Below are 57,671 nucleotides of genomic sequence, written 5' to 3' on the forward strand. Positions count from 1 at the left end.
CACTTTTCTTTTAAAGATATTTTCAAGTGGGGAGAATGTATTAAAGAGCTGAAGAAAAATGATTATGACTTAGTGCTGATGCCTTATCAGTCGGTTGGTGATGCTGTTACTTCAGCACTGATGAATGGACGTAATAAAGCCGCATTTGTCTCTGATATTAATGGTATTGCATTCCCACATGCTGTTGTTGAAGACGATTGTGAAAGGCACTTTGCTTTCAAGCCTCTTAAAATATTAGAAGGGATAGGTAATCATTTAGAAAAACCTTACGGTTATGAAATTATTTTGTCTGAGGGTGAAGTCGAATCGGCAACAACAGCTTTACGTGATTTGTCCAAAGATAGTCGTTCTCGAGTACTCGCATACTTTCGTGGCGCGAGAGGTACGAAAGTTTTGAGCGAGAATGTATGGAAAGGGATAGTCGCTAAGTTTAAAGACTATGATCCTGAAAATACTATTTGTGTTGAGATTCTTAGCCCTGATATTCAAACGCCTTTAGAGGGCGATACGCAAGTCTATCAAAATGCGGACATGCGTGCTCTAGCTGCATTTTTAGCGCAATGTGACATGTTTATTTGCTCTGATACTGGTCCTTTACATTTGGCTGATGCGGCTGGTGCAAACTGTATTGGCTTATTTACAGAAACCGATCCAACAGTATACGGTTGTATTGGTGCTAATACGGTCAATGTAACCGATATAGAGAATATTGAGGTCAACGTAATATACTCTCAGTTGGGTTTAAAATAAGTGATACCTATAAACGCTCTTTCAAGGGCGTTTTTATTTAGCTAGATTCAATAATGAAGTATTGGCTCAGTAGGTGGATTAAGTCGGTTTGATAGCTCTCATATTTACTAACTGGTAGTAAATGAGCGAGTTCATTACCTGTTGGGGTAAATCGATAATAAGTAAATGTACTCATTTTATTACTTGCTAAGACCTTAAAATGTTGATTCTGGTAATTTAGTGGCAGTGCTTGGTATTGAGATATTGCCCCTGATTCCAGTTCTGAATTGTGAATTATTCCTAGCTCGATGAGTGATAAAAGTTCATGGTAGGGTAATTGGTATTGCCCGAGTGTTAATTTTGATTGCTCACGTCTAGGTATGACTAAAAGGCTCATTTTCTGATTAATTGCACCTGTGAGTAGTTTTTTGCCTTGATCAGTGCCAAAGCTACAACTGAGTGAGCATGCGTGCTGAAAGGCATATGCATCTTTCTTTGTCATATTCTTTAGTGTATTAAGTGCTTTGATAGAAAAGCTTCCCGGTGCTATTACTTCTTTTTTTAATACTCTTCCCCATAGTGCTTGCATATTGACACTATAAATATTTTTGGCGATAAACATGAAGTGTGCCAGCCAATCAGGGTCTGGCATATTTGCACTATCGTCAGTGCTAACGTCGTAAGCAATTTTGAGTATTTTCTCAAGATTAACCTGCTGAACTTCACGCTCTTTTTGTTCTCGTTGTTGAGTTCGTAACTCAAGGGAGCACTCTTCACTTTCCGTTATTAAATGATTTATGCTGAATAGTTTAGCTATCGCTTCTGTATATTGTTTTGAGCTTCGTCGGGGTGAAGATGCACTATCTTTAGTGTGCTGAGAGCTTTTAACTGTTAGCGCTTGGGAAGATTTATTTGAAGGTGTGCTCATGTCGAGTAACTCAATCTAGTCGTAGCTTTGTTGTACCAGTAGTTAGTCTTAATCGCGAAATGAAATTTTGTATTTTGAGAGAGGGAAAGTATTTCGGTATAAAAAAGGCTAATACTGAATATTAGCCTTTGTGGGTGTATTGAGGATCTACATGTCGTCGTATTCTTCGAGTTGAGTGCCTTCGATGAGGTAGCCGACTTCAGCTAAATCATGGCTCACGTGCTGGGTCTTAAGTTCACCTATGATATAAACAACATCCCAAAGCTGTTGAATAGGGGCGCCAGATGGAAATTTAACATAAATTATCTGGTTTGGTGGTGGTGGTGGTACATGAATACAAGCGCCGAAATAGGGAACAAGTAAAAACTCGGTAACGGCTTTATCATCCCCTTCCAGTGGAATAACAAAGCCAGGGATTTTCACTTGGCTGCCATTTAACTCTTCTCGTACCTTTCCCATCTGGTTCTGTTTTGCTTTACCACCGTTATGATCTATAAATGCAGCGATGCCTTGTTCATTGATCATTGAGCGTTCACTCTCTGGCACTAGGTCTAGCCAATCGAGTGTCAGTGGCTCGGAAGCATGTACTAGTAATGAAAATGTGCAGCATAAGGCAATAAGCCATTTTCTCATGATGTTCCCTTAAATCTTGATTGTCATGCCATCAGACAGTGAGTGTTGATAAGCGCGAATAGCTGGAATGATACCGACTAGGATACCTGCAGTTTGAACGACCGCCAGTAGGGTTAGCTCATAAATATTTAGTGGTGTGATCTCGATATACATTCCAAAGTGCGTCAAGATAAATGGCTGAGCAAGGAAAAGCAGACCGTAGAGCATGATAGATCCCAGTAATACTCCTAATGCAGTTAAGAAGGTTGCTTCACTGATTAGCAAAAAGAAAATATGACTAGGCCTTGCTCCTGTTGCTCGTAGTATAGCCATTTCACGCCGACGCTCATTTAGGCTCGTTAATAGACTAGAAAGCATGCCTAATAAACCAGCAATCACGACAAACCCTGAAACGATGAGTAGTGCTTGTTCGGCAATTGACATCATTTGCCAGAGTTCATGTAAAGCAATACCTGGCATGATAGCGCTCAATGGTTCTTTACTATATGTATTGATATAGCGCTGAAGGGCAAAGGTTTGGATTTTTGAATTAAGTCCGACCATGAAGGCGGTAATTTGCTTTGGTTTAAACTGTTGTTGTAGCAGTAACTCAGCTTCAGGCGTAGGGCCTAAGCGCGCTCCTGATTCCCACCCTACGTGAATGGCCTCGATAGCTTCTAAAGAAACATGCACGCTACGGTCAACAGGCGTTCCTGTTGGGGACAGTATTCCGACTACTTTGAACGGTAAGTTATCATGGCGATTGAATGATTTATCACTAATGCCATGGGCGATAATAATTTCATCTCCCAACTTATAGTTTAATTTCCTCGCAACTTCAGCGCCGACGACAGTTTCGAATAAGCCCGTAAAAGGTAAGCCTTTATCAAAGTTAAGTGGCTGTTTTTTACCGTATTTATAATGTTCGAAATAATCGCTATTAGTACCAATTACTCTAAACCCACGGTGTGAATCCCCTAGAGAAATTGGAATTGCCCACTTAACTGAACGATGTGAAGTGATTTCCTGATAGCTTTTCCAATCGATATTATTGGTCGCATTACCGATGCGAAATACCGAGTAGAGTAATAAATTGACTGAACCTGCGCGTGAACCAACAATAAGATCTGTACCAGAAATAGTATTGGCAAAGCTGGCCTTGGCTTGTGTTCTTACGCGCTCAACACCGAGTAACAGAGTAACTGAGATTGCCACTGTTAGTATGGTGAGTAGCGCAGTGGCTTTTCGGTTATTTAGGCTTTTCCATGCTAAATGTAAGATAGCCTTCATGATGTTATCTCTTGGTGGATAGTATTGATGTCATTGAGTGCAACGGTTCGATCAAAAAGCCCTTCAAGTGTCTGATCATGGCTCACAAATAAAAGAGTGGTATTAGAACGTTCACACTCTGCCATTAGTAGTTCAATGAAGGCTTCACGATTATTTTGATCTAGTGCTGATGTTGGCTCATCTGCAATGAGTAGCTCGGGTTGGCCCATAAGTGCTCGCGCGGCAGCAACGCGTTGTTGCTGACCAATACTCAATTCACTGATAGGTTTATGGAGGCAATCCTGTGGTAAATGAAGTTGTGCTAATAAGCGCTTGGCTTCTTGTTCTAAGTTACTTGAGATTCGTTGTTGGCGTAAGGATGAGAAACGACAAGGCAGCATCACATTTTCAAGTACAGATAGGTACGGCAACAAATTGAACATCTGGAAGATATAACCAATGTGATTTGCTCTGAATGTATCGCGTTGAGAGGCCTTTAATTCGCTCAGCTTTTGCCCAAGGATAGATACATCACCAGAGGTAGGTTGGCTTATTCCCGATAGTAATCCCAGTAACGTCGACTTTCCACTCCCACTTGGCCCTTTGAGAAAAACTTTCTCACCTTGCTGCACCGTGAATTGAGGGATTGCTAATATATCAGCGTGTTGTCGTGCCCAGCGAAAAGTGAGATTTGAAATGTCTATAACAGTCATGGTTGGTTTCCTAAAAAGGGGCGTGAGCCCCTCTTACTTCATTAGAACGTAAACTGGGTTTGTGCTGGAGTCAGTTGACCCGCTTTTTGTCCTTTGTTTGTAATTGCCTGAATTGTGATTTTCTCGGTAGTGGCGAAATGCTTGAACCAATCCGATTGCATGTCTGTTAACGTTTCAATGTTGTCGCAATTAAAAGTATATTGCGCAGAAAACTCGCCATGTTGGCCATTATAGCTACCATCTTCGTGGTCGTGGTCGTGGTCGTGGTCGTGGTCGTGGTCGTGATGTGTATGTTCATCATGATCGTGGCTATCATGGTCGTGATGTGCATGTTCATCATGATCGTGGCTATCATGGTCGTGATGTTCATGTTCATTATGATCATGGCTGTCATGATCGCCATGCTTATCATCGTGGGCTGTAAGAGTCTCTGTTACGACAGTGTCAACTAACGTACATTGTGCGCCAGCTGAAAAAGTGAGTAATTGAAGAGGTTGAGCGAGTGTTTTTAATGCGTTATCTAGCTCTTTCTTTTGTTGGTCGTTTTTTGGAGCATGTTCAAACCCCACAACGTCGGCGCCAGGAGCGGTAATTTCAACGAGTAGAGCGTTGGCATCTTGTGCAATATTGAGTTCAACGACACCATGAACATGCGCGCCATGCTGACGATATTCACTTTCATCGTGATGATTGTGTGCTAAAGCTTGCCCTGTGATGAGTGAGCTTACGAGTGTTGCGAATACAGTACGGCGGATCGTCATGTTTGCTTTCCCTATGGTTGAAAACGATATAAATACAGCGCGGCAACAAGGGGGATGTTACAAAGTAAGGAGCAAATGCTTAGTGCAAATTGCTCCCCATTAGCTTTGCTCCAAAACCAATGCTGTTACAATGTGTGACATTATAACATTACATTTGGTTCTCTGGTATGGCTTGATAAGAATAGGAAGTGTTACAGGTTATTGTTAATCAGCTTCATGACTTGTTGTATTTCTTGTTCAGAAAGCTGACCTTCTTGGGCGAAAAGCACGGTTCCTTTTGCATCAAGCAGCGCAATCATTGAATTTTCTGGTTGTAGATCCCAGGCTTGTTGGACGTTACTATTTGCATCCAGCACCATGGATGACCATGCGAACTCTCGCTTACTGTCTTCGGCAGAGGATTTCACAAAGCCTCCGGTGCCCCAGATCGCGTCATCTTGGTTTATGATGGTTGTGGTCTGGTATTTATCCGTTGGTAGATCCGCCGCTTTAATCGCATCAATCATAGGTGCATTCATTTCTTTGGCTGCACTACGACCTGCAATTGCTTGGATGACTCTCACTTTACCCACCAGTTGTTCAGTAGCCCAAGCTTGATAAGCAATCTTGTCTTGGGTTAATAAAATCTCACCTTTATCGGCGACATCAACACTTGGTAATACTTGGCCAATCTCAAGGTTATGAGCAGATGCTAATGTTGGTAGTAAGCCTGCGAGTAAGGTAATGATAAGCTTCTTATTCATTGTTTTTTCCGATTATAGTTAGACGCCTTATTATCTTAGTAAAAGCACATCAATCTGGTTATACCAGTTAACAAGATTAGACATGTGTCACTTATTTTTTAGGCCATAATCAGAAATAAGGCGAATCGCATTATGATTTTGTTCTAGAGTCTGTTTGCGGGAAGAAAAAAGCGTCAGAGCAAGGATATTTTGGCGAATAAATTGCATGGTTTTTTATGCTAGAAGAATGAAACATTTTTAGTTTCTATTGGTCTATAGCTATGTATTGAAGAGAGGAACTCATGCTGAAAATATTTAAGCAATACCGACCAAATCAAATTGCCCGTTATGTGAAAAGTTATTTCAGAGGGCGTCTATTTATCATGGGGATTGGAGCCTTTGAGTTTGATTGTGGACGCTTATTACCGGCTAAATCACATAACTTGAAAGCATTGAATACGTTGACTGAGGTGAATAAGGAGATTCAGTTACTTGCAGTTGAAGCATATTGATACCCACTAAAAATTGTGGGTATCTAATTATCGATGAGGTTGTTTAACTAGGGGGAAGGCAGATCCCTGTACCTCCTAGACCACAGTAACCATTAGGGTGTTTTGCTAAATACTGTTGATGGTATTCTTCGGCAAAGTAAAACGTACTCGCGGTTTGAATATCCGTTGTGATCAGAGCTCCTTCCTTATTATCATTTAACGCTTGCTGATAGCGTGTACGGCTGGCACTTGCATCTGTTTTTTGTTGCTCAGAGTTAGTATAAATCGCAGAACGGTATTGGGTGCCTACGTCGTTACCTTGCTTCATACCCTGTGTTGGATTGTGGTTCTCCCAAAAGAGTGTTAAAAGTTGGCTGAACGAAATTGAGCTAGGATCAAAAATAATTTTAACCGCTTCGGTATGTCCCGTTCTGCCTGAGCACACTTCTTCATAGGTTGGGTTTGGAGTAAACCCACCACAGTATCCAACGGCGGTACTGTAAATTCCCACCTGCTTCCAAAATAAACGTTCAGCTCCCCAAAAACAGCCCATACCTATAATTAATGAGTCAAAACCTGTTGGAATTACGTCATTGAGTGGTGTTTCGAGTACAGTATGAAGGTGACTTGGTTGAATTGTTGTTGCTCTGCCAATGAGAGCTGCATCCTGCGCGATCATGGTTTGTTTTGTCAGCGTCATCATTATTTCCTTTTTATGCTGCTTGATATAAAGAAAATAGTGAAATTGCGAGCCACAATCAATGATCAATTTTTCTGCAATAAATGCTGGCGACTAAGCGTGTGGTTTGTCAGAATATTTTGAGCGTACTTTGGTCCGACTTTAGAAAAAGAAGCAATATAAGAATGAATGCATTGTATAAGCGGTTAAGCCTTCCCGCTGTAGCTCTCCTGTTTTCTCTCCCAGTAAGTGCGAGCACGGATCTGACGATTAAAGGGCTTAGTGATAGCCTTGAAGATAATGTCGATGCTTATATTCAAGGGATCCCAGAAGAAGACTACAGCACATCACTTCGTTTTCGTGAACAGCTTGAAAATGAAATAAAGTCAGCACTTAAGGCCCTTGGTCATTATCAGCCATCTTTTTCTTATGACATCAAAGAAGGGAAGGATAGTGAACTAACGGTAACTGTTGATGCGGGCCCTCAAACGCGAATTGCCCGCAGTAATATTGATATCCGTGGGATGGCAAAAGAGGATATTGATTTTATTGCCTTGGTGCGAAAGAGCGGGATGGGGTTAGGTGAACCGCTTAACCATGGTAAATATGAAGCTTTAAAGTCTGGATTAAGTAGCCTAGCACTTCGCAAGGGATACTTTGACGCTAAGTTTGAGAAGAGCGTGATGGAAGTCGCCCCATCGCGGAGTGAAGCTTTTATTTTGATCACGTTTGATAGCGGTATCCGTTATAACTTTGGTGATACTGTATTCACCGGAAGTCAGATTGATGAAGACCGTTTACAGTCATTGATCCCTTATGAAGATAATGAACCTTATTTAGCTTCTAAATTGGGGGAGTTTAACCAGCGTCTATCAAATGTTGGTTGGTTTTCTTCAATTTTTGTCGGGGGTGATGTTTCTCAGCTAGAAGATAATACGATCCCCATCCAAGTCAGTTTAGCCCCTCAGGTACGTAACCAAATTGAAACTGGTATTGGTTTTTCAACTGATACAGGCCCTCGCTTAAAGTTTAACTGGAAAAAACCCTGGATTAATAGTGCAGGGCATAGTTTGAGTGTTAAAACTGAAATCTCGGCTGTACAACCTAAAATAGAAGCCACCTACAAAATCCCACTTGATGACGTATTAAACGATTATTATCAGGTGGTAGGGGGGGTAAGTTATACCGATAACCACGACACAATAAGTACGCAACTGACACTCGGCCTTGAACGTCATTGGCTGTTAGAGCATGGCTGGAAGCGTATAGCTTCATTACGTTGGCTAACGGAAGACTATAAACAGGGTAATAGTGAAAAAGGCGTGTTGAACATGCTGATCCCAGGTATCACATACAGTAAAACACGGGCACGTGGTGGTGCGATGCCTACATGGGCGGATAAGCATTTAATCTCGATTGAATATGCAGACCCTAATTTAGGTTCGGACACGCGTGTTGCGCGTTTCCGTGGCCGTAGTGCCTGGATCCGCAGTGCAGGCGAGAACCATCGTGGGCTATTGCGTCTTGATGGTGGTGCGATTGTTGCTGATAGTATTGAAGATGTTCCGCCATCGATGCGCTTCTTTATTGGTGGCGATAACAGTCTTCGTGGCTATGGTTACGAGACTATCGCACCGAGAGACAATGGTAATAAGCTTCGCGGAGGTCAGTACATGCTAACCAGCTCCGTTGAGTACCAATATCGTGTCTACGGGAATTGGTGGGGAGCGCTTTTCTATGATTACGGTTCAGCTTGGATTGATTCGCCAGATTGGAAAAGCGGAACAGGTGTCGGGGTTCGTTGGGCGTCACCGGTAGGGCCTATTCGTTTTGATGTCGCATGGGGGCTAGAGCGTCCAGCTGATGATCGAATCCAACTTCACTTTACCTTAGGGCCTGAATTATGATTTGGCTTAAGCGTATTTCTATTGCAGTTATCGCGATTCTTATTTTTCTCGTACTTTTACTCGCAACATTGCTCTATACGCCTGCAGGGGTAAAAGTGGCGGTGTGGGGGGCACAAAAAGCCCTGCCTGCGTTAACGATTTCAGATTCACAAGGGGCATTATTTAGAGGTTTTCAGCTTGATAATGTGCTTTATCAAGATCAAGGGATCAACTTGCATGCTGATCGCCTCCAGCTTGATCTGGATGATCGTTGTTTGCTTGCCCCTGAAGTCTGCGTGCGAGAGCTTGCAGTGTCGGGTGTGCAATTTTCGATGCCAACCTTGCCTGAAAGTACGTCAGATGAAGCGCCTGTTGAGGAAGAATCAGAGTCTGCGGCGATTACGTTACCCTTACCGATCAGTATTGATCGGGTGCAGTTAGACGATATTGATTTAGATATTCTGGGTAATAAAGTCCGTTGGCAGCACTTTTCAACAGCGGCTGAGTTAGTCGGCTCATTAGTGACATTAAAGCCGACGGATTGGCAAGATATAGAGCTAACGCTAGCAACACCTGAAGCAAGCCAAAACCAAGCGCCTAAAGCCGTTGAAACTGTAGATAAAACAGACGAAGTCATCGCTTTACCTGAAGTGATATTGCCGTTGGACTTCGATGTGCAGCGTTTCACGATAAAAAACTTCACATTGAAAGGTGAAGCACCACTGGTTGTCAATCAACTGGAGCTGGTGGCTTCAGCGCAAGGGCATGATGTTAGCGTTTCAAAACTATTACTCGATGTGCCCCAAGCGGTATTGAATGCATCCACGAACGTATCCCTGCGTGAGGATTATCCACTGACACTCGATGCCGTCGTTGATATTGCTATGGCACCGTTAAGTGGGCATCAACTGGTACTAAAAGCAGATGGCAGCATCGGTAAGTTAGCGTTAGATGCGAAGCTAAAAGGTACGATAGACGCAGTACTCGCAGGTAAGTTATCACCGTTAGATCCAAAGCTACCGTTCGATCTATCGTTAAAGAGTCATCACATCCAATGGCCGATTGATAGTAAAGCTGAATTTGAGGTGGCAGATACCTCACTCAAGGCGAAAGGTAGCTTGAATGGCTTTAATTTTGATCTAAAGAGCGCAATAGATGGCGAGCCTATGCCTGCTGTGGCTGTGGATTTGAAAGGGCGAGGAGATTTAGAGAAGGTTTCACTCTCGTCACTGAAGATCAATACCTTAGGTGGTGTGATTTCAGGTAAAGCCAAAGCAAACTGGAAGAAGAACGTCACTTGGCAGGGGCAGCTTGCGTTTTCAGACATCCAACCCGACAAACAATGGTCAGAAGTCCCAGGCAATTTAAGTGGGCAGTTACAAACATCGGGTGGACTGACAACGAAAGGCGGCTGGTTTGTCAAACTCCCCGTCTTGAGTGTTGATGGCAATGTGATGTCGCAAGACTTCTCGCTAAAAGGCCAACTTGATGCCAAAGATATTGCGGGTAACGGTAATGTTGAATTGGTCACCAATGGCTTGTCTTTAAATCATGGTCCTAATGGTTTAGTGGCGAAAGGTTCGCTAGCGAAAAACTGGGACATGACTGCGACGATCAATGCACCCAATTTAGCTCAATCTATACCTGATGTTCGTGGTTCTATTATTGGTAATGTGGCTTTGTCAGGCAAGATGCTCGAACCTGATATCCAGTTAGACTTGCAAGGCCAATCACTAGGTTGGCAAGAATTAGCAAGCCTAGAAGCATTTAACCTAACAGGACGTGTGTCGCCGCTACCACAACTGAATGCTGATATTGCTTTGACCGCTCAGAATGGGCAGTACGAAGAAAACAAATTAACAGATCTGTCGCTTAATTTTACGGGAACTGAAAAGCAGCATGAATTGGTCGTGGATATCGACGCAGAACCTGCGAGTGCACAGCTGCGTTTAACTGGCGCTTTAGATCGTAAGCTGGGTTGGCAAGGTGTTTTGCAACAAGCCGAATTTGGCACTCCTGTTGGACCATGGCGTTTGAATCAACCCACTGCACTTGGCTATAACCTAAAAACGGAATTGGCGACGGTTGCGGCTCATTGTTGGCAACAAAATACAGCAGGATTGTATTTAGTTGAGCCGCTGGAAGCAGGCAAGTCAGGCCATGCCAAACTTGCACTTAAGCGATTTGATTTCGACATCATCAAACCTTTCTTACCGCCTGAGTTAATCGTTAAGGGCGAAGTGGGTGCTAACGTTGAAGCTGTCTGGGCGCCAGAGTCGGCACCATATGTGAAAGCGGCAGTGGTTATGCCTGCAGGCTCGGTATTGCAGCAAGTTGATGAGACTCAACCGCCATTAAATGTGGGCTGGGATAAAGTCATTATTAACGCTGAAATGAAAAATGATGTGTTAAATGCTGATTGGCTGATTGGTGTGAAAGATAATGGCGACATCAGCGGTCAAGCTCGAGTGACTCAATTAACAGCGGAACAGCAGATAGATGCCAAAGTGAAGATTGATCGTTTTATGCTGGATTTCTTACATCCATTGTTGAGTGATTTTCGTGATTTTGGTGGGCAGGTTGATGCAAATATGCACCTGACAGGCTCTGCACTTCATCCTGCGGTAAATGGCGGATTAAGTGTAAGCAAGGTGAAGCTCAGTGGTAAAACGGCCCCGATCGATGTTGAGCAAGCAGATCTAACAGCGACCTTCACCGGCTTTGGCGCGGTTATTAACGGCAATGTGATAACGCCAGATGGTAAGTTATTACTCCGTGGTAAAGCGGATTGGACCGAGTTAGAAAACTGGCGTACAGAACTTAATGTGAATGGTGACGAGTTAGCGTTAAGCGTACCGCCTATGTTAGCGATGAAAGTATCACCACACTTAAAGATAGCGGCATCGCCGAAACAAGCTGAAATTAGCGGTAATATTGGTATTCCGTGGGGACGCATTAAGGTCGATCAGTTACCGCAATCGGCTGTTGCTGTATCGGATGATGAAGTCTTGTTGAATGATCAGTTGGAGCCGATAGAAAAAGAGAAACCGATTCCATTTACTATCAAAACCAATGTGCTAGTCAAGATTGGTAATGATGTGAAAATATCTGCATTTGGTCTAAAAGCTAACTTGCAAGGCGATCTGAATGTGCGCCAAAAAGACAATGAGCCGCTAGTGTATGGCGAAGTAAATATTAATAATGGTACTTATCGTTCGTTTGGTCAGGAACTTGTGATCAGTAAAGGGCAGATCCTCTTTAATGGCCCTGCGGATCAACCATACCTTTCCATGGAAGCCATTCGTGATCCCGATAATATTGAAGACAGCGTAACTGCTGGGATTCGGGTAACGGGCCCTGCTGATGCTCCTAAAATTGATATTTTCTCTGATCCCTCGATGCCTCAGCAAAATGCGTTGTCGTATATTTTGCGAGGGAAGGATATCGACAGTGAGTCTGGGGATAACAGCAGCGCGATGACAACGGCCTTGATTAGCATGGGACTTGCGCAAAGTAGTCAGCTGGTGGGCGATGTAGGTAAAGCGTTTGGGGTTCAAGATCTTGCGGTGGATACAGCAGGATCTGGGGATGACTCTCAGGTGACGATCAGTGGGTATATTGCGCCGGGGCTCCAGGTGAAGTACGGCGTTGGCATTTTCAACAGCCTTGGTGAGTTTACGGTTCGCTATCGCTTAATGACTGACTTATACGTTGAAGCCATCTCGGGTTTACATAATGCGGTCGATTTACTGTATCAATTTGAATTTGATTAATAGGAAGGGTGATGAGCTTAGTTTTTGTATATGGCACTTTACGCCAAGGTGAGTCTAATCATCACTTATTAGCCGATGCCAAATTTCTAGGTGAGGCTGAGCTTACGGTAGGCTATGCACTGTATGATTTGGGTGCCTATCCTGGCGCGGTGATAGATGAACTTTCAGTGAAAGCTTTATACGGCGAAGTTTACCAAGTGAATGCTGCCACGTTTGAGGCGCTAGATAGGCTAGAGCAATACCCAACAGGATATACGCGGGAATTGGTTGTCACGCCTTATGGTCAAGCTTGGGTATATTTGTACTTGCACTCGCTGGAAGGGATGCCGTTAATAACCTCGGGTAATTGGTGCCAGCACTAGCACGACTTAGCTTGCTATAATCAGTGAATTGATACGTTAAAGCCCCAAGCACAGCTGTGTTTGGGGGCTTTTGTTTATGTACTTACCTATTAGTAGCTGCAGGTAGTAGCCGTTAGAGTTATTTTTGTGCGCGTTGGTATGACGCTAGAATCTCTTCTTTGGCTGCTGCGACATCTCCCCAGCCTTCTACTTTTACCCATTTGCCCGCTTCTAATTCTTTATAGCGCTCAAAAAAGTGGGTGATTTGGGCTCTCAGTAGTTCAGGAAGATCACCCACATCTTGGATGTGATCATATTCTTTACTTAGCTTGCTGTGTGGCACGGCCACAACTTTGGCATCTTCACCAGATTCATCAGACATTTTTAGTACACCAACTGGACGGCAGCGGATCACTGCGCCGGGCACGAGCGGATGGGGAGTTGGGACTAAAACATCGACGGGGTCGCCATCAAGTGAAAGGGTATTATTTACGTATCCGTAGTTACACGGGTAAAACATAGTTGTCGACATAAAGCGATCTACAAAAATAGCACCAGTGTCTTTATCCACTTCATATTTAATGGGATCTGCGTTCGCAGGGATCTCAATCACGACATAGATATCTTCTGGAATGTCCTTACCGGCAGGGACATTATTTAGGCTCATAACGCATTCCTTTTGATGAGTTAAAACAATGTTACATGCCTAGAAGTATAACCAGCAATGGTGAAAAAGAAGCGAAATAGGGAGGGGTTGTAAGTGTTTCAGTGAAGATGTACAAGCTGCATCACACAGCTTGTACATAATTATTTAACTTTTTATATGTTGGAGCTTAGTGCGTTGATGGGAATTCTTTAATGAACTCTTCAACTTTATTAACCATATTGGTAGAGCCGACAAAGAAAGGCACGCGTTCGTGCAGCTCTGTTGGCTTAATATCCAGAATACGATTTTTTCCATCAGAGGCGATACCACCCGCCTGCTCAATCAAGAGTGCCATCGGGTTACATTCGTACAGCAGGCGTAATTTACCGCTAGGGTGAGTCGCCGTACTTGGGTACATGTAAATACCACCTTTCAGTAGGTTGCGATGGAAGTCGGCAACCAATGAACCAATGTAGCGAGAGGTATACGGACGATCATCTTCTGGCACATTTTCTTGGCAGTACTTAATGTACTTTTTCACACCTTCAGGAAAACGAATGTAGTTCCCTTCATTGATCGAATAAATACGGCCATCTTTAGGAATACACATGTTTTCATGAGATAGACAAAATACACCTAGTGATGGGTCATAAGTAAAGCCGTGTACTCCATTACCCGTGGTGTATACCAACATGGTTGATGAACCGTAGATGATGTAACCAGCAGCTACTTGGCGGTTACCCGGCTGGAGGAAATCTTCTTGAACGGCAGGAGTGCCAACAGGCGAAACTCGGCGGTAAATGGAGAAGATAGTACCGACGGAAACGTTTACGTCAATGTTCGAAGAACCATCGAGTGGATCCATTAAAACAACGTACTTAGAATTACGGTTAAGTTCTTTATTGAACGCAACGGCTTCATCTTCTTCTTCACTTGCAACACCACACACTTGATCGCGTGCTTCTAATGCTGCTTTGAATTTATCGTTCGCGTATAGGTCGAGCTTTTGTTGTTCTTCACCTTGCACATTTTCACAGCCTACCGATCCTGTAATATCAACAAGGCCAGCTTTATTGATTTCACGGTTGACGATTTTCGCTGCAAGCTTAATTGAACCAAGCAGTGAAGAGAGTTCGCCACTGGCGTGGGAGAAGTCATTTTGTTTCTCGACAATGAACTCACCTAAGGTTCTAATATCGGACATACACAATCCTTGCATCAAGTTGTCATGGGGGGCTGAAAACTCAGGTACAATGTCTCTATTGGACAATTTTGTACGTGTTTCGGCATTAATGCCTCGTATCCAATTGTATATAAAGATCTTTTTTATGGTAACGAAGTAACGCAAAAGCGTGACTTCACATTTTTTAAGTTTGTGAGTCGACAATTATGCATATCCATATACTAGGAATCTGCGGCACTTTCATGGGCGGTGCGGCCTTACTTGCGCGCCAACTTGGCCACAAAGTCACTGGGTGTGACGCCAATGTTTATCCACCAATGAGTACATTGTTAGAATCTCAAGGTATTGAAATAATTCAGGGTTATGATCCTGAACAGCTCAAGCCTGAACCAGATCTAGTCGTGATTGGTAACGCGATGAGCCGTGGTAATCCTTGTGTGGAATATGTACTTGATCACAATTTGCGTTACACCTCTGGCCCGCAATGGCTACAAGAGTTTCTGTTGCATGATCGCTGGGTTATGGCGGTAGCGGGTACTCACGGTAAGACGACAACAGCCAGTATGCTGGCGTGGATCCTTGAGGACTGTGGGTATCAACCTGGATTCTTAGTGGGTGGTGTGCTTGGAAACTTCGGTATTTCCGCGAGGTTAGGCGAAAGCATGTTCTTTGTGGTTGAAGCGGACGAATACGATAGTGCTTTTTTCGATAAACGTTCTAAGTTCGTTCATTATCGACCACGAACACTGATTATGAACAATCTCGAGTTCGATCACGCAGATATTTTTGATGATTTGAAAGCGATTCAGCGTCAGTTTCATCATTTAGTGCGAACTGTACCGGGAAATGGTCGTATTTTAGCGCCGAGTGGGGTCGAGAATATTCAACAAACTTTAGATATGGGCTGCTGGAGTGAGTTGGAATACCTTGGTGATGATGGGCATTGGCAGGCCAAAAAACAGATTGCTGACGGTAGTGTGTTTGACGTTTACCTCGACGACCAGCGAGTGGGCACCGTTAAGTGGGACTTGGTGGGTGATCACAACGTTAATAATGCGTTGATGGCGATTGCAGCTGCGCGTCATGTTGGTGTGACAGCGGATTTAGGCTGTGAAGCATTAGCAACATTTGTGAATACGAAGCGACGCTTAGAGCTTAAAGGAACAGTGAACGATATTACTGTTTATGATGATTTTGCTCATCACCCAACAGCTGTTGAACTTACGATGGGTGGCTTACGTGCTAAAGTCGGTTCTGAGCGTATTCTTGCTGTATTGGAGCCGCGCTCTAACACCATGAAACTTGGTGTGCACAAAGATGATTTAGCTCCGTCATTGCACGCTGCTGATGAAGTGTTTTTATTGCAGCCTGATAATATTCCTTGGTCAGTCCAAGAGATTGCGGATCAATGTCATCAGCCTGCGTATACCGAAAGTGATCTTGATGCGCTGGTGGCGCGTATCGCTGCGCAAGCAAAACCGAAAGATCATATCTTGGTGATGAGTAATGGTGGGTTCGGTGGGATCCATGACAAGTTGTTACATGCATTAGCTGAACAGGAATAAGAAGAAGTAAAATGACCGACAAACGGATCACACTTGCGTGGACAGGCGCCTCCGGTGCACCTTATGGTTTACGCTTGCTCGAATGCTTGCTGGCTGCTGACTATCAGGTGTACTTATTGATTTCGTCTGCTGCGCGGGTGGTATTAGCGACAGAGCATGGTTTGAAGTTACCATCGGGCCCTGAAGCCGCGAAAAAAGCCTTGGTTGATCACCTCGCCTGTGATGCCAGTAAACTAGAGGTGTGTGGTAAGGAAGATTGGTTTTCACCGGTTGCGTCGGGTTCTGCAGCACCGAAAAAAATGGTCGTATGTCCTTGTTCGGCTGGTACCTTGGCATCAGTGGCACATGGTATGTCGGATAACCTATTAGAGCGTGCCGCAGATGTGGTGATGAAAGAGCGCGGGCAGCTATTGATGGTGGTACGTGAAACGCCATTTTCGACCTTGCATCTCGAGAATATGCTCAAGCTATCCCAAATGGGTGTCACTATTATGCCCGCCGCCCCTGGTTTTTATCACCAACCACAATCGATTGATGATTTAGTCGACTTTATGGTGGCGAGAATATTGGATCATTTAGGCATAGAGCAAGGGCTAGTGCCACGTTGGGGTTATGACCATCGCTAAGTGGCTGATAATTTGTTCAATCTATATTGAATAAAGCACAAAGATAAAGCTCGCTAATGCGAGCTTTTTTATTGGATGCAAGTGGTATTAAGGCAGGGAACTACTCAGCAACGAGACTTTGTGGCTTGAGTACCAAAACATTAATCGGAGAGTTTTCGACTACTTTTGCCGCCACAGAACCGAGCATAACTTTATCGAGTTTTGAGCGTTGATGGCTTGGCATTATGATCAGATCGGCACCTACACGGGTGGCATTATCGATGATAGTGCTCCATGTCTTTCCTTCTGAAACATATTGATGATGGAGCACTTCATCAGGAATGTATTTTTCCGCAAAAGCTTTTAGTTGTGCCTGAGCATCTTGTCGCATTTTCCGCGCGGCATCTTTGGGAAAGTAGCTTGATACTATCGACATGTGAATGCCGGGCAGTACGTTCAATAAATGGATGGTTGCGTTGCTTTGTCTGGCGTGCCACACCGCAAGCTCAACGGCTTTATCCGCAAAGCCTTGCTCATTGAGATCTACTGGAACCAAAATTTGTTTATACATAGTCGTCTCTTTGCAAATAGCATTGTCAGGGAAGGTTCGCTTCCCTGACAATGAGGTTATGCTGTTGTGGACATTTGCGTTAATCGCGCACGTCGACGTTGATTCCATCCTAAAGCAATCAGCAATAATAAAGTGGGTACAAAGACCCATTCTTTCATTGGCCTAACAGCCGGAAGGCTCACTTTGGTGATTTCCCAGTCGAAGTCGATTCCAGCCGCTTCTGCAGGGCTTCCAAACTCGATCATATCAACGAGCATTTTGTCCCCCTCTTGACGAAGCATCAGGCCTGTAGAGGCAATACGATCGTCTGGGTTCACAGCGGATTCATCGAAAGGTAACCGCACATGTTTAGTAATGATTCTTCCTTCAAGGTTTTCTCCTGAAACTTGCAGCTCGATAGGTTCACCAATAGCGAGCTTATCAGTGGCATCAACAATGAGTGTGCCAGGCATTTCATGTTTCGGCGGGTAAACCATATCCCACCAAAAACCAGGGCGGAATAATGAGAAAGTAATAATTAATAGTGCCGCGACTTCCCACCATTTTGTTTTAGTAAACCACCACCCTTGAGTGGCTGCAGAGAAGGTCAACATGGCTATTACTGCGGATAGAACTGTGAGTAATAGGTGCCACCAAGAATCAATATTCATCATCAATAGCTGCGTATTAAAGACGAACATAAAGGGTAAGATTGCAGTACGAATGTCGTAGGTAAACCCTTGAATACCTGTCCTTATGGGGTCTGATTTTGCGATTGCAGCAGCGGCAAAAGCCGCCAAGCCGACTGGTGGGGTATCATCGGCGAGGATCCCGAAATAGAACACGAACAGGTGCACCGCAATTAATGGAATGATAAGCCCATTTTGCGCACCTAAAGTAACGATAACGGGAGCCATTAAGGTCGAAACAACGATGTAATTTGCTGTGGTAGGTAAGCCCATGCCCAGTATCAGGCTAATGATAGCCGTAAAGATAAGCATCATAATGATATTACCGCCAGAGATGAACTCGACAAAATCTGTCATCACGAGCCCGATCCCCGTCAGAGTTACAACACCAACGACAGTACCTGCAGCGGCCGTGGCGACCCCGATACCAATCATATTTCGCGCACCTGATACTAAGCTCTCGAGTAAATCGTGAACGCCTTCCATCGCAGCATCTGGTAGTGTCTTTTCTTTGTTAAATAGCGCTAATAATGGGCGCTGTGTTAGCAAGATGAAGATCATAAAGATGGTCGCCCAAAACGCAGATAGCCCCGGTGAAAAGCGTTCAACGGTTAGACACCACACCAGAACAACGATAGGTAAAAGGAAGTACAAACCTGATTTAACCGTCGGGCCAGGTTCTGGCACTTCGGTCAGTTCTTGATCAGGATCTTCCATAAGATGATCTTGATAGCTTGCCGAATAACGTACTAAGGCCACGTAAGCAATAAGTACCACGACCGCGATCATCGGGGTTGCAGCTGCGCCAAACACCCCTTTGGTCCAACCGATACCATAATATACAGCTGCACTTATCACGACTAAGCCTAAAATAGTGCCAGTGAAGGACAATAAGCTTTGTGCCATCGTCGGTTTGTAACGACGCGGAAGTCCTGACATGCCGGCTTTACAGGCTTCAAGGTGGACAATATAAAGCAGTGCAATGTAGGAGATTAAAGCCGGAAGTAATGCTGCTTTAATGACTTCAACATAGGAAATTCCTACATACTCAACCATCAAGAATGCAGCGGCCCCCATAATGGGAGGCGTTAACTGGCCATTGGTAGAAGCGGCTACTTCGACGGCGCCCGCTTTGGTACCCGGAAAGCCAACACGCTTCATTAATGGAATAGTGAAAGTACCAGTGGTGACAACATTTGCAATAGATGATCCAGAAACCAGCCCTGAGAGACCTGAAGCGACAACTGCAGCTTTGGCTGGGCCGCCGCGCATGTGACCGAGTAGAGAAAAAGCGACTTTGATAAAGTATGCGCCCGCGCCTGCACGTTCTAACATGGCACCAAATAGCACAAACAAAAAGACGAATGAGGTTGAAACCCCTAATGCAACCCCGAATACCCCTTCTGTGGTGAGCCACAAGTGTGACATCGCTTTATTGAGGCTAGCGCCTTTATGGGCGATTACATCGGGCATGTGTGGGCCGCCGAAGGTGTACAGCAGGAAGACTGCTGCGACCACCATCAGTGGTGGACCTAATGCACGACGGGTTGCTTCGAGCAGCAAAATCATTCCCGCAACCGCGACAATGATATCGACTTGGGTTGGGGCGCCTGAACGCTCAGCAAGACTGGTATAGAAAATATAGATATAAGCCGCAGCAAAGCTTCCTGAGAGAGCAAGTATCCAGTCAATAACAGGAATATGATCTCGAGGTGAGCGTTTTAAGGCGGGGTAGGCAGTAAAGGCTAAGAAAATAGCGAAAGCTAAGTGAACAGAACGGGCTTCTGTGTCATTTAGAATGGCGAAATTAAAAATAAATGGCAGTGGTGAAGCGTACCAAAGCTGAAACAGTGACCAGCATAAAGGTACAAACCATAAGATACGTCCGGCAAGACCAACAGGGTTCCTTGCCCCTGTGTCTGCCTGCGCCACCATATCCTGCACATCTGCCGACGTTTGCGTTGTCTTCGTCATGCATCATCCTTCTTCGATGGGCTGATTTATTCTTTGTTATAGATGTTGTGTTCTATAAAGCACTATGCGCCGCAGAGGCGGCGCATAGATTGGCAGCAAGTGCCTCTTAACTTTAGTTGAAAGCAATTACTTTGGTAGGTAACCTTTTTCTTTGTAGTAGCGAACAGCTCCAGGGTGTAATGGAATAGATAGACCATCTTTCACCATCAACTCTGGTTTTAGGTTGGCAAATGCAGGGTGTAGGCGCTTAAAGGTATCGAAGTTCTCGAAGACAGATTTAACGAGTGCGTAAACCACATCATCAGAAACATCTGTTGATGAAACCAGTGTTGCTGCAACACCAAAGCTGTTTACATCGCCATCGGTACCTTTGTACATGCCACCTGGGACTGTACTTTTTGCGTAGTAAGGGTTGTCGGCAACAATTTTGTCAATGACAGCACCTTCAGCAGGTACTAGTTTTGCGTCACATGATGTTGTTGCTTCTTTGATAGATCCATTTGGGTGGCCAACCATATAAATGAAGGCATCGATTTTATTATCACAAAGGGCTTGTGAACGCTCAGAGCCTTTTAGCTCGGAAGCCAGTTTAAAGTCTGCATTGGTCCAACCTAGTGCATCCATAACAACGCCCATGGTTGCACGGTCACCAGAGCCAGGGTTACCGATATTGACGCGTTTGCCTTTTAGATCTTCAACACCATTAATGCCTGCATCAGAACGGGCGATAATGTTGAATGGTTCGGTATGAAGAGAGAATACAGCGCGTAACTTTTTATACGGGCCTTGCTCCTTGAATTTACTCGTACCGTTGTAGCCATGGTATTGCCAATCAGATTGAACGATACCGAAATCTAATTCACCCGCTCGCATGGTATTTACGTTGTAAATTGATCCGCCTGTAGACTCGACAGAACAACGCACTTTGTGTTCTTTACGATCTTTATTTACAAGCTTACAAATAGCACCACCTGTTGGGTAGTAAACGCCGGTTACAGAACCAGTACCAATCGTAATAAACTCTTGGGCGTTAGCCATACCAGATGCGGCAAATACAGCCGCGATAGCACTAACTTTTAATAGTTGTTTCAATGCCATGTTTATCCCTTCCTCATTGTTGTTATCGTGCATATGGAAATGCTTTCCATCGTTGGAAACGGCATCATTGCGAGATGCAAATCATGATGATAATAGCAAAACTAAACCATAAGTTTAAAACAATGTTAACGGTTTTGGTGTTTGGTAAAGAATAAGTAACAAATTAGGATGGGGAGAAATGTTTGATTAATGTTAAAAATCAAAGTGTTGAATCGAAACTGTGAGGGGCGGTGGTTTTGTGTGAATGTGAGAGTTGTCTCACTTTATAACTGGGTAGCAGGCTACCCAGTTATAATGTTTTAATTACTATAATCAAACAGTTCACATACAGAGGCGTATAGGTCTTCAGTAGTGATGGTGTTTGTAGGAGTAATGAAAATAGTATCATCCCCCGCAACAACACCAAGAATACCTTCTGCTTTACCTAAAGAATCCAGTAAACGGGCGATAACTTGTGCAGCACCTGGGCCAGTATGGATAACCACTAAGGCACTGTTGTAGCCAACTTCCATTACTAATTCTTTCAGTGGACTAGAGGTTGTTGGAACACCTAGTTCAACAGGAAGGCAGTACACCATTTCCATTTTTGCATTACGGGTTCGTACCGCACCGAACTTAGTCAGCATGCGGGATACTTTCGATTGGTTAATATTTTCGAACCCTTGAGCTTTAAGAGCATCAACAATTTCACCTTGAGAGCTGAATTTCTCTTCTTTCAAGATTGATTTAAAAGCTTTGATTAGACGTTCTTGCTTATCTGAATTGCGCATGATTTTTAGTATGAACAGGGACGAGGTAGCGTATTTTTGCATAAGCATGCTAGTTGTAGCAAACAGTGTTCATGGAAACTGATGTTCTAGTCACTATTACGGAAAATTATTAATCATATTCGGATAGATTTAAGCATTATTAGGAGGGGGAGTGATTGGATTTAAACCTCATGATTGAGCAGACTAATCCATCTTTCTAGCACATTCTTTGCACCTTATGCGTGACTTCGCAAACCAAGTGGTGTTTGATTGTATTTCTTTTGGGCTTGCTATAACGTTTTAACCAGATTAATTAATTGATCATAAAGGATCGCTCAAAAGAATCATGAGACAATTAGTTAATGTGATTGATTTTGGTCTGAAAAATATACTTCTATCGTAAAGGAGAACGAATATGAAAGTTGCTGTCATTGGTGCTGCTGGTGGTATCGGCCAAGCGTTGGCTTTGCTATTGAAAAACCGCTTACCTGCAGGTTCTGACCTTGCTCTTTATGACATAGCCCCTGTTACACCTGGTGTCGCAGTTGATCTTAGCCATATCCCAACACCTGTATCTATTAAAGGTTATTGTGGTGAAGATCCAACTCCTGCGTTAGAAGGTGCTGATGTTGTTTTAATTTCAGCAGGTGTTGCACGTAAACCTGGTATGGACCGTGCTGATCTCTTTAATGTGAATGCCGGTATTGTTAAATCATTGGCTGAAAAAATTGCTGTGGTATGTCCAAAAGCTTGTGTCGGTATTATTACTAATCCAGTAAATACCACTGTAGCCATTGCTGCTGACGTACTGAAAAAAGCGGGCGTATACGACAAACGTAAATTGTTTGGCGTAACGACACTGGATGTTATTCGTTCTGAAACTTTTGTGGCTGAACTAAAAGGCACTGAGCCATGTAATGTACGTGTTCCTGTTATCGGTGGGCACTCGGGTGTAACAATCCTTCCGCTATTATCTCAAGTAGAAGGCGTTGAGTTCACAGAAGCAGAAGTCCAAGCATTGACACCACGTATTCAGAATGCGGGTACGGAAGTTGTTGAAGCGAAAGCGGGTGGCGGTTCTGCAACCTTGTCTATGGGTCAGGCGGCATGTCGTTTTGGTCTAGCACTTGTTCGTGCGCTGCAAGGTGAAGAGAGTGTCGTTGAGTGTGCTTATGTTGAAGGTGATGGCAAGCATGCTCGCTTCTTTGCTCAACCTGTTCTTCTTGGTAAAGAAGGTGTAGAAGAAGTGATGGACTACGGTAGTCTAAGTGAATTTGAGCAACAAGCACTAGAAAGTATGTTAGAAACACTTCAAGGCGATATCGCGAAAGGCGAAGAGTTTGCTGCGAAATAACGTCTTCGCGTAGAGCTTCTTGAATTTTATTAATGAAAAAGCGGCAGATCTGCCGCTTTTTTATGTCAATTCAAACGTATTAATAATAGCGATCACAGCCGGCATGAAGCTGTGGTTGATCTGGGATCTCTTCACATGACACCGTGGATCGTTGATGATCGTTTTGGTTTTCGATGATCACTGTGTTGTTGTTTGGATCGATGCTTATCACTTCTGCGATCTCATGTTGATGCTCAACCCACATACCTTGCTTTAAATCGGTAGCTTGCATTTCATAATTCCTTCTTACCTTTGTAAAAACGCACCTCAGTTAAGCGTTATACGATCTGAGTGCTGTTTAGATCATAGAAGATCCTTATTGAGCGAGAGAGAAAGTGAGACCACAAATAAAAAAGCCTGCGGTTAGGCAGGCTTTTAGTCGAAGGTATGTGCGGTTATTTATTTCGCTTCACGGCTAAGTGGGCGAGGGCGACCAATGCATCTTTGTAAGGTGACTCTGGCAGTGGTGAAAGCGCAGCAATTGCTTTGTCCGCCTCTTCCTCTGCACGTTGTTGAGTGTATTCCAGTGAGCCAGCTTGGTGCATACACGCTAAAATCGCATCAAGCTTGTCCATACCATTGGCTTTCTCAATGGCTTCACGAATCATCGCTGCTTGCTCATCGTTGCCATTATGCATGGCGTGAAGCAATGGGAGTGTTGGTTTCCCTTCGGCCAGATCGTCACCGACGTTTTTGCCCATCTCTTTACCATCTGCGATGTAATCGAGAACATCATCGATAAGTTGAAAAGCCGTCCCTAAGTAACGGCCGTATTCCTGTAGCGCGAGTTCAATTTCTTCAGGTGCCTCAGCAATGATAGCGGCTACTTGGGTTGCGGCTTCAAAAAGGCGTGCTGTTTTAGAGTAAATGACCTGCATGTAGCTATCTTCGGTGGTATTTGGATCGTTGCAGTTCATTAACTGCTGAACCTCACCTTCAGCAATAACATTAGTGGCTTCACTCATGATGTCGAGAATACGCAGTGAGCGTAAGCTGGTCATCATTTGGAATGAACGAGTGTAGATATAATCGCCAACTAACACACTTGCCGCATTGCCAAATGCAGCGTTCGCCGTTTCTTTCCCACGGCGCATGTCAGACTCGTCAACCACGTCATCATGAAGCAATGTTGCGGTATGGATAAATTCGACAAAAGCCGCTGCAGTTGTATGTTTTTCACCCTCGTAGCCAAGAGCTCGAGCGGCTATTACTGACAGCATTGGGCGAAGGCGTTTTCCACCTCCACTGACAATGTAAAAACCCAGTTGGTTAATGAGTGCTACATCGGAATTAAGTTGTGCTTGTATCTTCGCGTCAACTTCCGCCATATCTAAGGCGGTAAGCGCTTGGATAGCTTTAAAATCCATTAATACATCCAGCTAAAAGAGACCCCGCAAAGGCGGAAAGTTATTTTTAATTGATGCCCGAATATTACACAAAAATGTGGTATCTTCCTAACCTCTAAGGGGGTGAATCACGTGACTTTCGTTTGTGAATAGCTTTTCGCCAATTTTTTTGTTTAATCGCTTGCCAGAAGATGCGATTTCACGTAACATTCGCGCCCTATTGATGACAAGATTAAGCGCATACCCATTGCCCAATATTTAACCGTGGCAGATGGCCTATGCGGAAAAGCGGAGTAAGACATGTACGCTGTTTTCCAAAGTGGTGGTAAACAACACCGAGTGAGCGAAGGCCAAACCTTACGCTTGGAAAAACTAGACGCAGAAACTGGCGCAAACGTTGAGTTTGACAGTGTTCTTCTAGTAGCTAACGGTGAAGAAGTTACCGTTGGTGCACCTTTCGTAGCTGGCGGTAAAGTAACAGCTGAAGTTGTTACACACGGTCGTGGCGATAAAATTAAAGTCGTTAAGTTCCGTCGCCGTAAGCATTCTCGTAAGCAAATGGGCCACCGTCAGTGGTTCACTGAAGTCAAAATTACTGGCATCAGCGCTTAATAACAGGAGAATAAAAAATGGCACATAAAAAAGCTGGCGGTTCTACTAATAACGGCCGTGATTCAGAAAGCAAACGCCTAGGTGTTAAGCGTTTCGGTGGCGAATCTGTACTTGCAGGTAACATCATCGTACGTCAACGTGGTACTAAATTCCACGCTGGTAACAACGTAGGTTGCGGTAAAGACCACACTCTATTCGCTCTATCTGACGGTAAAGTGAAGTTCGAAGTTAAAGGTCCTAAAAACCGTAAATTCATTTCTATCGAAGCTGAATAATTTAGCCTCGTAATGAATATCAAAGCCCTGCCAATTGGCGGGGCTTTTTATTATGTCGGTGTTTATTTTGATGCGTGAGCTTGGCTCTGCTGATGATAAATACATGATATAAGTCACATTGAGGGGTCTGTATGTCGAGTAAAAACACGACAATAGGCATCGCTTTGGCGCTAACCACCGCTGTATTTTGGGGGGCGCTACCTATTGCGATGAAGCAGGCTGTCGAAGTGATGTCACCTTTTACTATCGTTTGGTATCGCTTTCTTACGGCCTCTATTGGGCTTGGGTTGATATTAGGCTTTCGTAAACAACTACCTACGCGGTTAGTAGGTGGCAAAAGCAGTGCCGTTATTCTCATATTAGCGAGCATTGGCCTTGCTGGAAACTTTGTTCTTTTCAATAGTGCGCTAGAATATTTACATCCCCCCGTTGTTCAAGTGATCATCCAATTGGCACCCGTGATCTTGTTGATCTCCAGTGCTTGGGTGTTTAAAGAAAAACTTGGGGTCCACCAGATTTTAGGGGTGGGGTGCTTACTTCTTGGTTTGCTATTGTTCTTTAATGAACGCTTGTTAGAACTGTTCACTAGTTTTACTGGTTATACAGTTGGCGTATCATTAGCAGTGTTAGCCGCCTTAGTTTGGGTGGTGTATGGGCTTGCCCAAAAGCAGTTGTTAAAGCACTACAGTTCTGCACAGATCTTATTAATGATCTACGTTATTTGTGCCGTCATGCTGACACCGATGGCAGAGCCAGAGCAACTGTTACTAATGGATTCGAGACAGCTAGGCATGTTGATGTTTTGCTGTATAAATACGCTTGTCGGTTACGGTGCATTTGCAGAAGCAATGGCACGCTGGCAGGCATCGCAAGTGAGCGCAGTGATAACTTTAGCTCCCTTGTTTACGATCATATTTGTTGATTTAGCTAGCCTTGTTTGGCCGCAATTTTTTGTGGCTGCACCTTTGAATATTCTTGGGTATCTAGGCGCCTTGGTTGTCGTGAGCGGTGCTATGTTTTGTGCTATTGGGCATAAATTCATCCGACAGCGTAATGTGTAACGGCTATTTGCAATAGTTAATACAGGTAGTGATAGCGATAGGTTGTCGTTGCCTTGTAATTAAACGCCACAGCGCGGAGAGAAAAATGAAATTTGTAGATGAAGCGGTAATCCGCGTTGATGCGGGTGATGGCGGTAATGGTACCGTTAGTTTCCGTACTGAAAAGTATGTTCCTCGTGGTGGTCCTGACGGTGGTGATGGCGGCGATGGCGGCGATGTATACCTACTGGCTGACGAAAACCTGAATACTTTGATCGATTTCCGTTTTGAGCGTTTTCATGCTGCGGTACGTGGTGAGAATGGTCGCGGTGGTAACTGTACGGGTAAACGTGGTGAAGATAGTGTGTTATCTGTGCCTGTTGGTACACGTGCTGTTGATGAAGAAACGGGTGAAGTGATTGCCGATCTTACCGAGCATGGTATGAAAATCATGGTGGCTAAAGGTGGCTTCCACGGTTTAGGTAACACACGTTTTAAATCATCGGTTAACCGTGCTCCACGTCAAAAGACCATGGGTACAAAAGGTGAAATTCGTCACTTACGTTTAGAGCTACTGTTGTTGGCTGACGTGGGCATGCTTGGTTTACCAAATGCGGGTAAATCAACTTTCATTCGTTCTGTATCTGCGGCAAAACCTAAAGTTGCTGATTACCCGTTTACGACACTAGTACCAAGCCTTGGTGTTGTTCGTGTGGGTGATGATCGTAGCTTCGTGGTTGCTGACATTCCTGGCCTTATCGAAGGTGCAGCGGATGGTGCTGGTTTAGGTATTCGTTTCTTGAAGCACTTAGAGCGTTGTCGTGTGTTACTGCACATGATCGACATTTTACCTGCTGATGGTTCAGATCCGATTGAAAATGCATTTACGATTATTAACGAGCTTGAACAGTACAGTGACAAACTGTCGAATAAGCCACGTTGGTTAATTTTCAATAAAGTAGATCTTCTTTCTGACGAAGATGCACAAGCGAAGATCGAAGAGATCTTAGAAGCATTAGCGTGGGAAGATAAGCACTACAGCATCTCAGCGATCAATCGCATGGGTCTTCAGCAACTGTCTTACGATTTGATGGAACTTATCGAAACGATGCCTGCTGAAGCACTTGTTGAAGAAGCGCCTGAAGATAAAGTGGACTTCAAATGGGATGATTACCATACCCAGAAAATGAAAGAAGCTGAAGACAGCGATGACGACGATGATGATTGGGATAATTGGAATGAAGATGATTACGATGTTGAAATCATCTACAAACCTTAATCTTTTATCTTGTCGATAAAATAATAAACGAAAGCCGCTCAGAGATGAGCGGCTTTTTTTGTGCCTAATCAACACTGAGGATCTCGCTTTGTATGATAATTTGCAAGTGATACTAGATTGAGGGAACAGGATGTCATCACCAGAACAATCATTAACAGAGCCTCAGCAGCGTGAAATTTCACGTTTAGCCGTTGGTGCGGGTCAAAAGTTGTTACAGCACGGGGCGGAAAGTACCTTAGTGATGGAAGTAACGCGACGTTTAGGGTTAGCGTTAGGTGTGGATAGCGTAGAGGTGTCGTTATCTGCAAGCTCAATGGTGATCACCACATTACATCAAGGGCGCTGTATAACGACCACAAGACGTTGCCAAGATCGTGGGATCAATATGCAGGTCGTCACCGATATTCAACGTATTTGTATTATGGCTGAACGGGGTTTGTTGGATCTTGAGTCGGTCCATGATCGGCTCGAAGAAGTGCAGCCGATGCGCTATAACCGTTTTTTAGTCATTGTGATGATCGGCCTATCTTGCGCTTCTTTCAGTCGTTTAGCGGGAGGAGATTGGCCTGTATTTGCGCTTACCTTTGTCGCGTCTGCGGTTGGCATGTTCGTTCGACAAGAAATTGCACATGCACATTTTAACCCTTTAGTTAACTTTGGGGTGTCTGCATTTGTGACGACCTTGATTGCTGGCTTTGGGCAGGTATATCACATTGGCGAGACTCCATTTCTTGCTATGGCATCATCAGTGCTGATGTTTGTACCCGGCTTTCCTTTGATTAATGCGGTATCAGATATGGTGAAAGGCTACGCCAATATGGGCATTGCTCGCTGGACGATGGCCACCTTACTGACGTTATCGACCAGTTTAGGTATCGTGGTTGCGATGAATGTGCTCGGTGTTTGGGGGTGGTTATAATGGATTCGTCATCGTTACTGCTTGCCTTGTTGAATGACATGTTCTTCGCATCTATTCCTGCTGTAGGGTTCGCGCTTGTATTTAACGTGCCACAAAAGGCATTGAAATATTGCGCAATTGGTGGCGCACTTGGTCACGGTTGTCGCTTTTTACTGATGCATTATGGCGTGCCGATTGAGTGGGCGACATTATGTGCTGCGACCTTAGTGGGCATGATTGGTGTGCATTGGTCTCACCGTTTTCTGGCCCACCCTAAAGTGTTTACTGTCGCGGCGATGATCCCAATGGTACCGGGAGTGTTTGCTTTTAAAGCCATGATTGCGATTGTTGAAATTAACCACAAAGGTTATAACCCTCAGTTATTAGCTGCATTGATGGATAATGGTGTGAAGGCGGTGTTTATCGTCGCAGCACTGGCAATAGGGCTGGCAATGCCAGGGCTATTGTTTTATCGTCGCCGACCAGTAGTGTAATGCTTCTTAAGATCGGGAAGCGCTGTGATGGATGATAAAACCAGAGGATTTTAGATGAAAATCAGTATGATTGCCGCGATGGCGAATAACCGAATTATTGGTAAAGACAATGCAATGCCATGGCATTTACCTGCTGATTTTGCCTGGTTTAAACGCTCAACACTCGGTAAACCGATTGTGATGGGCCGCAAGACGTTTGAGTCGATAGGTCGTCCATTACCTGGCCGTCAAAATATTGTAATTAGTCGCAATGCGGACTATCAAGCGGAAGGGGTCACGGTTGTTGCTGATATTGATGCTGCGATTATCGCGGCTGGCGATATTGAAGAGTTGATGATTATCGGCGGTGGTAGCATTTATCAAGCTTGCTTGCCGATGGCAAACGCTCTGTATTTAACCTTCATTGACGCTGACCTTGATGGCGACACCTGCTTTCCCGATTGGGGGCAAGGTTGGTCTGTTAGCCAAGAAGAAGGTTATCAAGCTGATGATAAAAATGCCTATGACATGCGGTTTGTGATACTTGAACGTGTATAAAGTATAGCGACTCTAGATTCAGTCAAGGTGAGCGATTACTAATAGCCTGAAGGGTGAGCTCTCTGATCTCACCCTTTTCTTTTATATTGTTTTATACCGCAAGTATTGAAGACAAACAGACCGTCATTACGCATAAAGTGGACATTCTTTGACGAAGCGCTGTCCATCCTCCCAACGTAGTAGCGTCATACTGTTGCCCCATACACATCCTGTATCCAATCCGATAACGTGCTCATCTTCATGTCCCATCAGCGCAGCCCAATGACCAAAAATAATTTTCTTATTTAGCTGCTTTGCTCGCGGTAGTTGAAACCATGGCACTAATTCACCGATGTCAGCCTCTCCCGGTGAAAGTTTACAATCCATATCGAGCTTGCCATCGGGGTAACAAAATCGCATACGCGTTAAAGCATTGATGGTGAAACGAAGCTGTTCCAATTCTGTCAGTGATGCAGACCATTGATTTGGCCCGTCGCCGTACATGTTTTTAAGTAGCCATAGGTAGCGATCCGATTGAAGTACGGCTTCAACACGTCGAGCTTGCTGCTGTACTTGCTCTAAATCCCACTGTACGGGAATACCTGCATGCACCATGACAAAAGAATACTTAGGGTGCTCTGCAAGTAAAGGTTGCTGACGTAGCCATTCAAGCAGCTCTTGGCTGTCATCGGCATCGAGTATGGCTTGGGTTTTATCTTTCGCTTTACACTTGGCAATGCCTTCAGCAACGGCCAATAGATGTAAATCATGATTGCCTAGTACTGTGGTTGCACTCTTGCCGAGATTTTTGACAAAGCGTAGCGTTTCCAAAGATTGAGGGCCACGGGCGACCAGATCGCCCGCTAGCCATAATTCATCATTCAGTGGGTTAAATTGCGCTTGATCTAACAGATAACGCAAATCATCAAGGCAACCTTGAATATCGCCAACGAGGTAGGTGGCCATAAGGCTCCTTAATGCAAAATATTGGGAATAGCGAGTCGGAAAGGAGGGACTTCAGCGTCGAATGTTTCCCCATCGTCTGTTTGCATGGAATAGCGACCTTGCATGACGGCAACTGGTGTTTCAATAATGGTGCCGCTGGTATAGGTATATTCTTCGTGCGCAATGATATGAGGTTGCTCGCCAACCACTCCATCCCCTTCAATCACGAGTTGCTTGCCATTGGCGTCAGTAATTAACCAATAACGGGTGAGTAGTTTGGCATTGCCTCGACCTAAATTGGCGATGGTGACTGTATAGGAAAAGACGAAGCGTTGATTTTCAGGTTCGGAACGATCGGCAAGATAGTGAGTGGCGACGTGGCATTTGATAGTCGGATACTGTGTTTTCATTGGCTTGCTTCCTTTCTCTTTGTATTTCATCTATGGATCGAGGAAATACACGGATACCAAGAGGGTAAGCCGACAGCCTCTATGAAGAGGCTGTCGAATCCGTTATTTAGCGTTTTGGGCATCCAGCCAATTAGCCATAGCAACAAATTGCTCTAACGTGATGTTTTCAGGACGATGGCCTGGGTTCACGCCAAGTGCTTCTAACTGTTCAACAGTAAATAGCGCTTTGTAACAGTTACGAATTGTTTTACGGCGTTGGTTGAAGCCTTCACGGCATACACGGTCTAACCACTTAAGGTTAGTACATGGATGCGGTAGTGTTTCATATGGCGTTAGGCGAACAACTGCAGAATCTACCTTTGGTGCCGGTGTGAAAGACTCTGGCGGTACTTCTAACACAGGGGTTACTTTAGCGTAGTACTGTGCCATCACCGTCAAGCGGCCATACGCTTTACTACCAGGACCCGCTGCAAGACGGTTAACCACTTCTTTTTGTAGCATGAAGTGCATGTCTTGTACGTGTTGGTGGAACGTAAATAAATGGAACATTAGCGGCGTTGAAATGTTGTACGGCAAGTTACCGAAAATACGCAGCTTGTTGTTTTCTTTTATTAGTTGAGTAAAGTCAAAACGCATCGCATCACCTTCATAGATCGTTAGCTTATCAGCTAAATCTGGGTGATTGCGTAGGCGTGCTGCTAAGTCTCTATCAAGTTCAATAACAGAGAATTTATCAACTAATCTGCCCACAGGTTCGGTGATAGCACCAAGACCTGGGCCGATTTCTACCAAGTTTTGACCTGGAAGAGGATTGATCGAAGATACAATACCATCAATGATAAAAGGGTCGTTCAAAAAGTTCTGGCCAAAGCGCTTACGCGCGCGGTGACCTAGGTGGACTTGATCGCTGCTCATGCTTGTTTTTCTACCAATTCGAGGGCGTGTGATAGCGCTGTCCAAAGGCTACCCGTGTCCGCCTGTCCAGTACCTGCGAGTTCCAGTGCGGTACCATGATCTACTGAAGTTCTGATAAAGGGCAGGCCTAACGTAATGTTAACCGAATTGCCGAAGCCTTTGTATTTCAGCACCGGTAGCCCTTGATCGTGATACATCGCTAATACCGCATCGGCATCAGCTAAATATTTTTCTTGGAAAATGGTATCTGCTGGCAATGGGCCAATCAGATTCATATTTTCTTGGTGACGAAGCTGTTCAAGTGCAGGGGTGATCACTTCGATTTCTTCCATCCCTAAACACCCTTCTTCACCTGCGTGTGGGTTTAAGCCACAAACATAAATGTTCGGTTGTTCAATACCAAACTTTGTCACTAAGTCGTGATGCAAAATTCGAATCACATCTTTTAGACGCTCCTCAGTAATTGCTTTTGACACATAAGCTAAAGGAATATGGGTTGTCACTAGTGCGACTCGTAACCCTTCCGTTGCTAGCATCATCACCACTTGTGCGGTATCTGACTGTTGCGCAAAAAACTCAGTATGGCCACTGAATGAAACCCCTGCACGGTTAATAACGCCTTTGTGCACAGGGCCTGTAACAACAGCGGCAAACTCACCTTGCATACATCCTTGTGCTGCTCGCTCCAAGGTTGCTAACACATAGTGGCCGTTCTTCTCATCGAGAGTGCCTGGCGTCACCTCTGCGGCTAATGCGCAGTTAGCCACGACCAAGGTACCTGCTTGGTGTGGCTGAGCAGGCAGAGCTGAGTTGTAATCCCTAATGGTGATGTCGAGACCCAATAGGGCTGCACGTTCTACCATAAGCTGAGCGTTAGCACAAATAACAAGCTCATGTGGCCAATTTTGTTGTGCCATTGCGAGCACTAAATCAGGGCCAATTCCCGCTGGTTCACCAGGGGTAATGGCAAGGCGCTTAACTTCGCTCATTATTGTCACCATTGTTATTGTTGTTTAGCTGTTCAATATACGCACCAGCCCGAAGTTCTTGCAGCCATGCTTGTGCTTCTTCATTGAACTTACGGCTAAATAGAATTTGGTATGCGCGGTTTTTAACTGCGGCATCAGTACGGTCAACATTACGGCGATCCATTACTTCAACAATGTGCCAACCATGCACTGTTTTGAATGGTTCACTGATAACGCCTTCGCTGATGGTTTCAACCTTATCTTTAAATTCAGGAACATAAATATCGGGTGTGTGCCAACCAAGCTCACCACCATTAGCCGCAGAGCCTGGATCTGCACTTAATGCTTCAGCGGCTGCTGCAAAACTTTGATCGCCGGCAATGATCGCATTGCGTGCTTGTTCAAGCTGATGTTTAGCGGCCTCATCGCTTAGGATGACCGAGGTTTTGATTAAAATATGGCGCGCTTTAACTTCGGTGACAGAAACGGTTTCTAAGCCTTTTACATCATTAATTTTGATGATGTGGTAACCAATACCACTGCGGAAAGGACCAATGATTGCGCCTTTACCATGAGATTTGATTTCATCAGCAAAGATAGTTGGCATTTCTTCTTGGCGCATCCAACCCCATTCACCACCCTGAAGGGCCTTAGGGCCTTTTGAGTAGCTATAGGCTAGGTTGGCAAAATCAGCGCCGTTATTGAGCTCTTTAACCAAGGTTTTTGCTTGTTGTTCTGCATCGTCACGTTCTGCTTTATCCGCGTCATCTTCTACACGAATTTGGATGTGACTAACATTGTATTGCACGCCTTGTAAGTTCTGAGCGTTAAGCTGTTCAGCTAACGTGTCGACTTCTTGAGGAAGAATGTTAATGCGACGACGCACCTGAATTGTACGAGCTTCACTTGCCGTAATATCACGACGCATTTGCTCGCGGAACATCGCGTAACTGATACCATTGTCTGCTAGCTTTTTCTGAAGCTGAGGCAACGTCATTTGCTGTTGCTTAAGCATCTGCTGGATTGATTGATCTAACTTATTGTCGTCAATACGAATACCAAATTGCTCAGCTTGCTGAATTTGCAGTGCTTCAATGATCAACTTTTCTTTGACCTGCTCAGTAAGCACGTCTGTTGCAGGCAATGCTTGATTTTGATCGGCAGCATTAAGACGCACCGTTTTTAGCATTGCGTCGATATCACTTTGCAAAATCACGCTGTCATTCACTATTGTGACAACTTTATCCATTTCAGTTGGAGCGGCGAAGCTACTTGCAGCTGCACCCCATATCATTAGACCTAGTAGTGAGGACTTCCACTTCTTCATACTGATTTCCATATTGCGCTGTGCGCGTAAATTTATCGTGATGTACAAATCGCTATCGCGTTAGACATCAGGATACGTAATTAGTTGTTTAGATTGAAAGGTTGACCATAACCGATTGCATTACCACTGGCGGTTGATGCGGAAAAACCGCTCACCCCTGCTAATCCTAATAGGCTGAATGAGATGCTAATATTGCTATCATAGGTTGGGCTTTCAAAGCGTACATCACCGCGAGATATAAGGTATTTGTTATAACCTACACTTATCAGCCAACAAGAAGTTTGATAGTCAAGAGTAATCTGGCTTTCGATCATCTGACTTTCGGTTAGGTCGTGGTAATAGTCACCACGGACGCTAAGGTTACCGTAAATGGGGAAGCCGGTAGCAATGCCAGCTTGTGATATACCGTCGTTAGTATATTTATCTATGTCATTGTTATCTTTCAAGCTGCTCTTGATATATTCTTTCGACACATAGCGATAATTCACTTGCGTAAAGAAACTTGATTCACGATATTCCAAGGTCGAGTTGGCAAATTGGATATCGCTGTTACCAGCGTCAAATTGTAAGCCGCCGTGGAAAAATAACCAATCATCATAGTTAAAATCTGACTCCAAAGCGGTTGCTGAATAATTTGGCGAGGCTTCGTCACTGCTGCCATCAATGTCTGCAGCTCCCGGATTCAAGTAGAAAATTTGGCCAATCGAAAGGTTAAATCGTTCCACGTATTGATTATCAAAGTAACGTGTTGATGCACCTACAGTAAATTGATTCGCGGCAGCAATGCGATCAACACTGGAATAACGTGTATCACGGAATAATCCGTAATAGTCGGTTTGCAACAATGTGGTGTCGTAGGCATCATAAATATTTTTCTGATCGACACTTTGGACATACAGGTATTGAACTTGAGGCTCTAGGCTTTGGGTATATGCGTCACCCCAAATACTGGTGTTTCGCTCTAAATATAAGCCAGAGTGTACACGTGCGCTTGGGATCATGCGCGAGACACTTTCTTCTAAATGCTCATTGGCAGACACATTTTTATCAAATTGTTGGTTATAGTAGCTGTACATTAACTTGGCTTCTGAAGTCACAGACCACCAAGGCGTTGAGTAAGGCAGCGTTAATGTTGGCTCTAGGTGCAAACGATCTGCCGATGGCTTATTAGGGTCATCATTTTCAAATCGACTGATGTGGCTGTTCATTGAAAAATCGAGGCCATACGGTAAGTCAGGACGATAATAGTTCGCCTCGACTTGTGGCATTAAGCGGTAGTTCGAAGATACCCCTGTTGTGAGAGGCTGGAAATCACGCACCCGTAACGTAGCATCCCAATTTTGTTCTCGATAGGAAGCTTCCGCTGTTTGCAGTAGGTTGTTGTCTTCACGTTTACCGATGTTGGAGTCGATGTCGTTGAAATAAGCGACATCACTCACTTTGCTGTAATCAACTTCAAATAACCAGTGACTTTGAAAGAGCCCAGTATGATCAATATTGAACGCCCAGCGTTGACCTGAATCTGGAGACTTTTTATCATTATTCAAATATTCACTTTTGATACTGCCTGAGCCAAAGACGGTTAAATAACGGAATTCTGTATTTAACTGCAAACCACGATTGGTCATGTACTTAGGTGTTATTGTCATATCGTAGTTAGGGGCGATATTCCAATAGAACGGGGTTTCAAGTGTAAAACCATCTCTTGAATTTAGTTTCATACTTGGATAGAGGAAGCCGGTTAAGCGTTCATTGCCAACGGGAACTCGTAGGTATGGTAAATAGAAAATAGGCACATCAGCGACTTCAAAGCGCGCATTGTATAAGTTAGCAAATGGTGAATCTGTTTCACGTTCAATACTGGTTGCTGAAAAGCGCCAACTTTGATCGCCTGCTGGACAGGTCGTATAAGTACCGTTTTTTAAACGATAATATTCCAGTCCGTCTTTAATGACTTTTTCAGCTTCGCCACGGCCTGGTTCACAAGTCATGCTATACACTGCGTTTTCCATTTCGGAATCTTCGGTGTCTAGATCACTTTCTAGTCGTTCGGAATACACTTCCATCCCACCATCATGAAAATAGACATTGCCTTCAGCTGTGACACTGTTATCTGGCTGATGATACGTAGCAGTGTCTGCAGCTATAGTGCGGTGGCCTTGTTTAACGACAACATCACCAGTATAAGTGATGGCTATTGCATTTTCGGCATCAGCTTGATCTGAGCTGATACGAATGGGTTCGTTGTTAATATTTTGTGAGCGATCTTTAGGGGCTATACAGGTGCCTTTAACGACCTCTATCCCTGATAATCCCTCATCAGAAACTTCAAGCATAGGCAATTGCTTTGCTTGGGGTACTTGTGGGGTGGTATTGTTAGTGATGTTATTAGCTGCTTGTGGATTGTCATCTGCCATCGCCGGTCCATAAAGGGCAAGGCTGATCATGGTTGCAAGTATGCTGCGGGAGGTTAATGACATCTAATTTCACATTCCTGTATTGAATTTTTGTCGCGTCGTGAATTGGTGGCGCTTTTTACAAGCATTCCCGATAAATGACAGCTATCATAATGCAAATTCTACTCGACAGCACGTTTTCGACAATGTTGTCGAGCAAAATATATTTTAAATTTAGCAAATTACCAGAGAGTATCGAATGCAGGTGTGGGGCAAAATACTTGGCGCATTTTTTGGTTTCCTTCTTGGTGGCCCTTTTGGTTTGTTCTTAGGTCTATTTTTAGGCCATAAGTTCGATAAAGCGCGACGAAATGTTTATGTTGGCGGATTCGGTGGTTTTGGTGGCAATCGTGCTAACCAAGCTGAACGTCAGGCTGACTTCTTCCATGCTGGTTTTGCTGTTATGGGGCATATGGCCAAAGCGAAAGGGCGAGTAACACAAGAAGAGATTCGCGTCGCAACAGCGATCATGGAACGCATGGGGTTACAGGGCGAATCACGTCGTCAGGCTCAAAATGCATTTCGTGAAGGAAAAAACGATGATTTCCCGTTAGAAGAAACGCTACAACGCGTTCGCCAAAATTGTGCTGGTCGGGCTGATTTACTGCAATTCTTCCTCGAATTACAAATCCAAGCGGCGTTTGCTGATGGGTCGCTTCATCCCAATGAACGTCAACTATTGCATGTTATTGCACGCTACCTCGGTTTCTCTGAGCAGCAATTGGAACAGCGCCTTCACATGCAAGAAGCGGCGTTTCGTTTTCAGCAAGGGGGCTTTCATCAGCAGCAGGGCGCTGGAGGCTTCAAAGCACCGCCAAGTAAAGATCAGTTGGCAGCAGCTTATGACGTGTTAGGCGTCAGTCCAACGGCTTCTTCGCAAGAGCTAAAGCGAGCTTATCGTAAACAAATGAATGAACATCATCCCGATAAGCTTGCAGCTAAAGGTCTACCGCCTGAAATGATGGAAATTGCGAAGCAAAAAACGCAAGAACTACAAGCGGCTTATGATCTGATTCGTAAAGAAAAAAACGATAAGTGATAATCGCATTAAACGTAAAACGGGCGCCTTAGTTAGGGCGCCCGTTTTTTTTATGTCGAGTAGGAATTAGTTACTGTCTGATCCCGCTTGGTTACGGGCCAACAATGCGCGTGCCACTAGTGCTTCATGGACTTTACGTTTTTCTGCGCGCTTAGCTCGGCGTGATTGGCGCTCTGGTTCTTCTTGGCGCGGCTCATTAAGTGGCAACGTTTGGCTTGGTGCATCAGGGTAAAAATCGCAAGGCGCAAATAAATGGATCGGTTGGTTGGTGGTTGGGTGATACAGACACAGCTCTGTTGCATGCAGGTTCAGCCGTGGTGACATCGCTTTGGCTTCATCATTGGCATAAAACTCATCACCAAGAATCGGATGTCCTAATGCCATCATGTGTAAGCGTAGCTGATGTGATCGGCCAGTGATCGGCAATAAGCGTACTAGCGTCGTATTATCTTGGTTACGGCACACGACCTTGTAATGTGTCAGTGATGGTTTGCCATCGGTGTGGCAGATTTTTTGACGAGGACGGTTATGCCAGTCACAAATCAAGGGTAAATCCACCGAACCTTCATCTTGCTCGATATGTCCCCAAACCAGTGCATAATAAACCTTATGGGTTAAGCGTTCGCGAAACTGGGCATGTAAATCACGCTCAGACGCTTTATTTAAGGCCATAATAATTAAGCCAGAGGTTCCCATATCAAGGCGATGCACAATATGTGAATCTGGGTAGTCACGGCGTACTCGGCTATAGATACTGTCGTTATGCTCTGGCAATCTACCGGGGTTAGACAGCAGCCCTGCAGGCTTGTTTAGCGCGATAATGTCATCGTCTTGGTATAAAACATCAAGCCAAGGGTCGATAGGAGGGTGATAGTCCAGTACTGGTAATGGGTTCATAGCATGCTCGATCTGATTATCCAGATTGGAATTGGTTTTTACTGTATCGGTCGTCATAGTGATAAGGAAAGACCGCATCATGTTTGCATGATACGGTCCTGGCTTATCTGTTGACTAGGGTGTGAAACCTAGAGCCGTTTTAGTTATGACTGACGGCGATTAAGCGTAGTGAATCTAGCTGTACTTGCGCTTTACTGATATAAGTCGTGAGATCTTGGATCTGCGATTCAATCAGTTCTAACTCATCATCACGAATGTTCGGGTTAACCGCTTTCAAGGCTTGTAGTCGATCTAGTTCAGCACGTAAGGTGCTTTCCATCTCTGCTTGTGCATTTTCGCGAATGCTTACCGCTTCTTTAGTGATCACTTGCTCTGCGTGTTCAATCAGCACGTGCACTTCTTTTTGCACCGAATTTACCAGCTTACTCGCAAGGTGGCGGTTAACTGGGCTGAGCTGGCGGTTAAAGCTTTCAAATTCCACTTGAGCAGATAAATTATTGCCTTTTGCATCAAGCAAGATACGAATAGGTGTTTGCGGTAAGAAACGTCCAATACCTGATTGCTTAGGTGCTTGAGCATCAACCACGTATACCAATTCTAATAGCAGTGTGCCAGCTGGTAGTGCTTTGTTCTTCAGCAGTGAAACCGCAGTGGTACCTACTCCTTCAGACAGCAGTAAGTCGATACCACCTTGGATCATTGGGTGCTCCCAGCTCAGGAAGTGCAGATCTTCACGTGATAGTGCTGTGTCGCGATCAAAGGTGATAGTACAACCGTCGTAAGGTAAGCCAGGGTAGCTCGCGACCATCATGTGCTCAGATGGTGAAACTACAATCGCATTTTCGCCTTTGTCATCTTGGTTTAAACCTATGGTATCAAACAGGCCCAGTGCAAATGTGACTAAATTGGTGTCGCCATCTTTGGCTGAAATACGGGTTACTAAATCGTTCGCAGCATCACCACCGTTAGAGTGAATTTCTAATAGACGGTCACGGCCTTGCTCTAGTTTAGATTTTAGCTCGTTGTGCATAGTTGCACTTTGCTCAATCAAGGCTTCTAAAGCCTCACTATCATGCCCGTTGCTGGTTAGTAGGGTAATTAAATCGCTACGAACGTGCTCATAAACGGCACGGCCTGTTGGGCAGGTTTCTTCAAAAGCGTTTAGACCCTCGTTAAACCAACGTGCTAATAGAGCTTGTGAGGTGCCTTCTAGGAAAGGAACATGAATTTCGATATCGCGTTTTTGACCGATACGATCTAAGCGACCAATACGTTGCTCCAGCAGGTCTGGGTTGTTTGGTAGATCAAACATCACCAACTGATTAGCGAATTGGAAGTTACGGCCTTCTGAACCAATTTCAGAACACAGCAGCACTTGTGCGCCGTCTTCTTCTTGGGCGAAGTAAGCGGCCGCTTTATCACGTTCAATGATCGACATGCCTTCGTGGAAGACGGTTGAGCGAATACCTTCGCGTTCACGCAATGCTTGTTCTAGCGTTAATGCGGTTTGAGCGCGAGAGCAGATAACCAACACTTTTTCGTTGCGGTTTGCTTTTAGCGTATCCAGTAACCAGTTAACACGCGGATCGAAGTTCCACCATGTTGCTGATTCACCTTCAAATTCTTGGAAGATGTCTTCTGGGTAAAGTAACTTCAGTACTTTCTCTTCGTCGCTTACTTTGCCCATCATCATGCTTGCTACACGCATTGCCGTGGTGTATTGCGTTGGCATCGCAAGTGGGTAAAGGTTTAAGTGACGTGTTGGAAAACCTTTAATCGCAGATCGAGTATTACGGAACAGGACACGACCCGTACCGTGGCGATCCATGAGGTTATCGATCAGTTCATGGCGTACGGTTTGGCTTGCTTCATCGTCGATATCACCCGATTCGATAATGCGTAGCATAGGTTCGATATCTTGCTCTGAAAGCAGCTCGACGAGCGTATTTTTAGCATCGTTATCGAGTTTCTCGCCGGAAAGTAAGCGTGAGACTGCGTCGGCAACTGGCGCGTATTGGCGCTCTTCTTCAACAAATGCTTGGTAATCGTAGAAACGATCTGGGTCGAGCAAACGTAGACGGGCAAAGTGACTTTCGTGCCCCAGTTGCTCTGGTGTTGCCGTTAGCAGCAGTACCGCAGGTGTTTTTTCAGCAATGGCTTCTACTACTTGGTATTGACGGCTTGGCTTGTCTTCACTCCACTCAAGGTGGTGGGCTTCGTCGACAACCAATAGATCCCAGTCTGCATCTAGCGCTTGTTCAAAGCGACGACGACTCTTGCGTAGGAAGTCTAACGAACATAAAACGTATTGTGCGGTATCAAATGGGTTTGCTGAATCGGCATAAGCTTCAACACAGCGCTCTTCATCAAAGATAGAGAAGTGCAGGTTAAAGCGACGCATCATTTCGACTAGCCACTGATGTTGTAGCGTTTCAGGTACTAAGATCAAAATACGTTCAGCTCGGCCTGAAAGCACTTGCTGGTGGATGATCATACCGGCTTCGATAGTTTTACCTAGACCCACTTCATCTGCCAGTAAAACGCGCGGAGCGTAACGGCGACCGACTTCGTGAGCAATGAATAGCTGGTGTGGAATCAAACCTGCACGCATACCACACAGCCCACGTAGCGGGCTCTTGTGCTGTTCGTATTGATTTTTTAGCGCACGGTAGCGCAGCGCAAAGCGATCCATACGATCAATTTGACCTGCGAATAGCTTGTCTTGAGGTTTGTTGAAGCGGATTTGGTGGTTTAGAAAAATCTCGCGTAATGTTACGTCTTCTTCACCTGTGTCTGCGCGTGTACCCACATAGGTAAGTACACCGCCGTCTTCGTCAACGCGTTCAACGTTTAAAGACCAACCTTCATGGCTTTCAACCACATCACCCACGTTGAACATCACGCGGGTTACAGGGGCTTCGTTTCGGGAATACAGGCGGCTCTCCTCACTCGCGGAGAACATTAGGCTGACAGTACGTGCGTCACAGGCGACAACTGTACCTAATCCTAAATCACTTTCAGTATCACTGATCCAACGTTGACCCAAAGCAAATGGCATAGTGGCTAAAACCTTCTAAATTCATTGAAATTGAAAATGCGTTATCTGGTATTGGTGCTTTGGCTAAGCACTGAACACTCAAAGTGTCATGCGAAGCTAAAAAAGCACAGCTATTAAGTGTAAGCCAGAATTCGTACCAGAAAAAAGGGAAGTCATGTTACTGCATGATGTGAAAGAGGTCACGGTGAAAGTGTTTTGAATGCGACAAAGTAGTTTTGTCACATTTATTTAAAAATGTCCGGTCTTTAATAGAGTCAGAGGAGCGATAGTTTAGTGAAAATGCAGCAAATGCCAATAACTGTCATACGCTTAAAGAGTGGTGGTAGATGTAATATCACCTGAATGTTACCAAGGAGGTGCCTATGGGCGATTCAGATCGGAAAGTCTTTGTTCTCGATACTAATATCTTGCTACACGAGCCTCTCGCGATTTATTCCTTCCAAGAACATGACGTCGTCATACCGATGACTGTCCTCGAAGAACTTGATCGCATTAAGGATAGTAAGCGTGATGTTGCCCGCGATGCCCGAGTCGCGATTCGAGCGCTAGAAGATATTTTCCACGACGCTACCCCAGAGCAGATATCTGCGGGGATCCCTTTCTCAAAACAAACCGCACACAATGGCACCATTGCTATCTTTGCGGATTATGAAATCACAGAAACAGTACATGCATTTACTGACAAAGCGGGTGACAACCGCATTTTGAATGGGGTGCTGTACTTACAGCAACATTATGCACCGCGCGATGTGGTGTTGATCACCAAAGACATCAACATGCGTTTACGTGCGAAAGGCGCGGGTGTTTATTTTGTTGATGATTACCGTTCGGATCAGTTAATTGATGATGTGAGCTTACTGACCAAAGGTTTCATTAAATACCCTGGCCGTTTCTGGGATCTGGTTGGTGAGTGCCAATCGGAAAGCCGAGGTCGTGCCACGTTACATACACTCCCGGTTAATTTGTTTGATCAACCGTTCGTTAATCAATACCTGATTGATGAAGAACAAGAGTTTGCTGGGCGTATCAAGCAAATTGATAATGACACCGTGACATTAAAAGATATTGGTCATGAGCGGTTAATGCACCGTAAGGCGTGGGGTATTCACCCTAAAAATGTCTATCAAGGTATGGCACTTGATGCCATGCTCGACCCTGACATCGACTTAGTGATTTTAACGGGGCCAGCGGGCTGTGGTAAAACCATTTTGGCGATGGCAGCAGCGTTAGAGCAAGTGATTGAAAAGGGCATGTACGATAAGATTATTGTGACTCGTAATACCCCTGAAATCGCAGAGTCGATTGGTTTTTTACCCGGAACAGAAGAAGAAAAAATGATGCCATGGCTAGCGGCTGTCACCGATACCATGGAAGCGTTACACAAAAACGATGTCTGTACTGATGGATCAATGCGGTACATTTTTGATAAAGCCAATATTCAATTTAAATCGATTAACTTCATGCGGGGGCGTTCTATCCAAAATGCGTTTGTACTCTTGGATGAATGTCAGAACCTCACTGCGTCACAAATCAAAACCATCATCACCCGTTGCGGTGAAGGCACTAAACTGGTCTGTTCGGGTAACCTTGCTCAGATTGACTCGAGTTATTTATCGCCCGTAACGTCAGGGCTTACTTATATCGTTGAGCGCTTTAAAAACTTTGAAGGTAGCGCCAATATTTATCTCAATGGCGTTGTGCGTAGCCGCTTGGCGGAATTTGCAGAAGAAAATCTCTAACTTTCTGATTGATTAAATGTGTGAACATTAAAAAGGGAGAACCATTATCGTGTTCTCCCTTTCTCATTTTTAGCTTATGGCCCTGTTAACAATTAAAGACCAAGGTAATGCTTGAGTTCAGCATCTTGAGGCTGCGTTAGCATCGGCTGAGTATCACCAAAGACGGTGATGCTACCATTTGTGATAAATGCACATTTGTTGGCGATCTTGAGGGCATCTTCTGGACTATGAGTGACCATAAGGACGGTAATTTGATGCTCACGGGCCAGACTTCTCACTAACTCCAGCATCTCTTTACGTAGCGCGGGATCTAATGCTGAGAAGGGCTCATCTAACAGTAACAGTGGACGGTGTCGTACTAAACAACGGGCGAGCGCAACGCGCTGCTTTTGACCACCCGATAATTGTTCAGGGAGGCGGCCGAGGTATTGCTGGATGCCGACACGTGCCGCGGCAACCACGATCGATTCTTTATCTGCTTGGCTCAGTTTTAAGCCCGGGTGAATACCCAGCCCAATATTTTCTGACACTGTGAGATGTGGAAATAGATTATGTTCTTGAAATAGCATAGATAGCGGACGCTCAGCCGGAGCCTGCTGAAAAATAGATTGATTCGCGATGGTTAACTTACCGTTATCAGGTCTAAGGAACCCTGCAATTAACGCCAGTAAGGTACTTTTCCCTGCGCCGCTTGGACCTATTAATGCCACAATATCGCCTTGTTGCGCCTCAAGTGAAAAAGACAAATTCATTGGCTGGGTATGAGCGGTGTGAGATTGGTAGCTGTGGCTAAGCTGATCGAGTTTCAACATGTCATTTTTTCCTAAGTAGCACAGTTTCAACCAAGGTAAATAACCCTAAGCTCATCAGTAGTAGGATGAGTGCTGCGACGGCGGCGGCATCCATTTGATAGCTACCTAATAATTCAAATAAATACAGCGGTAAGGTTTTAAAGTCTTGGCTGCCAAATAAGGCAATCGCACTTAAATCCCCCAGTGACAGAACAAAGCCCATCGCGAAGGCTTGGGCAAGCGGTTTGCGCAGTGCTCGCCATTCCAACAATCGCAGGCGTGATAAGCCTGTCATGCCTAAACTGGCACAGAGTGGATTAAATTGCTGCGCGACGTGCAGCATTGGTTGGCTGAGCGTTTTGAGCACGTAAGGAAGCGCCATTAAAGCATTAACCGTCACCACAACCCAAAAAGCCATCGCAAAGGCATCGGTATATTGGCGTAGTAATAAAAATAACCCAGTACTAAGCACTAAGCCTGGGGTAACCAGAATGATTGCGCCGATTAATTCAATGCCATCGGCTGCCCACTTTTTGCGTTGTAGACGCCATTGGCGGCTTGTGAGCAAAATGGCGATGCCACTGATGACTGCAATGAAACAAGACATTGTCGCAATCTGTAATGAATGACTGATGGCTTGCCATAGTGCAGGTGAGCTTAGTTGGCTAATGAACTGTTGATTAATGCCTGAAATGATCACCGACAGTAAGGGGGGAGCAACCAGTAAGATCCCGCCGCCAATCCATAAGCCGTCCCAAAGTTTACTATGCCACGTATCTTGGTAGTTGTGAGGCTCTTGATTTACTGTACCGCTAAGGGTGGCTAACGGTTTAGCAAAACGTTGTGATGCTAATACTAACGAGCAACACAGTAGCATTTGCCACAATGCTAATAAGGCCCCCGCTGCTAGGTCAAAGTCGTAACGTAGGGCTTGGTAAATCGCAAGCTCGATGGTGGTGGCTTTTGGTCCGCCACCGAGCGACATGATCACCGCAAAACTAGTGAAACACAGCATAAAGATTAAGCCGATCACGTGCGGTAATTGCTGCTGTAATCGAGGCCATGCTACTAAGCGAAATTTGTCCCACCCAGTAATACCTAAATGTGCGGCGAGCTGATGTTGCTCGTGAGGGATCCCTTCTAAACTTTGCAGTAACAAACGCACGGCAAGGGGGAGGTTTAAAAAGATGTGGGCCAGTAAGATCCCGCTTAAACCATAAATATTGAGCTGGATATCTACACCAATAGCGGCAAGCCATTGATTAATTAAGCCACTTTTACCGTATATCGACAGTAAACCAAACACCGCGACCAAGACGGGTAGTACCAGCGTCATGGCAAAGATGCGCAGTAATAGAGCTCGTCCAATAAATTGGCGGCGAGAAAGTGCATAGGCGACGGGAATCGCGGGAACAACACTTAATAGGGTTGATAGGAATGCTTGGTAGAAACTAAACCCAGTAACGTGGCGTAAATAGGGGTCGTGCCATAAAGTGAGAGGTGATAATTCGTCGGCTTGGCCGAGTAGGGCGCTAATGGCTAATACCATTAACGCCAAGATGCACCCAGCAGCGGTAATGCCGGGTAGTAACGAGGTAAAGCGAGTGTTCAAACGAGATATGCCTTTATTGCGTTAACGCATGTTGCCATTCGCGGATCCAGCTACGGCGCTGTTTAGCAACCTCAGTAGCATCAAACTCCAGTGCTTTTTCAGGTACAGTTAATTGGTTGAAACCATCAGGAAGCGGCTGGGATGTCACTGGATACATCCAATTACCTGTTGCCATATTGGATTGGAAGCCATCACTAACAATGAAATCCATAAATTGATCGGCTAACTTGGGGTGTGGGCTATTTTTGAGCTTGGCGGCCACTTCTACTTGCATGTAATGCCCTTCACTGAAATCTGCGGCGATATATTGATTCTTCTGTTCAGCGATGATGTGGTAAGCCGGAGAGGTGGTATATGACAACACCATGTCAGCTTCGCCTTTGAGGAACATGCTATATGCTTCAGACCAGCCTTTGGTGACGGTCACTGTTTTCTTTGCCATTTGCTGCCATGCATTGGTGGATTGATCGCCATACACTGACTTCATCCATAGCATCAAACCTTGTCCAGGGGTAGAAGTACGAGGATCTTGGTAAAGGATCGATAGATCGTCACGTTCCACTAATTCTTTTAAGCTCTTTGGTGGGTTTTTCAGTTTAGTGCTGTCGTAAACAAACGCAAAGTAACCGTAATCGTAAGGTACAAAGGTGTTGTCGTTCCAGCCATTAGGTAAGATAACCTTGCTGGTATCGACCTTGTGCTGCGCTAATAAACCGGTTTTTTTTGCTTCTTCGATAAGGTTGTTATCGAGCCCCAATAGAATATCGGCTTTGCTGTTTCGGCCTTCAAGGCGAACACGATTTAAAATTGAGACGCCATCATCTAGCGCGACTAAATTCAACGTACAGTCACACTCGGCTTCAAATGCTTTTTTAATCGCAGGACCGGGGCCCCAATCAGAGGCAAATGAGCTATAGGTGTATACAGTTAATGTGGCTTTTGCGTCTTGTTCGGCGGCAAATACACTGCTGGTCGCAAGCGTTAAAGTCAGTAGAGGTAGTAGTTTTTTCACAAAGCGCTCCTGATGCCGTTGCATCCTGCTGGCAATAAATCAAATGAGCGAGGGTTGAGAAAAAGGTGGCTTAAGGGAGTATCTGGCTAGATAAACAGTACTTAGCGACTTCTCAATTCCTACGCCAGTATTAGCTGGTTCAGGTTCTGTGGGTTCTGCGTGTGCAATCTCAGCTGAAGAAAGCGTAAGCCTTCTTGTTAGCTCCCCAATGAGAACGTCGTCATTGTAATGGTGCAAGCGTGGTGTTGCTAGGGGACGGGGACAATGATTGGCATTATTTTGCCTCGTTCAGTGCCCAGTCGTAATCATAATCGATATTTTTCAGTGTCACTGGAGTGGTGCGGTATTGATTCAGGTGTCGCTGGAGCTGCGCCGTATTGCCGAAGTCAGCTTGATACCAATCGTATATAGACGACAGTTGGGTCTTGTTATTCGTGCTGATAACGCCTTTTTTACTATTGATGAATTGCTTGGCGGCGAGATCAAGTAAGTGGTCACTATTGCTGGCAGTGAAGGCATGTACTTGTAGATTAGGGCAACCTAGGCTAGCGCAGTTCACCGCATAATGAATACGGTTGTCTTGCCAAATCGGACGTAAGATTCGGTGCTCAATATCATTTAAAGTGAGCTTTTTACCGTTCACGGTCACGACGTCATCATCCCACGGCCCAAAGCTAAACAACCCACCGATCTTCGTTATCGACTTGATTGGGTAATTATCAACAATGAGTTGTACTGTGAGAGCATTGTAGAGGTTGACCCAATAGGCAAATTGCTCCGCCTTACGGTATTTTAAAGGATTGATTTTACTCATTTCGCGAACGTAGCGATCGAGCTGCCATTTTCCCTCTTGATCGACTTGGTTATAGCTAAATAGCGTTTGATCGCCCTGCTGCACTATGTGGCGGTTGAGCGTCTGTTGCCATAATTGATGGTTGATTGGCATGCTGTTGGCTTCATTACTGCTTTGCCAATATGACCATAAATCCGCTTTGGGAGCTGCGAACACAGTGCTACTGACGAGCAAAATGAATGCCGCAAAAACAAGATGAAAGGTAAGTAAAAGACGAGACTGCATAATCAACCTTTTTAATCAGTAATAACCTAACAACTATAGACCGAGGTGACGGGCTTTTTATTGCAGGTTTTACAATCGGTTGAATGAGAGTGTTGGGTAAAGCGTTAAATAGAACAACACCCCACTAACGCAGGGTGTTGTGACACTGATGTAATTGAGTCAGTAAATACTAACAAACGTAATATTTACTTTAAAAATTCAGGAATATTATCTTCGTAAGCCGCAATTTTATCTTCATGTTGCAGCGTTAGCCCGATGTTATCTAAGCCGTTCAATAAGCAGTGACGGCGGAACTCATCAATCTCGAAATGGTATTGTTTGTTGTTAGCAATCACTAACATTTTTTCCAAATCAACGTTGATCTCTGCGCCTTCGGTACTTTCAACAAATTGAAAAATCTCATCAACTTCGTGCTCGGTTAAGCGTACTGGCACCATTTGATTGTTGATGGAGTTACCGTAAAAAATGTCGGCAAAGCTTGGCGCGATCATCACTTGAATACCGTAATCTGCTAGCGCCCAAGGTGCATGTTCACGCGAAGAGCCGCAACCGAAGTTCTCACGTGCAAGTAAAATACTTGCACCTTGGTAGCGAGGCGCATTCATCACAAACTCAGGGTTCGCTTGCTTACCTGCATCATCAAGAAAACGCCAGTCATGGAACAAGTGTTTACCAAAGCCTGTGCGCGTCACTTTTTGTAGAAATTGCTTAGGAATGATTGCGTCGGTATCGATATTCGCGGTATCTAGCGGCACGACCAAGCCTGTATGTTGTTTAAAACCTGCCATTGTTATCTTCCTCTCGATTATGCCGTTGCGCTGTCTAAGTCGCGAATATCTACAAAATGGCCAGCACACGCTGCCGCCGCTGCCATTGCAGGGCTGACAAGGTGGGTACGGCCATCACGGCCTTGGCGACCTTCAAAGTTACGGTTGCTGGTGGAGGCGCAGCGCTCTTTTGGCCCTAGGCGGTCGTTGTTCATCGCTAGACACATCGAGCAGCCTGGTAGGCGCCATTCAAAGCCGGCATCGATGAAAATTTTATCCAACCCTTCTTGTTCTGCTTGGGCTTTGACTTGCTCAGATCCCGGAACAACGAGTGCTTGAACATTGGCGGCGACTTTGCGCCCTTTCGCGATAGCAGCAGCGGCGCGCATATCTTCAATACGTGAGTTGGTACAAGAGCCAATAAAGACTTTATCAATCGAAAAGTCCGACAGCGTCTTGCCCGCTTCTAGCCCCATATAGGCCAAGGCTTTTTCCGCTGAGGCTTTTTCGACTGGGTCGGCAAAGTCAGCTGGGCTCGGGATAGGTGTATCAATTGCAATCACTTGGCCTGGGTTAGTCCCCCAAGTCACTTGCGGTTTTATATCGGTAGCCGCTAACGTCACCGTCGCATCGAATACTGCATCCTCATCGGTTTTTAGAGTATTCCAGTATTCAACCGCGGCATCAAAGTTAGCATCGGTTGGTGAGAATTTACGGTTCTTAATGTAATCGTAGGTGGTTTGGTCTGGGGCGATTAAACCGGCTTTGGCGCCTAGTTCGATCGCCATGTTGCAGACTGTCATACGCCCTTCCATCGACAAGTCTGTTATTGCTTCACCACAAAATTCAACCACATAGCCCGTACCGCCAGCAGCGGTGGTTTTGCCTATGATGGCTAGCACGATATCTTTGGCGGTAATGCCCTCTGCGACTTTACCTTTGACTTCGATTTTCATCGTTTTAGCACGCGACTGTTTGAGGGTTTGGGTCGCTAATACATGTTCAACTTCTGAAGTGCCAATCCCAAAGGCTAGCGAGCCAAATGCGCCGTGTGTTGCGGTGTGTGAATCCCCACAAACAATTGTCATGCCAGGTAGGGTAATGCCCAGTTCAGGGCCCATAACATGGACAATACCTTGGTATTTGTGGTTCAGATCGTAAAGTGTTACGCCAAATTCTTCACAGTTTTTGGCGAGCGTTTCCATTTGGATACGGGCCATTTCACCAGAGGCATTAATGTCTTTGGTTTGGGTTGATACGTTGTGATCCATAGTGGCAAACGTTTTGCCAACTTGGCGAACCTGACGGCCTTTTTCACGCAAGCCATCAAACGCCTGAGGTGATGTGACTTCGTGGACCAGATGACGGTCGATATATAAGATTGGGTTCTCGCCTTGTGCGGCAACCGCAACATGGGCATCGTAAACTTTTTCGTATAGCGTCTTAGGCGCTTTATTTTCTGTATTTTGTGCTGACATTGATCGGTGCTCCTTGCCTATGTTGCTTATGCTTGGCGGATGTAGTCGGCGATCTTATCGCCCATAGCGCTGGTCGTTAGTGCTTGGTCTTCTCCCGCAAGATCTGCGGTTAGCTCTCCCGCTTCTAGCGCTTGCGAAACCGCTTGTTCAATCGCGCGGGCAGCGTCTTCTTCATCAAGGCTATAACGTAGCATTAGCGCGGCTGACAGAATTTGTGCGACAGGATTCGCGATGTTTTTACCTGCAATATCAGGAGCCGAACCACCAGCGGGTTCGTACATGCCGAACTTTTCTTGGTTTAAGCTAGCCGACGGTAACATGCCCATTGAGCCTGTGATCATCGCGCACTCATCGGAAATAATGTCGCCGAAAATGTTTGAGCACAGCATTACATCAAACTGAGACGGGTCTTTGATCAGCTGCATGGTCGCGTTATCAATGTACATGTGATTAAGCGTGACTTCAGGGTAATCTTTCGCGACTTCTTCGACGACTTCACGCCATAGGATCGAGCTTTGTAGAACATTGGCTTTATCTATCGAGTAGACGTTTTTATTACGTAGCATCGCTGATTCAAACGCGATACGGGCAATTCGCTCTATCTCGTAGCGATGATAAATCTCGGTGTCATACGCTTTTTCTTGTGGGCCTTCACCATCACGGCCTTTAGGTTGGCCAAAGTAGATCCCACCTGTTAGCTCGCGTACCACTACAATATCGAAACCACGTTCAGAAATATCTGCGCGCAGTGGTGAGAACTTTTCTAGCCCGCTATGAATTTGCGCAGGACGCAAGTTACAAAAAAGCTGAAAATGTTTACGCAATGGCAGTAGTGCCCCTCGTTCTGGTTGATCATTTGGGGCGAGGTGCTCCCATTTAGGGCCACCTACAGAGCCAAACAATACCGCATCAGAATCTTCACAGCCTTTTAGAGTCGAATCGGGTAGCGGGCAACCATGGTTATCAATGGCGATACCGCCAACATCAAACTCGGCGCGCTCTAGGGTAAAACCAAATTTGGCTTCAACAGCATCTAGCACTTTATGGGCTTGCTGCATCACTTCTGGGCCAATACCGTCACCCGGTAGAACTGCAATTTTGTATGTACCTGCCATGGTTATTTGTCTCCGTAACTTGTCGTGATTCGTTATAAATTGGGTTGGCGTAGCGCGTATTCATTTTGCTGATTAACGGCTACGCCTAAATATGATGGGCGGTGTTATACCGTCGCGGTACGCTCTTTAATTTCTGCAATTTGATCGGCGCGGTGGATGCTATTGATAACGTGCAGTAGTGCTTGGCCTGATGCTTCAACAATATCAGTCGCAAGGCCCGTACCGTGGTATTTACGGCCTTTGTAGTTGGCAATGATGTCAGCTTGGCCCAAACCGTCTTCCCCTTCACCTTTGGCGGTTAGGTCGAATTTATCCAGTACGATTTCGTAGCCAGTTAGGCGGTAGATACATTGGTATAGCGCATCAACAGGGCCGTTACCGACCGCGGCTTCGCATTTTTCTTCATCACCACATTGCAGTTTGATACTGGTGGTTGCCATGATGCTACCTGACTGCACGCTTAGGTAATTCAGCTTAAAGAAATCATCTTCTTCACGTAGGTTGGCGAAGTGCATTAGGGCTTCTAGATCGTAGTCGAACACTTGGCCTTTGCGATCGGCCAGTTTTAGGAAATCGGCGTATAGCGCATCTAGGCTGTATTCATTTTCGGTGTAGCCAAGGGTATCCATATGACTTTTAACGGCAGCGCGACCAGATCGACTAGTTAGGTTCAGTGCTTGGTTTTTAAGCCCGATAGACTCAGGGGTCATGATCTCGTAGGTGTTCTTGTTCTTTAGCATCCCATCTTGGTGGATACCCGATGAGTGGCTAAAGGCATTGGCACCGACAATGGCTTTATTTGCTTGGATTGGTGAGTTACAAAGTTGGCTGACCATCTTGCTGGTACGGTGAATTTCATCGTGTTTGATGTTGGTGTGAACACCTAAGAAGTCAGCGCGGGTTTTGATGATCATCGCAATTTCTTCTAGTGAACAGTTACCAGCACGTTCACCCAGACCATTAATGGTGGCTTCAACTTGGCGAGCCCCCGCTTGGACTGCTGCCATCGAGTTAGCTACCGACATGCCTAGGTCGTCATGGCAGTGCACCGAGATAATGGCTTTATTGATATTAGGCACGCGATCAAATAGTTGCGCCACGATACCGCCAAACTCGTTGGGTAGGGTGTAACCCACGGTATCAGGAATATTGATGGTGTTGGCGCCCGCATTGATCGCGGCTTCCACCATGCGACATAGGTTATCGATCGGTGTACGACCTGCATCTTCACAGGAAAATTCCACATCATCCGTGTAATTACGTGCGCGTTTTACCGCAGCAACGCCCATCTCGATAACATCATCGTAGCTACGACGTAGTTTATCTTGTACGTGTACTGTCGAGGTGGAGATAAAGGTATGAATACGGAAGGCTTCGGCAACTTTTAACGATTCAGCCGCCACATCAATGTCTTTCGCAACCGCCCGTGATAGGGCGCACACACGGCTATTTTTAATGTGTTTAGCAATGGTTTGCACTGATTCAAAGTCGCCAGGCGAAGAAACTGGAAAACCCGCTTCTATTACATCGACCCCTAGGCGTTCCAGCGCGTAAGCGATTTGTAGCTTTTCTTTTACCGTTAGGCTTGCTGATAGTGCCTGTTCACCATCACGAAGCGTGGTATCGAAAATAATGACTTGATCTTTCATTGCTACTTCCTTTTATTGGCCTGCCTAATAGTGCGTTCATTGGTATTAGGCTTAGTCTGCATCCGCTTGCGCTGGCTCTGATATAAAAAACCCGCGCTATCTGCGCGGGCTTATTCAATGCTTAGTGGCGTTTCCTACTCATAAGCTACCCGCGCGAATTATTCACGATAAGGAGGAGGCTTAAGAGGATAAAGAAACGGTTAGTCATATTTACATGTCTTCCACAAAGTTGATAACAAATGAATACCAAATAGACAGGTTAAAGGTCAACCACTATTTGGTGTTTAATTTTGTTTGTGTTGCTATCATCATGATATTTAAGTTTTTATTTCTTTTTGTGAGTGCGCGGTGGTCTCTGGTTAAGTTATTGATACAAGAGATGAAGCGACGAGTGATTATTCACTTTGTTGTTACAGACGTTAAATAAGTGAAATGCATTTTCTATCGAATAATCTGCTGTATTTAAGGTTTGTCACGGGTTGTTTACTTGGTTCACAGTATTAATTAATCAATTGGTTAAATTAAGATGAATAATAGAGTGAACCTTTTACTGGTTCAGTTAGTACAATTATTAATCGTATGATTAATTTGGTAGAGATGTAAGTTAATGGCAGGAAAAGCAGGTCGTCCAGTAGGTGATTCCGATGCGCGTGAACGTCTAATTATAGAAGCGCGTAAGTTGTTTGTCGTTTTACCTTATAGCAAGGTTTCGACCCGCATGATTGCATCAAGGGCCGATGTGAACGTCGCGCTGATTCGCTACTACTTTGAAAATAAGGCCGGCTTATACCAAACCATGATGCATGAAACCATGGAGCCCATCCAAGCCCAGATGAGAGTGGTAATGGATAAAGGGGATTTCGATTCTATTGGCGAATTCATGCGTACTTACTACCGTATTATGGCGCCAAACCCAGATATGCCGAAGCTAATGTCACGCGCCATGATGCTTGCGCCTGATGATCCTCAGCGTCAAATGATGGAAAAAATGGTGAGAGATATTGCCCGTCCCGCGACCGACATGATGTTTACCAAATTGCAGCAGAATGGACAACTCAACCCTGGCATGGATCCGAAAAAGGCTCGGATGACATTCATTAGTATGATGGTTTTCCCATTTTTAATCCCGCCTGCCATGCTTGAGATTCATGGGATAGAAATGACGGAAGAGTATTTATTTGAGCTAGCGGAGCACAATGTAAAAGTGCTTACACAAGGAATTTTCAATCAAAAAGGAGAGGGTAAATGATTGATCGTAATCGAAAGCTATTATTTATTCCCGCTCTGATGGCTGGCATTTTGATTTTAGTGTTAGCTGTTAAGTTACGCCCTTCACCTAGCAGTAAGCCCGCCTTGGAACGCAGTCGGGCGGTGGATGTTATTACCTTGCACCAGCAACCGTTAGCCCCTCAAGTAACAGGCTTTGGCCGCGTAAAACCCAAGGTAGAGTGGAAGGCGATTTCAGAAGTCAGCGGTAAAGTGATTTTTCGCCATCCTGAGTTAGAAAAAGGACGAGTGTTAGATGCCGGCACAGTGATCTTGAAAATAGATCCTTTGGATTATCAGTTAACCTTAGCGAAAGCGGAAGCCGATATTAGCTCAAGCGAGGCGCAATTAGCTAAGTTGGACTTGGAAGAAAAAAACCTTAAAAGCACACTTAAAATAGAAAAAAATCGTTTAGCGATCAGTAAAAAAGAAGTGACGCGCAAAGAAGAGTTACGTCGTAAAGGGCTGACGTCGCAATCGGCATTAGATTTAGAGAAGCAATCCTACCTGGCAAGCCAAAAGGTGGTACAGGATTTAGAAAGCCAACTCCAAGTCTTACCGAAAGAGCGTCGTGTCAGTGAAGCGCAGCTGCAAGTGAATCAATCGAAAGTAGAAGAAGCCCAACGATCGCTAAGTAAGACCGAGATTGTATTGCCGATTGATGCACGTATTTCGAGTGTAGATATTGAGCAAAACCAAGTCGTTAATATGCAACAAACCATGTTAGTGGCTCATGGTATTGCTGAGATTGAAGTCGATGCTCAAGTGGCGCTGCATGACATGCAAGCATTGGCATCAAGCCTGAATCACTATACAGCCCACGCCGACGGACGCCCACGTGCCGATCAGTTGGCGCTGCAAGCGAGTATTCAATTGGCAAGTGGCCAGTTTGTGCAGCAATGGACCGCCAAAGTTGCGCGGATCAGCGATACCGTCAGTGCTAATCAAGCGACTGTCGGGGTGATCCTTGAAGTAGCGCAAGATTACAGTCAACTGTCGCCTGAAACCGCGCCGCCGTTAGTGAATGGGATGTTTGTTCAAGCGACTTTGGAAGGCCAAGCGAATCCACACTGGGTGATCCCTGAACGTGCATTACACGGTGATAAAGTGTACTTACTGAGTGATGACAACACCTTAAGCATTAAACCTGTCACTGTGTTATTCCGCCGTGAAGGTTTGGTCGCGGTACAGGGGAATTTTATTGCTGAGCAACAACTAGTGGTTAACGATCTTTTGCCTGCGGTTGAAGGTATGGCACTAAGAGTGGTGAGCAAGGATGGCCAAGCCGTTGCTAAACCACCCAAAGGTGAAGGGGCGTCACAATCATGATTCGCTTTTTCTCTCGTCATCCAACAGCCGCAAACTTGATGATGTTTGCGTTGTTATTGTTGGGTTTTGTGTCGTTACCGCAAATAAAACGGGAAACCTTTCCTGAGTTTTCACCACCATACATTATTGCCTCTGTGGTCTATCCAGGGGCGTCGCCACAAGAAGTGGAACAAAGCATATGTATGAGAATGGAAGACGCAGTTGATGGTCTTGCCAATATCGAAGAAACCCGTTGTGAAGCCGTAGAGGGCTCAGCCTCATTGGTTTTGAAACTCACCAGTAGTGATGTGGTTTCTCGCATGCTGGTGGATGTACAAACCCAAATCAATGCGATCAATGACTTCCCTGCAGAAATTGAATCCCCAATCGTGCGTGAATTGGATTGGAATGAACCTGTGGTTGATGTCGCAATTAGCGCAGATACCAACTGGCCACATTTGAAAGCGTATGCCGAAGAATTAAAGCGTAAGCTCAAAATTGACTATGGCGTCTCTTTGGTTGCTGTGAGTGGCTTTTCTGACCATCAATTACGAGTGGAATTAAAAGAAACGGCGCTGCGTCAATTAGGGCTGAGTGTTGGGGATATTGCGGATCGCTTATCACGGCAAAACATAAAACTGCCAAGCGGCAATATTGAATTAGCAGATAAAAACCTATTGATCCGCTTTGATGAGCAAAAGATCACGCCAGATACATTGGCACAAACGGTGATTGGTGCTGATCCCGAAGGGGCTGTATTACGCCTCGGTGATATTGCGACGATTACCGATCGCTTTGAACTTGATGAACAAAAAATTCTGTTTGATGGCAAGCCCTCCGCCATTTTGAAAATCAGTAAAAATAAAGCTGATGATGCTTTGCGGATCAAAGAGCGGGTACAGGCGTTTGTTGAAGCTGAAAGCCAAATTGCCCCAACGGGTGTCACACTTAGCCTGACCAATGATATTTCATCGGTACTGTGGGATCGTTTAACCATGATGGTCGATAACGGTTTGCAAGGGGTGGTGTTGGTGTTCTTCACTATGTGGCTGTTCTTTACCTTCCGCTATTCGTTTTGGGTTGCCGCTGGTTTACCTGTTGCCTTTATGGGGAGCCTGTTCTTGATGGCGGGGTTGGGGTTATCCATCAACATTATGTCGCTGGTCGCTTTGCTGATGGCGATTGGTATTATGATGGATGATGCTATCGTGATAGCCGAATCTATTGCCGCACATTTAGAGCGTGGTCAATCAGTGCCTGATGCGGTCTTTAACGGGGTTAAAAAAGTCTTTCCCGGAGTCTTGTCTTCTTATCTCACCACTGTCTGTATCTTTGGTAGCTTGTTATTCCTTGATGGTGAAATGGGGGCTGTACTCAAGGTTGTACCGCAGGTGCTGATATTAGTGCTAACCATCAGTTTAATTGAAGCTTTCTTTATTTTACCGCACCACTTAAGCCATTCATTACAAAAGCAGCGTAGCAAAGAAGAAAAGCCTGATATCAAGTTCAAGCGGGTGTTTTTGGCTAAATTTGAGCATTTTCGTCAAAACCAATTAGTCACCGCTGTTGATGCCGTCGTGCGCTGGCGTTATTTGTTTTTAGGTGCAGTGGTTGCCATGTTGTTTGCTTCAGCGGCGTTATTGGCGGGGGGCGCTCTGAAATTTGTTGGTTTTCCTGATCTTGATGGTGATATTGCAGAAGCGCGCATTATTTTAGCCCCTGGAGCTTCATTGTCTCAGACGGAAAAAGTGGTGGCTCATATTGTTCAGGCTGCTGAGCGCTTGAATGTTGAATGGAGCCGTGATGTAGAAGGCGGTAATACGCTAGTAGAACACATTACAGAGCAATATAACGCCAATGCTGATGCTGACGAAAAAGGCCCACACGTCGCGACAGTGCGACTCGATTTACGTGGCGCTGAGTCACGCAATACAGTGATTGATGAGTTTGTTGCGGCTTGGCGAGAAGAAGTCGGGACGCTGGCTGACCCTATTTCGCTGGTGTTTAAGCAGCCAATCATGGGGC

The 57,671-nt window shown here is 45.1% G+C and carries 51 protein-coding genes and 1 riboswitch (1 of these 52 running past the window's edge); of the genes, 20 read left to right on the forward strand and 31 right to left on the reverse strand.

The annotated features are described in order from the left end of the window. Positions 1-750: glycosyltransferase family 9 protein (locus ASV53_RS03050; RefSeq protein ID WP_094956062.1), on the forward strand; the 750-nt coding region annotated here is incomplete at its 5' end. A 37-nt stretch (positions 751-787) separates the two neighbouring features. Here the strand turns inward: ASV53_RS03050 and ASV53_RS03055 are convergent. The 6 genes from ASV53_RS03055 to ASV53_RS03080 all read right to left on the reverse strand — a co-directional run bounded on the left by ASV53_RS03055 (position 788) and on the right by ASV53_RS03080 (position 5,755). Beyond that, complete coding sequence (locus tag ASV53_RS03055) at positions 788-1,657, reverse strand: TIGR03899 family protein (RefSeq protein WP_094956063.1); 870 nt, start codon at positions 1,655-1,657, stop codon at positions 788-790. 147 nt (positions 1,658-1,804) lie between these two features. Next, positions 1,805-2,290 carry a DUF3299 domain-containing protein gene (locus ASV53_RS03060; protein WP_094956064.1) on the reverse strand — a complete coding sequence of 162 codons (486 nt, stop codon included), beginning with the start codon at positions 2,288-2,290 and terminating at the stop codon, positions 1,805-1,807. Positions 2,291-2,299: 9 nt separating this feature from the next. Then, the gene (locus ASV53_RS03065) at positions 2,300-3,559 is read right to left on the reverse strand and encodes an ABC transporter permease (protein WP_094956065.1); all 1,260 of its coding nucleotides are present in this window, start codon (positions 3,557-3,559) and stop codon (positions 2,300-2,302) included. Beyond that, complete coding sequence (locus ASV53_RS03070) at positions 3,556-4,251, reverse strand: ABC transporter ATP-binding protein (protein WP_094956066.1); 696 nt, start codon at positions 4,249-4,251, stop codon at positions 3,556-3,558. Before ASV53_RS03070 ends, ASV53_RS03065 begins: the two co-directional genes overlap by 4 nt. 41 nt (positions 4,252-4,292) lie before the next feature. Then, positions 4,293-5,012, reverse strand: coding sequence for a zinc uptake protein ZrgA (gene zrgA, locus ASV53_RS03075; protein WP_094956067.1), 720 nt, complete (start codon positions 5,010-5,012; stop codon positions 4,293-4,295). 191 nt (positions 5,013-5,203) lie between these two features. Further along, positions 5,204-5,755 carry a YtfJ family protein gene (locus ASV53_RS03080; RefSeq protein WP_094956068.1) on the reverse strand — a complete coding sequence of 184 codons (552 nt, stop codon included), beginning with the start codon at positions 5,753-5,755 and terminating at the stop codon, positions 5,204-5,206. Positions 5,756-6,036: 281 nt separating this feature from the next. Here ASV53_RS03080 and ASV53_RS03085 point away from each other — a divergent pair, with 281 nt between their 5' ends. Beyond that, positions 6,037-6,246, forward strand: a complete 210-nt coding sequence (locus ASV53_RS03085) for a DUF1107 domain-containing protein (RefSeq protein ID WP_062691725.1) — start codon at positions 6,037-6,039, stop codon at positions 6,244-6,246. Between the two features lie 43 nt (positions 6,247-6,289). Here ASV53_RS03085 and msrA read toward each other — a convergent pair whose 3' ends face one another. Next, positions 6,290-6,925, reverse strand: a complete 636-nt coding sequence (gene msrA, locus ASV53_RS03090; protein ID WP_062691727.1) for a peptide-methionine (S)-S-oxide reductase MsrA — start codon at positions 6,923-6,925, stop codon at positions 6,290-6,292. Positions 6,926-7,089: 164 nt separating this feature from the next. Between msrA and tamA the strand changes: the two genes are divergently transcribed. Genes tamA through ASV53_RS03105 form a run of 3 tightly spaced genes read left to right on the forward strand, consistent with a single transcriptional unit; the run spans position 7,090 to position 12,925 of the window. Beyond that, positions 7,090-8,811, forward strand: a complete 1,722-nt coding sequence (gene tamA / locus ASV53_RS03095) for an autotransporter assembly complex protein TamA (RefSeq protein WP_094956069.1) — start codon at positions 7,090-7,092, stop codon at positions 8,809-8,811. Further along, positions 8,808-12,563, forward strand: coding sequence for an autotransporter assembly complex protein TamB (gene tamB / locus ASV53_RS03100; protein ID WP_094956070.1), 3,756 nt, complete (start codon positions 8,808-8,810; stop codon positions 12,561-12,563). Before tamA ends, tamB begins: the two co-directional genes overlap by 4 nt. Positions 12,564-12,571: 8 nt before the next feature. After that, positions 12,572-12,925, forward strand: a complete 354-nt coding sequence (locus ASV53_RS03105) for a gamma-glutamylcyclotransferase family protein (protein WP_094956071.1) — start codon at positions 12,572-12,574, stop codon at positions 12,923-12,925. Positions 12,926-13,043: 118 nt separating this feature from the next. Here the strand turns inward: ASV53_RS03105 and ppa are convergent, their stop codons facing one another. Together ppa and fbp are read right to left on the reverse strand one after the other, a co-directional pair. Further along, positions 13,044-13,571: an inorganic diphosphatase gene (gene ppa / locus ASV53_RS03110; RefSeq protein WP_094956072.1), complete on the reverse strand. Its 528-nt coding sequence runs from the start codon at positions 13,569-13,571 to the stop codon at positions 13,044-13,046. Positions 13,572-13,737: 166 nt separating this feature from the next. Beyond that, on the reverse strand, positions 13,738-14,754 hold the full coding sequence (gene fbp, locus ASV53_RS03115) for a class 1 fructose-bisphosphatase (RefSeq protein ID WP_062691731.1): 1,017 nt from the start codon (positions 14,752-14,754) through the stop codon (positions 13,738-13,740). A gap of 185 nt (positions 14,755-14,939) precedes the next feature. On the opposite strand from fbp, the gene mpl reads away from it, so the two are divergent. Continuing rightward, positions 14,940-16,298 carry a UDP-N-acetylmuramate:L-alanyl-gamma-D-glutamyl-meso-diaminopimelate ligase gene (mpl, locus tag ASV53_RS03120; protein WP_094956073.1) on the forward strand — a complete coding sequence of 453 codons (1,359 nt, stop codon included), beginning with the start codon at positions 14,940-14,942 and terminating at the stop codon, positions 16,296-16,298. Between the two features lie 11 nt (positions 16,299-16,309). Continuing rightward, a complete protein-coding gene (locus ASV53_RS03125) occupies positions 16,310-16,924 on the forward strand; it encodes a flavin prenyltransferase UbiX (protein WP_094956074.1) in 615 nt (204 codons plus the stop codon). Between the two features lie 100 nt (positions 16,925-17,024). Here ASV53_RS03125 and ASV53_RS03130 read toward each other — a convergent pair whose 3' ends face one another. From ASV53_RS03130 to argR, 4 genes are all read right to left on the reverse strand, one after another. Further along, positions 17,025-17,474 (reverse strand): universal stress protein, encoded by a 450-nt coding sequence (locus ASV53_RS03130; protein WP_062691736.1) that lies wholly within the window; start codon positions 17,472-17,474, stop codon positions 17,025-17,027. 56 nt (positions 17,475-17,530) lie between these two features. Then, complete coding sequence (locus ASV53_RS03135; RefSeq protein WP_094956075.1) at positions 17,531-20,116, reverse strand: TRAP transporter permease; 2,586 nt, start codon at positions 20,114-20,116, stop codon at positions 17,531-17,533. A 126-nt stretch (positions 20,117-20,242) separates the two neighbouring features. Then, entirely contained in the window at positions 20,243-21,214 is a 972-nt protein-coding gene (locus ASV53_RS03140; RefSeq protein WP_094956076.1) for a TAXI family TRAP transporter solute-binding subunit, read from the reverse strand. A 299-nt stretch (positions 21,215-21,513) separates the two neighbouring features. Further along, positions 21,514-21,984 carry a transcriptional regulator ArgR gene (gene argR / locus ASV53_RS03145; RefSeq protein ID WP_062691860.1) on the reverse strand — a complete coding sequence of 157 codons (471 nt, stop codon included), beginning with the start codon at positions 21,982-21,984 and terminating at the stop codon, positions 21,514-21,516. Between the two features lie 394 nt (positions 21,985-22,378). On the opposite strand from argR, the gene mdh reads away from it, so the two are divergent. Beyond that, positions 22,379-23,317, forward strand: coding sequence for a malate dehydrogenase (gene mdh, locus ASV53_RS03150; RefSeq protein ID WP_094956077.1), 939 nt, complete (start codon positions 22,379-22,381; stop codon positions 23,315-23,317). A gap of 79 nt (positions 23,318-23,396) precedes the next feature. Here mdh and ASV53_RS03155 read toward each other — a convergent pair whose 3' ends face one another. Together ASV53_RS03155 and ispB are read right to left on the reverse strand one after the other, a co-directional pair. Then, entirely contained in the window at positions 23,397-23,588 is a 192-nt protein-coding gene (locus tag ASV53_RS03155; RefSeq protein WP_062691739.1) for a hypothetical protein, read from the reverse strand. Between the two features lie 163 nt (positions 23,589-23,751). Continuing rightward, on the reverse strand, positions 23,752-24,723 hold the full coding sequence (ispB, locus tag ASV53_RS03160; protein WP_094956078.1) for an octaprenyl diphosphate synthase: 972 nt from the start codon (positions 24,721-24,723) through the stop codon (positions 23,752-23,754). A gap of 279 nt (positions 24,724-25,002) precedes the next feature. On the opposite strand from ispB, the gene rplU reads away from it, so the two are divergent. The 7 genes from rplU to folA all read left to right on the forward strand — a co-directional run bounded on the left by rplU (position 25,003) and on the right by folA (position 29,837). After that, on the forward strand, positions 25,003-25,314 hold the full coding sequence (rplU, locus tag ASV53_RS03165) for a 50S ribosomal protein L21 (protein WP_062691742.1): 312 nt from the start codon (positions 25,003-25,005) through the stop codon (positions 25,312-25,314). Between the two features lie 17 nt (positions 25,315-25,331). Continuing rightward, positions 25,332-25,589, forward strand: coding sequence for a 50S ribosomal protein L27 (rpmA, locus tag ASV53_RS03170; RefSeq protein ID WP_062691743.1), 258 nt, complete (start codon positions 25,332-25,334; stop codon positions 25,587-25,589). 131 nt (positions 25,590-25,720) lie between these two features. After that, positions 25,721-26,650: a DMT family transporter gene (locus tag ASV53_RS03175; RefSeq protein WP_062691744.1), complete on the forward strand. Its 930-nt coding sequence runs from the start codon at positions 25,721-25,723 to the stop codon at positions 26,648-26,650. Between the two features lie 85 nt (positions 26,651-26,735). After that, positions 26,736-27,908 carry an Obg family GTPase CgtA gene (gene cgtA / locus ASV53_RS03180; RefSeq protein WP_094956079.1) on the forward strand — a complete coding sequence of 391 codons (1,173 nt, stop codon included), beginning with the start codon at positions 26,736-26,738 and terminating at the stop codon, positions 27,906-27,908. Between the two features lie 130 nt (positions 27,909-28,038). After that, positions 28,039-28,827, forward strand: a complete 789-nt coding sequence (locus tag ASV53_RS03185; RefSeq protein WP_094956080.1) for a threonine/serine exporter family protein — start codon at positions 28,039-28,041, stop codon at positions 28,825-28,827. After that, on the forward strand, positions 28,827-29,300 hold the full coding sequence (locus ASV53_RS03190) for a threonine/serine exporter family protein (RefSeq protein ID WP_094956081.1): 474 nt from the start codon (positions 28,827-28,829) through the stop codon (positions 29,298-29,300). The genes ASV53_RS03185 and ASV53_RS03190 overlap by 1 nt, the downstream gene beginning before the upstream one ends. A gap of 54 nt (positions 29,301-29,354) precedes the next feature. Continuing rightward, positions 29,355-29,837 carry a type 3 dihydrofolate reductase gene (folA, locus tag ASV53_RS03195; protein ID WP_094956082.1) on the forward strand — a complete coding sequence of 161 codons (483 nt, stop codon included), beginning with the start codon at positions 29,355-29,357 and terminating at the stop codon, positions 29,835-29,837. A 126-nt stretch (positions 29,838-29,963) separates the two neighbouring features. Here the strand turns inward: folA and ASV53_RS03200 are convergent, their stop codons facing one another. The 6 genes from ASV53_RS03200 to lptD all read right to left on the reverse strand — a co-directional run bounded on the left by ASV53_RS03200 (position 29,964) and on the right by lptD (position 36,861). Further along, on the reverse strand, positions 29,964-30,782 hold the full coding sequence (locus ASV53_RS03200; RefSeq protein ID WP_094956083.1) for a symmetrical bis(5'-nucleosyl)-tetraphosphatase: 819 nt from the start codon (positions 30,780-30,782) through the stop codon (positions 29,964-29,966). Between the two features lie 8 nt (positions 30,783-30,790). Beyond that, positions 30,791-31,171 carry a Co2+/Mg2+ efflux facilitator ApaG/CorD gene (gene apaG / locus ASV53_RS03205; RefSeq protein ID WP_094956084.1) on the reverse strand — a complete coding sequence of 127 codons (381 nt, stop codon included), beginning with the start codon at positions 31,169-31,171 and terminating at the stop codon, positions 30,791-30,793. A gap of 102 nt (positions 31,172-31,273) precedes the next feature. Further along, complete coding sequence (gene rsmA, locus ASV53_RS03210) at positions 31,274-32,086, reverse strand: 16S rRNA (adenine(1518)-N(6)/adenine(1519)-N(6))-dimethyltransferase RsmA (RefSeq protein ID WP_094956085.1); 813 nt, start codon at positions 32,084-32,086, stop codon at positions 31,274-31,276. Further along, on the reverse strand, positions 32,083-33,075 hold the full coding sequence (gene pdxA / locus ASV53_RS03215; RefSeq protein WP_062691753.1) for a 4-hydroxythreonine-4-phosphate dehydrogenase PdxA: 993 nt from the start codon (positions 33,073-33,075) through the stop codon (positions 32,083-32,085). Before pdxA ends, rsmA begins: the two co-directional genes overlap by 4 nt. Further along, positions 33,062-34,381: a peptidylprolyl isomerase SurA gene (surA, locus tag ASV53_RS03220; RefSeq protein ID WP_094956087.1), complete on the reverse strand. Its 1,320-nt coding sequence runs from the start codon at positions 34,379-34,381 to the stop codon at positions 33,062-33,064. Before surA ends, pdxA begins: the two co-directional genes overlap by 14 nt. Before the next feature lie 80 nt (positions 34,382-34,461). Next, positions 34,462-36,861: an LPS assembly protein LptD gene (gene lptD, locus ASV53_RS03225; protein WP_094956088.1), complete on the reverse strand. Its 2,400-nt coding sequence runs from the start codon at positions 36,859-36,861 to the stop codon at positions 34,462-34,464. Positions 36,862-37,036: 175 nt separating this feature from the next. Between lptD and djlA the strand changes: the two genes are divergently transcribed. Beyond that, positions 37,037-37,876: a co-chaperone DjlA gene (djlA, locus tag ASV53_RS03230; protein ID WP_062691757.1), complete on the forward strand. Its 840-nt coding sequence runs from the start codon at positions 37,037-37,039 to the stop codon at positions 37,874-37,876. 66 nt (positions 37,877-37,942) lie between these two features. Here djlA and rluA read toward each other — a convergent pair whose 3' ends face one another. Both rluA and rapA read right to left on the reverse strand, forming a co-directional pair. After that, complete coding sequence (gene rluA / locus ASV53_RS03235) at positions 37,943-38,773, reverse strand: bifunctional tRNA pseudouridine(32) synthase/23S rRNA pseudouridine(746) synthase RluA (protein WP_083541009.1); 831 nt, start codon at positions 38,771-38,773, stop codon at positions 37,943-37,945. A gap of 139 nt (positions 38,774-38,912) precedes the next feature. After that, the gene (rapA, locus tag ASV53_RS03240; RefSeq protein WP_094956089.1) at positions 38,913-41,831 is read right to left on the reverse strand and encodes an RNA polymerase-associated protein RapA; all 2,919 of its coding nucleotides are present in this window, start codon (positions 41,829-41,831) and stop codon (positions 38,913-38,915) included. Between the two features lie 362 nt (positions 41,832-42,193). On the opposite strand from rapA, the gene ASV53_RS03245 reads away from it, so the two are divergent. Next, positions 42,194-43,570: a PhoH family protein gene (locus tag ASV53_RS03245; protein ID WP_062691759.1), complete on the forward strand. Its 1,377-nt coding sequence runs from the start codon at positions 42,194-42,196 to the stop codon at positions 43,568-43,570. A gap of 92 nt (positions 43,571-43,662) precedes the next feature. Here ASV53_RS03245 and thiQ read toward each other — a convergent pair whose 3' ends face one another. The 8 genes from thiQ to leuA all read right to left on the reverse strand — a co-directional run bounded on the left by thiQ (position 43,663) and on the right by leuA (position 53,072). Beyond that, on the reverse strand, positions 43,663-44,382 hold the full coding sequence (thiQ, locus tag ASV53_RS03250) for a thiamine ABC transporter ATP-binding protein (protein ID WP_094956090.1): 720 nt from the start codon (positions 44,380-44,382) through the stop codon (positions 43,663-43,665). A gap of 1 nt (position 44,383) precedes the next feature. Further along, positions 44,384-45,973 carry a thiamine/thiamine pyrophosphate ABC transporter permease ThiP gene (gene thiP, locus ASV53_RS03255; protein WP_094956091.1) on the reverse strand — a complete coding sequence of 530 codons (1,590 nt, stop codon included), beginning with the start codon at positions 45,971-45,973 and terminating at the stop codon, positions 44,384-44,386. A gap of 13 nt (positions 45,974-45,986) precedes the next feature. Then, positions 45,987-46,985, reverse strand: coding sequence for a thiamine ABC transporter substrate binding subunit (thiB, locus tag ASV53_RS03260; RefSeq protein WP_439126477.1), 999 nt, complete (start codon positions 46,983-46,985; stop codon positions 45,987-45,989). A gap of 99 nt (positions 46,986-47,084) precedes the next feature. Beyond that, positions 47,085-47,203: riboswitch (TPP riboswitch) on the reverse strand. 56 nt (positions 47,204-47,259) lie between these two features. Beyond that, positions 47,260-48,063 carry a DUF547 domain-containing protein gene (locus ASV53_RS03265; RefSeq protein WP_094956093.1) on the reverse strand — a complete coding sequence of 268 codons (804 nt, stop codon included), beginning with the start codon at positions 48,061-48,063 and terminating at the stop codon, positions 47,260-47,262. A gap of 185 nt (positions 48,064-48,248) precedes the next feature. After that, a complete protein-coding gene (gene leuD / locus ASV53_RS03270) occupies positions 48,249-48,851 on the reverse strand; it encodes a 3-isopropylmalate dehydratase small subunit (RefSeq protein ID WP_062691765.1) in 603 nt (200 codons plus the stop codon). 17 nt (positions 48,852-48,868) lie between these two features. Next, positions 48,869-50,308 (reverse strand): 3-isopropylmalate dehydratase large subunit, encoded by a 1,440-nt coding sequence (leuC, locus tag ASV53_RS03275; RefSeq protein ID WP_094956094.1) that lies wholly within the window; start codon positions 50,306-50,308, stop codon positions 48,869-48,871. Positions 50,309-50,334: 26 nt separating this feature from the next. Beyond that, positions 50,335-51,423, reverse strand: coding sequence for a 3-isopropylmalate dehydrogenase (gene leuB / locus ASV53_RS03280; protein ID WP_094956095.1), 1,089 nt, complete (start codon positions 51,421-51,423; stop codon positions 50,335-50,337). A gap of 104 nt (positions 51,424-51,527) precedes the next feature. Further along, complete coding sequence (leuA, locus tag ASV53_RS03285) at positions 51,528-53,072, reverse strand: 2-isopropylmalate synthase (RefSeq protein ID WP_094956096.1); 1,545 nt, start codon at positions 53,070-53,072, stop codon at positions 51,528-51,530. A 607-nt stretch (positions 53,073-53,679) separates the two neighbouring features. Between leuA and ASV53_RS03295 the strand changes: the two genes are divergently transcribed. The 3 genes in view from ASV53_RS03295 to ASV53_RS03305 are tightly spaced (each overlapping or abutting the next) and all read left to right on the forward strand, a layout consistent with a single transcriptional unit that may run on beyond the window. After that, positions 53,680-54,321: a TetR/AcrR family transcriptional regulator gene (locus ASV53_RS03295; RefSeq protein ID WP_094956097.1), complete on the forward strand. Its 642-nt coding sequence runs from the start codon at positions 53,680-53,682 to the stop codon at positions 54,319-54,321. Beyond that, entirely contained in the window at positions 54,321-55,667 is a 1,347-nt protein-coding gene (locus ASV53_RS03300; protein ID WP_094956099.1) for an efflux RND transporter periplasmic adaptor subunit, read from the forward strand. The genes ASV53_RS03295 and ASV53_RS03300 overlap by 1 nt, the downstream gene beginning before the upstream one ends. Further along, on the forward strand, positions 55,664-57,671 hold the 5' portion of the coding sequence (locus ASV53_RS03305) for an efflux RND transporter permease subunit (RefSeq protein ID WP_094956098.1). Its footprint extends 1,106 nt past the window's final position; 2,008 of the gene's 3,114 nt are visible here — the first part of the coding sequence; its start codon is at positions 55,664-55,666; its stop codon lies beyond the right edge, outside the window. The genes ASV53_RS03300 and ASV53_RS03305 overlap by 4 nt, the downstream gene beginning before the upstream one ends.

It is taken from the genome of Photobacterium sanguinicancri (assembly GCF_002265265.1).
In the GTDB taxonomy this organism is placed as follows: Bacteria; Pseudomonadota; Gammaproteobacteria; order Enterobacterales; family Vibrionaceae; genus Photobacterium; species Photobacterium sanguinicancri.

Coding starts and splice junctions, on each gene's coding strand:
- ASV53_RS03060 (WP_094956064.1), bottom strand. CDS start 2,290: ATGAGAAAATGGCTTATTGCCTTATGCTGCACATTTTCATTACTAGTA.
- rpmA (WP_062691743.1), top strand. CDS start 25,332: ATGGCACATAAAAAAGCTGGCGGTTCTACTAATAACGGCCGTGATTCA.
- ASV53_RS03065 (WP_094956065.1), bottom strand. CDS start 3,559: ATGAAGGCTATCTTACATTTAGCATGGAAAAGCCTAAATAACCGAAAA.
- lptD (WP_094956088.1), bottom strand. CDS start 36,861: ATGTCATTAACCTCCCGCAGCATACTTGCAACCATGATCAGCCTTGCC.
- leuD (WP_062691765.1), bottom strand. CDS start 48,851: ATGGCAGGTTTTAAACAACATACAGGCTTGGTCGTGCCGCTAGATACC.
- ASV53_RS03085 (WP_062691725.1), top strand. CDS start 6,037: ATGCTGAAAATATTTAAGCAATACCGACCAAATCAAATTGCCCGTTAT.
- surA (WP_094956087.1), bottom strand. CDS start 34,381: ATGAAGAAGTGGAAGTCCTCACTACTAGGTCTAATGATATGGGGTGCA.
- argR (WP_062691860.1), bottom strand. CDS start 21,984: ATGCGCAATTCAGATAAGCAAGAACGTCTAATCAAAGCTTTTAAATCA.
- rsmA (WP_094956085.1), bottom strand. CDS start 32,086: ATGAGCAGCGATCAAGTCCACCTAGGTCACCGCGCGCGTAAGCGCTTT.
- ASV53_RS03295 (WP_094956097.1), top strand. CDS start 53,680: ATGGCAGGAAAAGCAGGTCGTCCAGTAGGTGATTCCGATGCGCGTGAA.
- ASV53_RS03245 (WP_062691759.1), top strand. CDS start 42,194: ATGGGCGATTCAGATCGGAAAGTCTTTGTTCTCGATACTAATATCTTG.
- mdh (WP_094956077.1), top strand. CDS start 22,379: ATGAAAGTTGCTGTCATTGGTGCTGCTGGTGGTATCGGCCAAGCGTTG.
- mpl (WP_094956073.1), top strand. CDS start 14,940: ATGCATATCCATATACTAGGAATCTGCGGCACTTTCATGGGCGGTGCG.
- ASV53_RS03190 (WP_094956081.1), top strand. CDS start 28,827: ATGGATTCGTCATCGTTACTGCTTGCCTTGTTGAATGACATGTTCTTC.
- ispB (WP_094956078.1), bottom strand. CDS start 24,723: ATGGATTTTAAAGCTATCCAAGCGCTTACCGCCTTAGATATGGCGGAA.
- ppa (WP_094956072.1), bottom strand. CDS start 13,571: ATGAGCCTAAATAATGTCCCTGCCGGTAAGGACATTCCAGAAGATATC.
- tamA (WP_094956069.1), top strand. CDS start 7,090: ATGAATGCATTGTATAAGCGGTTAAGCCTTCCCGCTGTAGCTCTCCTG.
- pdxA (WP_062691753.1), bottom strand. CDS start 33,075: ATGAGCGAAGTTAAGCGCCTTGCCATTACCCCTGGTGAACCAGCGGGA.
- ASV53_RS03070 (WP_094956066.1), bottom strand. CDS start 4,251: ATGACTGTTATAGACATTTCAAATCTCACTTTTCGCTGGGCACGACAA.
- thiQ (WP_094956090.1), bottom strand. CDS start 44,382: ATGTTGAAACTCGATCAGCTTAGCCACAGCTACCAATCTCACACCGCT.
- leuB (WP_094956095.1), bottom strand. CDS start 51,423: ATGGCAGGTACATACAAAATTGCAGTTCTACCGGGTGACGGTATTGGC.
- msrA (WP_062691727.1), bottom strand. CDS start 6,925: ATGACGCTGACAAAACAAACCATGATCGCGCAGGATGCAGCTCTCATT.
- ASV53_RS03265 (WP_094956093.1), bottom strand. CDS start 48,063: ATGCAGTCTCGTCTTTTACTTACCTTTCATCTTGTTTTTGCGGCATTC.
- ASV53_RS03135 (WP_094956075.1), bottom strand. CDS start 20,116: ATGACGAAGACAACGCAAACGTCGGCAGATGTGCAGGATATGGTGGCG.
- ASV53_RS03055 (WP_094956063.1), bottom strand. CDS start 1,657: ATGAGCACACCTTCAAATAAATCTTCCCAAGCGCTAACAGTTAAAAGC.
- tamB (WP_094956070.1), top strand. CDS start 8,808: ATGATTTGGCTTAAGCGTATTTCTATTGCAGTTATCGCGATTCTTATT.
- leuA (WP_094956096.1), bottom strand. CDS start 53,072: ATGAAAGATCAAGTCATTATTTTCGATACCACGCTTCGTGATGGTGAA.
- leuC (WP_094956094.1), bottom strand. CDS start 50,308: ATGTCAGCACAAAATACAGAAAATAAAGCGCCTAAGACGCTATACGAA.
- ASV53_RS03130 (WP_062691736.1), bottom strand. CDS start 17,474: ATGTATAAACAAATTTTGGTTCCAGTAGATCTCAATGAGCAAGGCTTT.
- fbp (WP_062691731.1), bottom strand. CDS start 14,754: ATGTCCGATATTAGAACCTTAGGTGAGTTCATTGTCGAGAAACAAAAT.
- djlA (WP_062691757.1), top strand. CDS start 37,037: ATGCAGGTGTGGGGCAAAATACTTGGCGCATTTTTTGGTTTCCTTCTT.
- zrgA (WP_094956067.1), bottom strand. CDS start 5,012: ATGACGATCCGCCGTACTGTATTCGCAACACTCGTAAGCTCACTCATC.
- cgtA (WP_094956079.1), top strand. CDS start 26,736: ATGAAATTTGTAGATGAAGCGGTAATCCGCGTTGATGCGGGTGATGGC.
- rapA (WP_094956089.1), bottom strand. CDS start 41,831: ATGCCATTTGCTTTGGGTCAACGTTGGATCAGTGATACTGAAAGTGAT.
- ASV53_RS03175 (WP_062691744.1), top strand. CDS start 25,721: ATGTCGAGTAAAAACACGACAATAGGCATCGCTTTGGCGCTAACCACC.
- apaG (WP_094956084.1), bottom strand. CDS start 31,171: ATGAAAACACAGTATCCGACTATCAAATGCCACGTCGCCACTCACTAT.
- ASV53_RS03155 (WP_062691739.1), bottom strand. CDS start 23,588: ATGCAAGCTACCGATTTAAAGCAAGGTATGTGGGTTGAGCATCAACAT.
- ASV53_RS03185 (WP_094956080.1), top strand. CDS start 28,039: ATGTCATCACCAGAACAATCATTAACAGAGCCTCAGCAGCGTGAAATT.
- ASV53_RS03125 (WP_094956074.1), top strand. CDS start 16,310: ATGACCGACAAACGGATCACACTTGCGTGGACAGGCGCCTCCGGTGCA.
- ASV53_RS03080 (WP_094956068.1), bottom strand. CDS start 5,755: ATGAATAAGAAGCTTATCATTACCTTACTCGCAGGCTTACTACCAACA.
- ASV53_RS03140 (WP_094956076.1), bottom strand. CDS start 21,214: ATGGCATTGAAACAACTATTAAAAGTTAGTGCTATCGCGGCTGTATTT.
- folA (WP_094956082.1), top strand. CDS start 29,355: ATGAAAATCAGTATGATTGCCGCGATGGCGAATAACCGAATTATTGGT.
- ASV53_RS03200 (WP_094956083.1), bottom strand. CDS start 30,782: ATGGCCACCTACCTCGTTGGCGATATTCAAGGTTGCCTTGATGATTTG.
- rluA (WP_083541009.1), bottom strand. CDS start 38,773: ATGAACCCATTACCAGTACTGGACTATCACCCTCCTATCGACCCTTGG.
- rplU (WP_062691742.1), top strand. CDS start 25,003: ATGTACGCTGTTTTCCAAAGTGGTGGTAAACAACACCGAGTGAGCGAA.